Origin of the sequence: Blautia sp. MSJ-36 (genome assembly GCF_018917985.1) — a bacterium.
Lineage (GTDB): Bacteria > Bacillota > Clostridia > Lachnospirales > Lachnospiraceae > Blautia_A.
This window is the reverse complement of sequence record NZ_JAHLPQ010000003.1, coordinates 1-57,671: the sequence shown is the minus strand read 5'-3', so window position 1 is coordinate 57,671 and position 57,671 is coordinate 1. Positions and strand designations below refer to the sequence as shown.

Here is a 57,671-nt window from a genome sequence, read left to right as displayed (position 1 = left end):
CCACATAGGAATTATAAAATTCACTGCTGTCGCCCCTGGCAGTCAGAACCACGTCTGCGAACTTGGCTGCTTCACAGGTAGATTTGTCTGTCAGAAGGATGATGGAAGCTCCCTGCTTATGTACCATTTCTGCAGTGAGATACATCAGCCTGGAATATCTGGAATAGGTAATAAAAACAGCTGCGTCTCCCTTCTTAAGATCACTGGCAAAATCAAACATATTCTGACCGTGGCTTCCGTAATTGTACACATGGGGAAGGGTCTGTCTTAGGATGGTATTCAGAAATTCTCCCACACAGGTAGATCCTCTTGAGGAAAAAATATATTTCACATCACTGTTGATAAGAATACTGCTGGCCTTACGGTACTGCTCTTCCGTGTTGCTGGCGATGGTACTCTGAATATTGCTGAGAGTGTAGGCACATACGGTATCCTGTACCGTTGCCTTGTGCTCTTTTTTCTTAATTGCTTCAATACGCTCTGCAGGGATGAGAATTCCGGTATCCACGTCTCTGGACTGTTCTGCATAAGTTTCCCGCAGAAAGCTCTGAAAATCCGGATATCCGGTAAATCCCAGAGTTTTGGTAAGCCGGATCACGGAGGAATAGCTCACGTTCAGCTCTCCGGCCAGCTCTGTTGATGTCATAAAACAGCATTTCTGCAGATTCTCGAGAACATAATCTGCAACTTCTTTTTCCTTTGGTGTCAGCTGTGCTGAAATAATCAGATTCTGTAACTGATTTTCCATGAAAGATCCTCCCCGTCATCGTTATCGCTGGTAAAGCGTTTGATTTTTTTATTTTATCACAGGCTTATGGAAAAGCGCCAAAAAGATATAAATATTTTTGTATATATTTTCATGAATAAAATTATTTACTTTTCAGATACAGCGTGCTATACTCAGCTCATCAGATGAATAATATTATTCTTAAATGAAAGAGAAAAAATATTTATTTTCAAAGGAGTGGTAACAATGGCAGATAAAAAGTATAATCCTTACGACAATATGCTCTCTGTCCTGAAGCAGTCTGCAGAGGCTCTTGGTCTCAGCTACGAAGATTACGCAACACTTTGCTACCCGGAACGTGAACTTAAGGTTTCTATCCCGATCCGTATGGACGACGGTTCCATTAAGGTATTTGAAGGATACCGCGTTCAGCATTCCAGCGCACGTGGACCGTGCAAGGGCGGCATCCGTTACCATCAGAATTCCGACATGGACGAAGTAAAAGCTCTTGCAGCATGGATGTCCTTCAAATGTGCGGTTGTAAATATTCCTTACGGCGGTGCCAAAGGTGGTATCAAAGTTGATCCATCCAAGCTTTCCAGAGCAGAGCTTATCCGCCTTACCCGTCGTTATACCACACGTATCCTTCCGATTATCGGACCGGATAAAGATATCCCAGCTCCGGATGTTAATACAAATGGTGAGGTTATGGCATGGATCATGGATACTTACAGCATGTTCACCGGCCATACTGTTCCAGGTGTTGTTACCGGAAAACCGATCGAGATCGGCGGCTCCGTAGGCCGTGTGGAAGCTACCGGACGTGGCGTTACCATCATCGCTTACCAGTGCATGGAAAAGAACAATATTGACCCTGCAAAAGCAGCCATCGCTGTTCAGGGTATGGGAAATGTTGGCGGAACTGCCGCTGAGATTTTCTATAAGAATGGCCAGAAGGTTGTTGCTGTCAGTGATTATACCGGCGGTCTTTACTGCGAGGACGGACTTGATATTCCGGCAATCCGCAAATTTATTTCCGAAGGAAATACCCTCGATAAATACGAAGCAGAAGGTGTTTCCCACGTTACCAACGACGGCCTGATCACATGTAAATGCGACGTTCTGATCCCGGCTGCCCTGGAGAACCAGATCACAGAAGACAACGCAGGACGCATCCAGGCCAAACTCATTATCGAGGCAGCCAATGGACCGACTTCTGTTGAGGCAGATGAGATCCTGAACTCCAGAGGAATTATCGTATGCCCGGATATCCTTTCCAACGCAGGTGGTGTTGTTGTTTCCTACTTCGAGTGGGTACAGAACATCCAGAACCTTACCTGGGATCTTGATGAAGTCAACAAGATGCTTCAGAAGATCATGCTTACCGCATTTAACGAAGTTTATGCCCTCAGCCAGGAGAAAAACGTAACACTCCGTATGGCAGCATACATGGTTGCTATCAAGAGAATTACCACCGCAGGCAAACTCCGCGGCGGCCCGATCTCCATGGGCTGATAACCAGACTGTAAACCCAGACAGCCAAAGAATCCTTATCTTACACAAATACACAAAAAATCTCCGGCAGGATACCAGGAACCGTATCTGCCGGAGATTTTTGTTGTTTCTACTCTTTCATAAACTCCCGTATAATTTCCCTCATGATCTCTTCTTCCTCAGGAGAAAGCATCTTGCTGAAGTGACTTCCTGTTGCGGCTGTCTGGCGGATACTTCTGGTGATCTTATCCACAATCTCTTCCTGCAAAACGGGATCTGCTTTCTGGGGAACCGGAACTTCTTCCACCCAGGTCCGGACCTGTTCCACGTAGTCTGCAAGAGAAGCCATCACCAGTTCTTCTTTGTACGAAAAATCCAGTCCCTGACGGAGAAGCAGCAACGCCACAGGCACTGCCGCGCCTATATAAAGATACAGCATAGGCAGGCCTTCTCTGTGTCCCAGTCTGCTGTTGAGAAAAACAGACAGTGCCAGAAGAAAGGTACAAAACAGGGACGGATACCATACAAAACGGTTCATTCTGTGCCAGAGCCTGTCCCTTGATTTCCACAGGTTCAGCCATTTCTCTTTCAGATTCTGTAATCGCTGTGTATTTCGAATCATTCTTCGGTAGGTAAGGTTCGTTGCCAGCATCCCCAAGCCGCCGATACATCCCATAGATGTCATGACGTAAAGGGGGATGTTCAGCTTCATGATCGTCTCCAGCATAAGCTCCTCCCTTTCCCTACGGTTTCACACAGTTTCCTGTGCAAACTCCTTTAGAAACAGTATACCTCTGAAAGAAAGGTCTGGAAAGAATTTTCGTTCGTCAAATGATTGCCCTGTTTTCGGTCTTTTTACATTTCCTGCAGTGCTTTGACTACATTTTCAAATTTCATGAAGTGGGAAGCTTTTACAAGGATGGTGTCTCCCTGTTTCACATAGGTGCTCAGGTTCTTAAGAAGGCTTTCCAGATTGTTTTCCTGAATAACAGTTAAGTCCGGATTGGTCTCAGATGCTTTTTTTGCAATGTGTGCCGCAAGCGGTCCCACACAGATGCAGGCATCAATCTTACAATGGCCTGCATGAACACCTACGCCCTCATGAAGTGCAACTTCGTCTGTTCCAAGTTCGCCCATATCTCCAAGGATGGCAACTCTTCTTCCAAGTCCGTCCTGAAGAACATCCAGAGAAGCTTTCATGGACATAGGATTTGCATTGTAGCAGTCATCTACGATCATGAACTTGTCAGTCTCGATCATATTGAATCTTCCACTGACCGGTTCCAGGCTTTCGATACCGTTTTTGATCTGCTCTGCATTCAGTCCGTAAAGTCTTCCGATAGCTGCTGCCGCCAGTGCATTGGATACCATATGGCGTCCAGGCATTGGAATCTCCACGTGGAATTTCTGGAACTCTCCGTTCTCTGCCATATTTCCTTTGAGACAGATATCGCAACTCATTCCTTTCAGTCCGCGGCTCTCCACATTTTCGCAGGTAACGGAAGCATTTTCTCCGTTTCCGAAAAATACCGGCTGGATGCCGTTGTATTCTTTTACAGTGGAAAGTTTGTCGTCATCACCGTTGAGTACGATGTTTTTCTTCACATATTTAAAAATCTCTGTTTTGGCCTTCAGGACACCATCTCTGTCCCCAAGATTTTCCAGGTGGCAGGTTCCGATGTTTGTGATCACGCAGGTGTCCGGTTTCGCGATCTTTGCAAGACGGGTCATCTCGCCGAAATCACTGATTCCCATTTCCAGGACCGCAATCTCATCTTCGTCACGGAGGCGGAATACAGTCAGCGGAAGTCCCAGCTCATTGTTGAAATTCCCCTGGGTTTTCAGGGTGCGGTATTTCTCTTTCAGGACAGAGGCGATCACCTCTTTTGTGCTGGTTTTTCCAACACTTCCTGTGATTCCCACAACCGGAATCTCAAGCTGCTCCAGATAAAACTCCGCAATGTCTTTTACTGCCTGAAGAGAAGATTCTACCTGAATGTACGGATAATCCGCACCTTCAAGAACTCTCTCGGATAAAGTTGCAAGTGCGCCTGCTTCCATCACCTGGGGGATAAAGCGGTGAGCATCCACACGCTCTCCAACTACCGGAACAAAAAGGCCGCCTTTTTCCACTTTACGACTGTCTGTTGTGATGGCCGTCACTTCTTCCTGAAGTTTTTCCTGGGGTCCGTGATAAATGCCGTTACAGACTTTTGTGATATTTTCCAATGTAAGATTTTTCATGATAAAATCCTTTCTTTTGCCACAAACTCCTCCTGTTGTTCTGTCAACGGGAGGAGTTATGGTCAGATATTTTATTTTCTGTATTTCTTCAGAGAAATGCGGATCAGCTCTTCGCAGAGATCCGGATAGTCGATTCCCAGAACTTTTGCTTCCTGCGGAATCAGGCTGGTTGGTGTCATTCCCGGAAGTGTGTTTGCCTCCAGGCAGTACATATCGCCGTTTTCTTTCATCATGAAGTCAAAACGTGCGTAGCCTTCGATGCAGAGAGCTTTTGCACCAGCTTCTGCATAGTGCTGCATCTTCTCAGTTAGTTCCGGAGAAATTTCTGCCGGACAGGTCTCTACTGTGGAACCTGCCTGATATTTGTTCTTGTAATCGTAAAAGCCCTGCTTCGGTGCGATCTCGATGATCGGATACGCTTTTCCATCTACAACGGCAACGGAAAACTCACGGCCTTTGATGTATTCCTCAACAACAACTTCATCCTCATAAGAATAAGCACCGTCAATGGCATCCTCATATTCTTTCTGGTTGTTTACAATATAAACACCTACGCTGGAACCACCGCAGCATGTTTTTACAACAACCGGGAATTCCATGCCAAGATCCTGGATATTTCTTGTACAGTTTTCTTTCAGCATGGAAACACCCTTCGGTGTAGGTACCTGATCCATGAGGAAAATCTTCTTGGTGAGGCCTTTATCCATAGCAATGGCACTGCTTAAGTATCCGGTTCCTGTGTAACGGATTCCCAGAAGATCGAAGGTTGCCTGAACCTTTCCGTCCTCTCCGTTGGAACCGTGAAGTCCCATAAATACAATGTCTGCTGCCTGGCAGAGTTCCAGAACATTCGGTCCGAAAAAGCTTCTTCTTGTGCGTTTGATTTCTTCGATATCATCATCGAAGCTTCTCATATACTCTGCTGCGGAATCTACCTCATAATCTTTATCTCCAAAAGGCTCATCCCAGTCCACCGGCTCCAGTCCGCAGAAAATATCTACAAGAATGGCATTATGACCTTTTTTGCGAAGTGCCTTGCATACACCGGTTCCTGTTACGATGGAGATCTCTCTTTCTGTACTGGTTCCACCTGCCAATACAACGATATTCATACTTTCATCTCCCTTGATGATTTTGTGTTTTCTTTCTTCGTATTCTTTTAATATTTCTTTTAATTTCTTATTCATAAACTATGATCGGTACTCCTACACTAATATTATTATAAATGGTTGCCGCCTGATCTTTCGGGGTATTTACACAGCCATGGGAACCGTTTGTGATGTAGATCTGTCCGCCATACTGTGAACGCCAGCTTGCGTCATGGATTCCAACTCCGCCGGAAAACGGCATCCAGTATGTAACCGGTGACGCATATCCAGGTCCCTTAAGGACTGCCGGTGAACGCATGGCATCCAGGGCAAAACATCCGGTGGGTGTGGAATAGCCTTTTCGGACACAGCCGGTAACTACCGGTGTATCTACCAGAAGCTGTCCATCTTTATAAAATACCATTCTCTGGTTGGTCAGGTCAATCTCTACATAAGTATTTCCAATATCATTGGTGTCTCTGCAAAGTCCGCTGTATGCATACGCCGGCTGTCTCACTTCTGTAGTTCCAGCAAGAATGGCATTATAAAGCCATTCAGTTTCTGTAGTCTGATCAATGGCCCAGCCATAGTCACCACCTTTGATGGTTTTCTGACGGCCATCATACGTGGTAAATGTTCTGGTACAGCCAAAGGTATCATATTTATAGCCCAGGCTGTTCACATAGGCCGCAACCTGATTTTTGTCTACTGTATAATCTCCGTTTGCATCTTTTGTCAGCCAGTCTTTGATGGTGTTACGGTCAAGCTGCTCGGACCGGTCTGAAAAATCGTAAGTGATCACACAGCTGGTAAGCTTGTTCATCTGATCACAGTCTTTTTTCAGAGTGGCATCATCTTTGTATACAGACGGCTTTTTGTAGCAGTCTGTCTTTTCCAGGCTGACACTTTTATCTCCTGCGGAAATGGCTTTCCTGATCACTTTCTGGACTTTTTTTGTATCCAGGGTAGTTCCTTCTTTTTCCGGCTGGATTTCATAGGTTTCACCGTTGTCTCTGATACATGCGTCTTCCGGTTTTTCCATGTTGTCTTTCTGCATGCATTTCAGTTTTTTTACGGTTTCTGTCAATTTATTCTGGTCATTGTATTCGGTTTCTGTTTCCAGTGTATATTTTTTCTTCTGATTGAAAGCCAGGAACCATTTGTAGCGGTCCTGTTTTTTTATCAATTTCTTTGCCCCGTCACCTGGTTTATACACCAGTCCGGCTTCTTTTGCAGTGATGCTCTCTTTTCCGTTATTTCTTGTCTCTACGGTAAGAACATATGCCTGCACTTCTTTTGCCAGAAGATTCTCGGTTTCCTCTGTAGTCTTATAGGAACAGTTAAAACCGTTTACCTGAGAGCCTGGCAAAAAATGATCTGTAAAATAATGAACTCCGTACCCGTAAGCTGCAGCTGTAAGGATTAACAGAATTAGGATCAGTGCAAGAACTACTTTTCTGCCGGTTTTCATTTTTTCTTTTTCCTCATCCATGATATCACTCCGATAGTTATAACTGCCCGGTATTACGTACACTGAAATACCGGGCAGCCTGATGTAACAGATTTATTTCTCCAGAAGTTTTTCCACACTTACAAGCTTCACACAGAGAACAAATACCTCTGCTGCCTTGCCAAGTTCCTCAACGCTTGGATAGCTTGGTGCAATACGGATGTTGCTGTCTTTCGGGTCCTTTCCATATGGATAGGTTGCGCCGGCGCCAGTCATGACAACACCTGCTTCTTTTGCTTTGGCAACGATGGCTTTTGCACAGCTTTCCATTGCATCAAAGGAAATGAAATATCCGCCGTGAGGTTTGGTCCACTCACCGATTCCGAGACCGTCAAGTTCTTTATCCAGTGTTGCAAGAACAAGCTCAAATTTCGGACGAAGGATGTCTGCGTGTTTCTTCATATGCTCATGCAGTCCGTTGATATCCTTGAAGAAACGAACGTGACGGAGCTGGTTCAGCTTGTCGTGTCCGATGGTCTGTACAGTCATGTATTTGCGGAAGTCATCCAGGTTCGCCTTGGATGCAGCAACTGCTGCGATACCGGAACCAGGGAAGCTTACCTTGGAGGTAGAAGTAAATTTATAAACAATGTCCGGATTTCCTGCTTTCGCACACTCATCAAGGATCTCAAGAAGGAAATCCTGATTGTCATCATAGAGATGGTGGATGCTGTAAGCGTTATCCCAGTAAATACGGAAGTCCGGTGCTGCCGGTTTCAGATGTGCGAAACGTTTAACGGTCTCTTCGGAATAAGTGTAACCCTGCGGGTTGGAGTATTTCGGAACACACCAGATTCCCTTTACTGCCGGGTCTTCATTGACGTATTTCTCAACCATATCCATATCCGGGCCTTCCGGAGACATCGGAATGTTGATCATCTCAATACCGAAGAATTCTGTGATACGGAAGTGACGGTCATATCCAGGTACAGGACAGAGGAATTTTACCTTGTCAAGCTTGCACCATGGTGTATTTCCCATTACTCCATGGGAATAGGAACGTGCGATAGTATCGAACATTACGTTCAGGCTGGAGTTACCATAGATGATGATGTTCTCAGGCTCTACCTCAGACATCTCACCAAGAAGTCTCTTAGCTTCCGGGATTCCATCGATAACGCCATAGTTACGGCAGTCCACGCCGGTCTCACATTTCAGGTCTGCATCGCCCGCAAGTACTTCCATCATTTTCATGGAAAGATCAAGCTGATCCGGTGCCGGTTTACCACGGGACATGTCCAGTGCCAGGCCTTCTGCCTTGATCTCATCGAACTCACGGTCGAGTTCTTTCTTTAAATCGAGTAGCTCTTCCCTGCTCATCTCACAATATTTTTTCATAAGTTTACTTCTCCTCTTTTTGTGCACAGTTTCATATCTGCGGTTGCTGTGTTTCTTCTGTAAATCTCTCGTACATTTTAGTATGGAAAAGCGCTGTTGTCAAATCTTTCGTGGAAAATCCTGCACTTCTCTTGCATGGCTTCTGTTTTTCCTCTATACTGAAAAAAACATTACTATATAACTGTTATATAAATTTAGTATGAAAGAGGTATAAAACATCATGTGGATTGCAGATGGATGGAAAGAATATGAAGTCATTGATACATCAAAAGGAGAAAAGCTGGAGCGCTGGGGAGACTATCTTCTGGTTCGTCCGGATCCCCAGGTAATCTGGGACACTCCACGTAAGAACCGTGGCTGGAAGCATATGAACGGACATTATCACAGAAGCAGCCGTGGTGGCGGTGAGTGGGAGTTTTTTGATCTTCCGCATCAGTGGGAGATCCATTACAAAGATCTTACTTTTAATCTGAAGCCTTTCAGCTTCAAACATACGGGACTTTTTCCGGAGCAGGCCGTAAACTGGGACTGGTTCGGTGAAAAAATCCGCAATGCTGGACGCCCGATTAAGGTCTTAAATCTTTTTGCTTATACAGGCGGTGCTACTCTGGCTGCTGCAGCGGCTGGTGCTTCCGTTACCCATGTGGATGCTTCCAAGGGTATGGTGACCTGGGCTAAAGAGAATGCGGCAGCTTCCGGCCTTTCCGGCGCACCGATCCGCTGGCTGGTGGATGACTGTGTGAAGTTTGTGGAGCGTGAGATCCGAAGAGGGAACCATTACGACGCCATCATTATGGACCCGCCTTCCTACGGCCGTGGACCAAAAGGTGAGATCTGGAAAATTGAGGATGCGATTCATCCGCTGATCAAACTTTGTACAAAGATTTTAAGCGATGATCCTCTGTTCTTCCTGGTAAATTCCTATACAACAGGGCTTGCACCTGCAGTGCTGACTTATATGCTGGCTACAGAGCTGAAACCGTGGAAAGGAACTGTGGAATCACAGGAGATTGGATTGCCTGTAAAAGAAACCGGACTGGTACTTCCATGCGGTGCTTCCGGACGTTGGAGTTCTTCCCTTCATCCGCATACCGACTTATAAAGAAACATATCATTATCAACTGAAAAAGAGGCCTGCTTTACATGCAGACCTCTTTTTATGTAACAAAAATCAGGACTGGCCACTGTCCCCCATCTGGGCTTCAATAGCGTTTCCAAGCCGGTTATAAATGGTAACCGCATCCTGTACATGAAGAGGGTTTCCTGTATTTCCTGCCGCACCGGCAGTTACCAGAATATATTCTCTTCCGTAAATTTCCGCAAAACTTGCCAGACAAAGGCCCGCTTCACTGGTGTATCCGGTTTTTCCACCCAGAATCTTTCCTCCGGTTACCGAAGTATCGGATAAATTCTTGAACATTGTGCTGTAATAGGTAATTCCGCTGGGATGAATATTGGTAACTCCGGTAGAATGCCTCGGACTTTCAATGATTTCCCGAAATGTATCGTTTTTTAACGCATACTTCAGAAGCACCGCTATGTCTCTTACTGTGCTGTAGTGATCCGGATCATGAAGGCCTGTCGTATCACAGAAATGGGTTCCTTTCATGCCGAGCCTCTGTGCCTTTTTATTCATCATCTCCACAAATCCATCTCTGGAACCGCCTACGGTATCCGCCAGTGCGATACAGCACTCCGCACCGGAGGGCAGCATGGCACCATAAAGAAGATCAATGGCACGGACTGTTTCACCTGGCTGAAAACCTGCCTGTGTGGCATCCTGCTCATAAAGTCCCGCAAACATTTCCTGTGTCAGTGTAATCTCCTCATCCAGATCATCCAGGTTCTCAAGCGCCACAATTACCGTCATAATCTTCGTCATGGAAGCAGGATAGATCTTCTCATCGCCCTTCATATTTCCGATGATCTTCCCGCCTTTTACCTGCATCAGCACTGCATAGGGACTGTTGATTCCACTCATTTCCAGTTTACGGACTACCGGCCTCTGCAGAGACTCCATCCAGTCTCCCACTCCCTTGTTCCAGCCGATAATTACCACAAGTATCAGGATCACAATGGCCTCCACAATCAGACAGAGTGCCATTTTTATTCTGTTTATTTCTTTTTTTATTTTTTTCGCTTTGCACTTTTTTGTTCTCAATTTATACTCCCTGTTCAGATAAATTCATCTGCCAATTTCCCTTTTGGAAAACATATCTGCGCTGTTTTCCCCATCTTTTTTATATTAACATAATCTGGAATTTCATCTGTAAACTATATATAAAAAAATCCAATAATTCTCTAAATCTGTTTGTGCCTTATTGTAGAATTTTTGTTAAAAAAAATCAAGGTGTATAAATGTATAAAAAAATACCCCGTACAAAGTCTCCTCTGTACAGGGTATTTAAAATTTATTACTGAGCTAATTTAATCGGGTTAAGCTTAACACCAGGTCCCATTGTCGGAGCGATTGTAACGCTCTTCAGATACTGACCTTTCAGTGTGCTAGGTCTAGCCTTTGTGATAGCTCCCATAAGCGTCTGGAAGTTGTCGCTTAACTGCTCCTCGGTAAAGGAAGCCTTTCCGATCGGAACATGGATGATGTTGGATTTGTCAAGACGATACTCGATCTTACCTGCTTTAATGTCGTTAACAGCTTTTGTTACGTCCATTGTTACAGTACCAGCTTTCGGGTTTGGCATTAAACCTTTCGGTCCAAGTACACGACCAAGACGACCTACAACGCCCATCATATCCGGTGTTGCAACTACAACGTCAAAGTCAAGCCATCCCTCGTTCTGGATCTTCGGAATGAGGTCCTCAGCTCCTACGAAGTCTGCTCCTGCTGCCTTTGCCTCTTCTGCCTTAGCATCTTTAGCAAATACAAGTACACGAACTTTTTTACCTGTTCCGTGTGGCAGAACAACTGCTCCACGGATCTGCTGATCTGCATGACGTCCATCGCAGCCTGTACGGATGTGAACTTCGATGGTCTCGTCGAACTTAGCTACAGCTGCTTTTTTAACAAGGCTGATAGCCTCTGGTGCATCATATAATGTTGCGCGGTCTACTGCTTTCGCAGCTTCCACATATTTCTTTCCTCGTTTCATTTCTATAACCTCCTGTGGTATTTGCGGGGAAAAGCCCTCCCACTTGAAAATTTCACTTTTTCTACGGGAACCCCGAACTTAAGCTTCGGTATTTATTAGTCTACGACTTCGATTCCCATACTTCTTGCTGTACCGGCGATCATGCTCATAGCAGCCTCGATGGATGCTGCATTGAGGTCTTTCATCTTCAGCTCAGCGATCTCCTGAACCTGTGCCTTAGTAACTTTAGCTACTTTAGTCTTGTTCGGTGTACCGGAACCAGATTTGATGTTTGCAGCTTTCTTAAGAAGAACTGCTGCCGGCGGAGTCTTGGTTATGAAGCTGAAACTTCTGTCAGCGTAAACAGTGATGACAACCGGGATGATAAGGTCTCCCTGATCAGCTGTTCTTGCGTTGAACTCCTTAGTAAACTGTACGATGTTTACACCGTGCTGTCCAAGAGCCGGACCTACAGGTGGTGCTGGAGTTGCTTTACCAGCCGGAATCTGTAATTTGATATATCCTGTTACTTTCTTTGCCATTTTCGGCACCTCCTATGTGGTATTGGCGGGGGTGTGTCCCTCCCACTTGCTGTTACCTTGTTTTTTAATTACTCAGCTTTTTTGATTTCTGTGAAACTTATCTCTACCGGTGTTTCACGACCGAAAAGCTCAACATTGATCGTTACTGTCTGTTTCTGCATGTTGATACCTGTGATCACACCTGCAGTATCTTTCCATGCACCACCAGTAACGACTACCATGTCGCCCTCTGCGAAGTCCACTTCGATATCCGGTTTCTGGATACCAAGCGGCATCATTTCCTCTTCTGTAAGAGGCACAGGCTTCGATCCCGGTCCTACGAATCCTGTAACACCTCTGGTGTTACGGACAACATACCAGGTATCGTCATTCATCACCATATTGAGAAGCACATAGCCTGGAAACATCTTTTTCTGAACCTGTCTTGAGGTTCCGTTCTTCATCTCCACTACATCCTGCAGCGGAACACGTACCTCCAGGATCTGGTCTTCCAGGTGTCTGTTCTCGATCGTCTTTTCAATGTTGGCTTTTACCTTGTTCTCATACCCGGAATAGGTATGGACAACGTACCATTTTGCTGCTTCTGACATATAATCACCTTGTCCTTACTTCATTAAGAAATTAATGCATTCCAGAATTCCGGAATCCATTACACTGATAACCACTGCCAGGATGATCGTGATGATCACGACCACAACAGTCTGCTTTGCCAGTGTGGGACGGTCTGTCCAGACAATCTTCTCAAATTCTGACTGAAGTCCCTGAAACCAACTTTTCTTCTGCGGCTTATCCGCAGATTTCTGTTTTTCCATAGCATAACCTCACAAATCTCTGTGATTACTTTGTTTCCTTGTGCAGAGTGTGTGTATGACAGAACTTACAATATTTCTTGGTCTCCATTCTCTCAGGATGGTTCTTTTTCTCCTTCGTCATATTGTAGTTACGCTGCTTGCACTCGGTGCATGCTAATGTAATCTTAACGCGCACAACTTCCACCTCCAGTGTTTTCATTTGCACGGCCTTTTTACGCCGCCCGGAACGTATATCCGTCGTCATTTTCGGGCATAAAAAAAAGACCTAACTTCCATGTCGCTCGTCAATTTTATCACAGAGCACTGGTGCAAGTCAAGCCTTTTTAATATTTTCTTAACAGTTTTCTCAGAAGTAATCGTAACCTCCATGAATATCTACAACGCTACCATTCATATATCCATTGGAAAGCACCGCATAAGCCATATCCGCCACTTCCTCCACAGTTCCGAACCTGTGAAGAGCGATCTTTCTGTTGATGCGGTCGTAGCTCTCCTGGGTGCGGGCGCTGTGCCAGGGAGTTTCGATAAAGCCCGGTGCAATAGCATTGACGGTAATGCCTTTTGGCTCAAATTCCTTTACCAGGGATTTGGTCAGAAAATGGATGGCTGCCTTGGTGACTCCGTATACAAGAGAAGACGAATACGCCTGCTGCCCGGCATAGGAACCGGTAAAGAGAACACTGCCCCCTTCCACCATCATGGATCTCAGCTCTTTGACCATAAATACCGGCACGGAAAGATTGGTATTTACGATCCGTGTCCACTCCTCGAAGCTGTAATCCTCATATTTTGCATAGGTGCTGATCCCGGCGTTGCTTACCAGCCAGTCAATATGGTCAGCCTGTTTCTTCAGCGCTTCCACAAAAACCATCATCTCATCATAGGAAGACATATCTGCCTTCATCAGGATCACCTGAGATCTTTTTTCCTCAGGAAGGCTCTCCAGAAAAGCGGCCGCCTTCTTCTCATCATGTCCGTATGTTACGAAGATCCTGTCTTCTTTCGCTGACTCTGCCAGGATCTTTTCGGCGATCCCCCTTCCGATTCCGGAAGTTCCGCCTGTGATTACAGTTATTTTTCCCATTTTATAACTCCATCAGTTCATCAAATATCGGTTTCGGTATATAAGGCTGCTGATTATGGATCGGCTCACCCAGACAGGTCTTCGGGTATGCGTAGGTGCCGTTTTCCAACATGATCTCCAGAAGCTCCGGTCCATCCTGTTCCAGAAACTCACCTGCATATTTTTCCACATCTTCTCCCTGGATGCGCTTTGAGGAAATTCCATAAGCCTGTGCCACATCGAAAAAATCACAGGATGAAAATCCGCTGCCATCAGAAGTGTCCGCATACACACAGTCAAAATAATCTCTCTGGAGATGGCGGATCATTCCCAGCGCCTCATTGTTCATTACGATCATTTTTACCGGGATATTCTCACGTTTCACCCACTGCAGTTCCTGAATATTCATCTGGAAGGCCCCGTCTCCGCAGATACATGCCACCGGTTTCCCTGTAGCATAATAAGCGCCGATCGCTGCCGGAAGTGCATATCCCATGGCGCCATGTCCGCCGGAAAAAAGTGTCTTCTGGCCCTGCTGGTTGTGGAAAGACTGGTAGCTCCAGACCATATGCTGTCCCACATCCACAGCAACAGCTTCTGTATCGGATAGCTGATCACTTAAGTATGCGATCATACGGTTCGGATAACGCTGTGGTGTCGCATCGTCCACCTGCTCCAGCTCTTTTCGGATTTTCTGACAGATGGCAAGCCATTCCTCATAAAAACCAATCTGCGCCTGCTGCTTTGTCAGTTTACGCACCACATCCTCTGCACTGACGCAAAAACATTTCTCCCCTTTTCTTCCCTCATGGATTTCTCTCTGAAGGTTATAAGGGTCAATATCCACCCGGATAATCTCCGCTCCTTTGGCAAATTCATGAACTTTCGTTCCGATCTGACGGGTACAGAGAGAAATTCCAAAACAAAGCAGAAGGTCGCTTTTTGCGTTGGCAATCATATTTGCATAACGATGTCCATAGGCACCGCCGATGCATCCGAAATTCAGCGGATCCCGAAAGCCCAGAGCGGACCGGGCAAGTACGCTTGTGATCACAGGAATGTGATGGGCCCGTGCGAGATCTGTGAGCATTTTTTCCGTTTCTCCATCTGCTCCGTGGCCAATCATGAATACCGGACGTTTCGCCTCTTTCATCTTCGTCAGGATATATTCTGCGGCTTCCCCTGCGTCAGAAGAATCCGCCTTTGCAACGGCATCCCTGTAAAAAGCAGCTCCATTTTCCGGATCATTTTTGCCATAGACGGCTGCTTCGATCTCTTCCTCGGAAAACTTCATATCATAAACCGGATCTTCTACCTCACCTCTCTGTACATTCATGGGCAGGTCAATAAGAACCGGGCCTTTTCGTCCTGTGTTGGCAATTTGCCATGCCAGGTTCAGTTCCCGGACGATGTTTTTTGGATCACGGACCTGTACGGCATACTTGGTTACCGGCTTCGCCATGGAAACCATATCAATTTCCTGAAATCCCTGCTGACGAAGGCCTGCAATACCGGAATACTCGTAGGTATTGAGCTGTCCGGTAATAAAGATCACCGGAAGTGAATCAAAATAAGCATCTGCCACACCGGAGAGCAGATTGGCAGCTCCCGGGCCGCTTGTAGCATAGGCGCAGCCGCAGGCATCCTTCGCCTGAGCATAGCCGCAGGCCGCAAAAGCAGCTCCCTGCTCGTTATAACTGGAATGACTTCTGGCATCCGGATTCTTCTCGATGGAATTTACCAGATGTGCAATCATGGTTCCCTGATATCCAAAAAAATCATGAATTCCTTTTTTTTCAAGAAAATCTACAACATAATCTGTAAGCTTCATCTTATTAGACATATTCTTTTACCTTCTCAAGAAGCGGTGTCCTTCCTGTTTTCTCCAGATAATTCATATATATATCCAGTATTTCCGGATCCGCTTCAAATATTTCATCATACTTCAGACATTTATTCATCATTCCTGTATATTCCGAAAAAACGTTTTCCAGCTGAACGTAATCCTGGTTCTTATACAGGTTGCGGATATATCCTGTTTTCTTCCTGTATGCTCTTGCACAGGTATATTTTATTCCGCAGAACTTCGCGTATGTCCAGCACTGGTTAAAGTACTGTTTATAGTTCATTCCGTATTTTCTGCGGGCCTCTCGCCTTTTTCTTTCAGCGGCAAGTTTTTTTGCCTCTCCGCCGTACTGCTGCATAAATTCTTCACAGGGAATCAGTGCGCTGCATATGGTCGTAGGTGCTGGACGATAATTTTCCGGCGCCTTATCTGCGTAATTTTTTCCAAAGGCAATGGTGAGATATTTATCGGTATCTCCCGGAACAAAAAAGCGTTCTCCCTCAAGTTCCACTTCCTGTGGGTTCTCAAAAATATATGCAGGATAATAAATATTCTGGTTTTGGAAACGGATTACATAAGTCTGAACGTTTTCCTGGGGCTGGTGAATCAGATCCCGGAAAATACTTTTTGCCAGCCAGCCTCTTCCACAGAGGGAAAGGAAACGCACCATCCAGATACATGCAAAATCTCTTTTGGTTTTCCACTGACTGTTTTTTCCGCGGATTTTTTTCCATCCATCTTCCCGCATCCGGTTCCACATGTACTTTTTCTTCGGGCCGTACTCACATTGCAGCGGTACAATTTTTACCGCCATTCCGGGATATTGGTATCTTCCGTAGTTATCCATGGTGTAATACAGAGTATCCTTATCTGTATACCGGAGAAAGAATCCCGGGAAGCGTTTATTATTATCCATAGATTCCAGTGCTCTTCTTAATTCCGGTTCTTCCTCAAATGCATTCTTGAACCTCTCCATATCGCCGGTTTTCATGTATACATTCCCGGCTGTGGGATTCTGCGGAAAAGGTCTTCCGGTTACCGCGCAGAGGGTAAAGTACGGAGATAGAAAATATGTGATTTTATTTTTTCTGCATATGGTATCTATTTCTTTAAGAAGTTCCAGTATTTTCTGCTGTTCTCTGTTCAATACACTCTGCCTCATTTCTGTTGATTTTTCATAATTATACGATCTTTTTCAGAAGCTTTTGGATCTCTTCCTGGCTTCCATATTTGTCCAGCCAGACACTTAAAAATTCCGAGGCATCTGCTTTCTTTGCAAAAAATGCCGCTCTTCTGCTTCCCTTATAAAGATCTTCCAGGAAAATTCTGGAAAGCTCTGTTTTGAGATACGGGTGCTGCATATTTTCCAGGGCCCTAAAATAATTTTCAAATGCTTCCTTTGTCTGTCCCTGTTTTCTGCGGATATCTCCGAGAAGTTTGTAAGTTTCTCCCTGCCACTGTTTATGGAACAGAAAGCTCCGTACTTCTTCTGCCAGATATTCCATCTCGCTTTCATCGTCTGTACAGATCAGTCTGGTATGGTAAGCTGCCAGAACTTCTGGATATCCAAATCTCTGCCATGCCTGGGTAAGCGCTTCCCTGTAAAGCATCTCTTCTGAAAGAGCCTCTTTTTCTATCTTATCAGAAATGCCTATTTTCAGGTAAAGTTCATTTACCAGTTCTTCCAGTTCTAACTTTGTCCGGACAGCGGATACCTTTGCCAGATAAAGTGCTCCGTCAATTTTCTCATCTTCCGGCATCAGTTTTTTCCAGAGTTCCATCATGGAAAGGGCCTCGTCTTTCTGATGGCTGTCCAGAAGTTTTCTGCATTCTTTTATTGCGGATATTTTTTTGTCTTTAAAGAACTTATCCAGTTCCAGATGTACCATTCCGTTGTTTGTACATTCCCTTGCACGGGCATAACCGGATAACGCTTCTCTCCAGAGTCCTTTTTTCCAGAAAAGATCTCCCTGATATTTCATAAAATATCCGTCCTGTGGAAAGAGCTTTCTGCAGGATGCCAGGAATTTTTCCGCTTCAGAAGTATTCCCGGACTCTTCCATGCGTGCCATGATAAATCTGCACTTAAATTTCACAAATCCCGGAGCATCCGGATATTTTTTCAGAAGATCATCGACAATTGTTTCCGCTTCTTTCATCTCACGGAATTCATAATGAGTGGCTGCTTTTCGGAACAGGCGGATGTCTTCTACGGTCTGTTCCATTTCCGGAGTAAGGTGATCCAGTTTTCTACGAACCTCATACATCCTCCATGCCTTGCCGACCCGTTCCGTATAAATCAGTGTCAGCATGGCTGCCTGGAAAACAGCGTCTTCCACAGGAACCAGAGTCGGATGATAAAACGGCTGGATTCCCTTGTAATCTTCACGTCCGATAAATTCCACACTGAGCTGTGTGCGGTAATAACTGTCAAAAATCTCATTCAGCACATCGTATCGTTTTTCCAGAAGCAGTGTTTCCAGGGATTTCTCCGATCTCAGGAGCCTTGCTTCCAGATCTTTTGCAATTACACCTGCACGGATGCGGTTTCGTTTCTTATCCAGTTTATGGTCACCTTTTGCCATCAGAAGGCAGTAAAATTTCCGGAAAGTCATCTGCCTGCGGATTCGGTTTTTGTCGATTCTTGGCATATACTCATCCCGGATCTCCTGATAAGAAGCACCCGGAACATAAATAGACTCATGGGATTCTCTTTCCCCATGAGGCGGTATATAAGACCATTCATCTCCGTAATGCCAGATCAGGTAATCGCTTGTCCTGTGGGGAATCATTACTTTTTCCCCTTCAAAATTCATATATTTCACAGGAAACATCATATCTTTGTCAAAAAGAAACGGGCAGCCACCCCAGCGCATGGCGTAGCGGCTGCACTCCTCTTCTTTATAAGAAAACATGATTTTTTCCAGTTTTTTGAGGGTTCTGTCTTTTCCAAAAAATTTATAGCGGAACAGCCAGTAAAGATACTGAAAAGCAGGAATTTCCCATCTTGCACCCACAACCATGCTGATATTAAGAAGATCTGTGTAGATCATCATATGGGTTCTGTACTTCTCATACTCTCTGTCATCATCCGGAATGGGATCAAGAGTAAGGACATCTATGATCTCTCCGGCCTTATCGTCTCCGATAATCTGATGCTTATGGATCGCACAGCTGTCCGTACCTCCATATCTCGGAAATCCGTTGGTGTAAGTTCTGTCTACATCTGAGCAATAGAGCGCTCTGTTCTGTGGTATTTCTGTTTTGCAGATTTCCACAAATTTATCCCAGTCGCTCTTTGGCATGTAGATATCCACATCATCATCCCACGGAATAAATCCTTCATTTCGAAGGACACCGATCAGGGTTCCCCCGGCCATTACATATCTAAGATTGTGTTTTTTGCAGATTGCGTCAACCTCTCGGAAGAGCTGCAAAAGAAGCTCCTGTTTTTCTGTCATCTGTTAACCTCTTTGATCAATCGTTTTCAAAAGTTCAGCCAGTGTTTCGGATTCTTCATAGAAAAACCTCGTACATTCCGTACGTCTGTCACGGATCATAATCATCAGTTCCTGAAGCAGATACCGAAGGCCGTTTCCCTCAAAGTTAAAGCTGTAGCGCTTCAGGAATTCCTGTCCTTCTACCTTCGCCTCAAAATACCCGGTATTCCACCAGTCATTGGGAACTGTAATCCGGCCTTTGCTTCCTATGATCACAAGTTCATTTTCCACATCTACCGTTGTTCCGATCTCTATGGTTGCCAGTGCCCTGGGATACTTTACCGTAATCATGTCGTAGATAAATTCTCCGTCACTGCCTTTTACCGCATTGGTGTTGACTTCCAGGTAGTCTTTTCCAAGAAGTTTGATACATGCACAGAGCGCCTGGCTCACTGTCTCATTGAAGTTTTTTCCACCTTCAAAATCATCCTGGGAAACCGCACACTTCACAGCTACCACATCTCCCACCAGTGCACCGTGGGTAAGCCATACAAGCTGTGTAAAAGCGCGCAAATAAACAAGGGTAAGCTTCTCCACAAGCACTACCCTGTGTTCCTTGGCCAGCGCAAACAGTTCTTCCATTTCTTCCGGGTTCAATGTCATTGGTGTGTCACTGATTACATATTTCCCCCGTTCCAGCGCCCGCCTTATATAGTCCGCTCTGTTCTTCTGGGCGGACTTGATATAAATAATATCCAGCCCGCCCAGAAAACGTTCATAATCTGTACCGTAAGAATCCAGCTCATATCTGTCACAGAATTCTCTTGCAACAAAGATATCTTCGGAATAAACACTCTCCACATGGAGCCCGCTTACAAACTTGGATTCCATAACCATTCCGTTGTCTTCCGTATCATCTGTCACAATTCCAACACTGAAAATCGTCCCCTCACTTCTGAGTTTGGTGCTGGAAATATTCTTGGTACGCTCCAGATAGACAACCTGACAGTAATTTTTGAGGTAATCAAATTTCCCTCTCCAGTCAGATCCTACTACCAGGAGATCAATGTTATATTTGGTAATATCGCTGAGCTTCTGTCCCTGGTACTCCTCTACGATAATCTCGTCAGCAAAGCCTGTCTTCCTTACATTTTCGATTCGTTTCAGAAGGCTGTCCTGAACATTCAGCTTGCCCCTTTCTATATCGTAACTCTCACTGGTAACTCCTACAATGAGATAATCCCCCAGTTCCCTTGCTCTTTTCAAAATATTGTAATGTCCCTGGTGGAACAGATCAAAGGTACCGTAAGTAATGACTCTTTTCATTATTCGTCCTGCTCTTTCTGTTCTTCCTTTTCCATCAGCGCTTCCATCTCTTCCTGAGGCTCAATTGCGTTCAGGAGTTCATCCAATGCCTGTAATTCCTCAAACTCCTGTGTTTCTTCTATCTCTTCTTCCTGCAGTTCTTCTTCCTCTTCCAGATCTTCTTCTGAAAAAAATTCTTCTTTTTTATCTGGAACCGTATTACCCGAAGCCTTTTCTTTGACTTTTTCGGTATGCTCTTTCTCAAGAGTAGCCGCCAGTTCTTCGATTGCTTTTTTTCTCTTCAGCATAGTCTCATAGCGGTCATCTTCATCGTACTCCTCTTCCAGTCCTTCATCCTGAACCTGCTTTTCTCTCTTAAACACAAGCAGTGTGAGAAGATTCAGCACACCGTTATAAATAAAGGAAACCGGCGTACTTCCCAGAATCAGTACAAAAATCCAGGAAACTCCGAACAGCACCCACACATTCAACATCTGCGGAATACTGAGCAGTAAAAGTCCGTTGAGCACAATCATGATCGGATAATGGAAAAAATAAATTCCCATGGTGTTTCTTCCGATGAAAGTAATCGGAAGTTTCACATCCGGCATCAGCGCCAGGAATGTAAGTACCAGCACAAACGATACCAGATACATCAGAAGACGGATCAGCATTCCTGTGATATCATCCATTCCGGATAACTGATACGTATGATTTCCTCTGAAAATATCGATCGGAATTTTATTTGCAATCATAAAATTCGGAATTGCATATAAAAGCAGTCCCGAAATCGGGATCAGAACCCATTTTCCCTTAAATTTACGGACTACCTTGGTATAATCACTTTTCCACAGATAGCCTGCCACAAAAAACGGAAAAAATACAACAATCCTTGAAGAGGAAAGATAAGTTGTAAATTCCGGTCTTGTTCCTGCCCACAGTGCAAAAACGATACTTAACGGCACAATAAAACGTACCTTACCCAGTGCTTCTATGGTAAGTCTGTAGATAAACAGTGCCAGCACATACCACATGACGGTACCAGATGGACGAAGCAGTTCATAATCCATCCGTTTACCGATCCAAATCGTTGCATACCAGGTCAGACTGTATCCAAGAATATAAGGAATCAGCAGATTTTTCACATTTTTCAGTACATCCTGCGGTTTCTTGGAAAGATAGCCGGACATAAAAACAAACGCAGGCATATGAAAAATGGTAATTGCATACCACACATAACGCACTACTATGTCTGCCTTAACCAGCTGAAACGCAATCAGATGATTAAATACAACAAGAAAAATCAGCAATACCTTAATGTTATCAACCAGATAGGAATACGGGACTCCCTGGCTTTCAGTTCTCTGTCTCATTTGTTTCCACCTTATTCATACGGATATTCGCAATCCGCTTTGCTACTTGCTCATAGCCAAACAGCCTGCAGTACAGGTTATTTGGCTAAAATATGAATAAATTATAACATATATTTATGAATCTGGAAATAAAAACTTAATATTTCCCAGTATTATTATCTGTTTCCAGTATTTTCATCGATATTTCCAGACTCCGTGAACTGCATAGGAAACAAAGAAAAACAGGCTTTTTACAGGACCGTATCCCACATACCGGTAAACCTGATATGTCATAGCCGCAGACTTCAGTTTGTTTCTGGACTTGCCACCTTCGCTGAGCCGGTATTTCAGATATGGCTTATTGATTCCTGCCGCAAATCCCCCTCTTTTCAGGATTCTCAGCCAGGTAATATAGTCTTCATGGCTGTCATCATGCTCCATAGGAAACGCAAGGGCATCTTCCCGCCTGAGAAGCACTGAAGAACAGTTAATACTGTTGTGTTTCAAAAGATCATGGTAGGTAATGCGTTCTTTTACCGGAATGTATTTCCCTGTGGTATGTCCGTCCGGCTGCATCAGCTCTCTTCCTGTGGAGCAGATGTCACAGCCGGTAAGTTCCATTGTTTCCACCTGTGCTTCCAGCTTGCCTTCTTCCCACCAGTCATCCGCATCCAGAAAGGCAATGTATTTTCCTTTTGAGGCCTTTACTCCCCAGTTTCTGGAACGGGCAGCTCCCATATTTTCTTTGTTTCGGATATAACGGATATTTCCGCTGTCCATGTATTTCATCACGGTTAATTCTGTTTTGTCTGTGGAACAGTCATCAATAACCAGAAGTTCTGTTGGAACCTTCTGCGCCAGCACGGACTCGATTGCTTTTCCAATATATTTCTCACCGTTATAAACCGGCATGATCACGGAAACCAGTGGTTTTTCCATAAAAACAACCTCCCTTTTCTTTATTTACAAAATGCGCGCCAGAACCAGCCTGACACGCACTTTTTGATTTCGTATTATTTCCTATTTATCCTGTGAATCTTTCAGGGCATTCTTCTGATCGTCATCCACACCCTCGGATACTTCTTTCTGGAAAAAGATCTTCACAGTCATAAACAGAAGCTTGATGTCCAGAAGGAATGAATAATTCTCAATATAGAACAGATCCAGTTTCAGCTTGTCGTACGGTGTAGTGTTATATTTGCCGTAGACCTGTGCATAACCGGTCAGTCCTGCTTTTACCTTAAGACGGTAATGGAATTCCGGGATCTCCTGCTCGTATTCCTGCATAATCACGTCTCGTTCCGGACGGGGGCCTACCAGAGACATATCTCCCGCAAATACATTAAACAGCTGCGGAAGCTCATCCAGATGCAGGTTACGGAGAACATGTCCCACCGGTGTGATTCGGGAGTCATGCTTGGATGCAAGACGTGCTCCGTTCTTCTCGGAATCCACGCACATGCTCCGGAATTTCCGGATACGGAACTCTTTTCCCTTATAAGTGAGACGATCCTGAAGATAAAACACCGGGCCGCCATCATAAGCCTTCACCGAAATGGCAATGATCAGCATGATCGGGGAAGATACAATAATTCCAAGGCCGGAAACAACAATATCCAGAAGTCTCTTCGCTGCGCGCTGCTCCATGGAAAGTCCCTGGTTCCTGCACATTAGAAGCGGGGTATCAAACAGGTGGATCCTGTCCGTTCCCAGCAGAATGATATCAGAAATCTTCGGACTCATATAACAGCGGATGGAATGAGAGAAACAGTATTTCAGATACTTGTTTCGAATCTGGGACGGAAGATCCCAGATGATCACGCCTTCATAGTCTTCCATCATGGCGTGAATCTTCTCTTCTCCTTCGCGGATGTGTACCTTGCCGCTGATATCGTATTTATCCTTTCGGGTGTTCATCTTGTGGATGACATCTCCGGGATCACGGTCGCCGTAGATCACCAGAAGCCTTCTGGCTCCGTACAGTCTGGAATAAATAAAGCGACTTCCCCAGATCCAGAGGATGGTTACTACAATCTGAACCAACGTCATTTCTATGATCGGACCGGCTGCAAGGAACCAGCGGTTGATCAGGGTGATCTGAAAATACGTTACAACATTGGTACAGATGCTGGCCAGTGTCAGCGAATAAAACACATCGATTCTTTTCAGATAGCCTACCTTCAGTCCTCCGTAAAGCTTGGCAAACATCAGATAAATCAGTGCATAGATCAGGATCAGCACCCAGTTACCTTTTCTCCAGAATGGTTTCAGGATCAGGCCACTGTAAAAATCGTACCACACATAAGCAAAGATCGCCGTCTGTGCAATAATGATCAGGCTTGCCAGACAAAACACCACAAATCTTTTATAATCTTCTCTTTTACTTCTGTTCACAGATTTTTCTCCCTTCCTTAGGAGTTGTTATTAACCATATCATTATAGCCAATATATACTCTTACGTCCAGAGATTCCTCTTATTTTTATTCTGATATTTTCCTGTCACACCGTTTTTCTCTGTAAATATGGCAAAAATCCCCGGAATTTTTCCAGGGATTTTTAGCTGTTTCTGTTTATTTTTCTTTTTCAATTTTCGCGCTTTTTACGATTATTCGTTCACCAGATTATACTCTTCGATGGATTTGTTGATGGAATCTGCCATGTTTTTCACAGCTGTATCCACATCTTCTTTTCCATTGAGCATGCTCTCGATCTCGGATTCCACAGTAGCTCTTGCCTCCGGGAATACGCTTAACAGAGCACCTACATAGTCTGCAGAAGAATCGTGGAGCTGGTCGATAGCTGTCTGGAACTGCGGATATTTTGCAACGTTATCCTTAAATACCTGCTCGTCCTGAGCTTTTACTGTTACAGGGAAGTATCCGGTCTGTGCGTTCCAGTAAGCCTGGGATTCCGGAGAAATGAGGAATTTTACGAATTCCCATGTTGCACGGAGTTTTTTCGGATCGTTGTTGTTCAGTGCCCAGAGAGATGCACCACCGATGGAAACACCACCCTCATCGCTGGATTTGATCTTCGGGAAGTATGCGGTACCAACCTCAAATTTTCCGTTTACATCCTGAAGGATCTGTTTCAGGGAAGCTGTGGAACCAAGTGTAATAGCTGCTTTTCCTGCGGAGAAATCTGCAAGTCCTGCATCGCCGCCTTTTCCTACGATTGGTGCGAAACCTTTGTCGTTAAGGTCTTTCCATGCTGTAAGGATGTTCTTTGCAGCGCCGTTCTCATCGAAAGCTACGGCTGTTGCAGCATCTTTACGTCCGTTTCCATTGTCCGCATACTCAAGGCCCTGTTTTCCAATAAACTGCTCGAAGAACCATCCGTAGATTCCAAGAGACATTACCTCACCTGCGCCGCCTTTGTCCAGAAGATCCTGTCCGATCTCACCGATTCCTTCCAAGCTGTCCGGAACTTCTGTGATGCCTGCTTTGTCAAACATATCCTTATTATAATACATGATCGGTGTGGATGAGTTAAATGGCATGGAGTACAGCTCATTGTCGATGGTGTAGTAAGCTGCCAGGTTTGGCTCGATCTCAGATACGTCGTAATTGTCTGCATCGATCATCTGCTGCATGGGAACAATCCAGCCGGAATCGATCATGAATCTTGTTCCAATCTCATATACCTGTACAAGATCCGCACCCATGTTTCCAATCTGTGCACTTTTCAGTTTGTTCAGGGAGTCATCGTACTCGCCCTGATACTGAGCGTCTACAGTAATTCCATATTCATTCTCATCGTTGAATTTTTTTACCAGTGTATCAATTGCCTCGCCATTGACACCACCCATGGAATGCCAGAAAGTAATGGTTGTTCCGTCTACGTCGGAAGCGTCTGCCATCTCCACGTTTTCATCTGTGCTGGCATCTGCGGCGAATACAGTTACTCCGGAGAGTGAACCGATGGTCATTGCTGCGGTAAGGAAAGCTGCGATGATTTTTTTCTTCATAACTTTTTTCTCCTCTTGAAAAATTTTCTCTTTTTTCTTTCTAATATATAAGATGAACTCCGGGATCAGCCTTTGACTGCTCCTGAGAACATTCCACGGATCAGCTGTTTCTGTCCAATGATAAAGATGGAAATAGACGGAATGATGATCATGACTACACCTGCAATCATCAGAGTGATGGACTGGGAATCTACGCTGTCCAGCATACTGATACCGATCTGAACGGTTCGCATATTGTTGGAACCGGTTACCAGAAGCGGCCACATGTACATGTTCCATGCATTGATGAAAGTGTACACTGCCATGGCTCCGATGGCGGATTTTGTCAGCGGAAGCAGGATCTTTACGATAAATTTCAGGTTGCTGCAGCCGTCAAGTTTTGCTGATTCATACAGTGAGATCGGGAAAGTCATGTAAAACTGACGAAACAGGAAAATTCCCATTGCGGATGTAAGGTAAGGCACGATCAGTACCTGGTAAGTATCCAGCATTCCCCAGCTTGATACGGTCAGGTAGTTGGAAATGATCGTTGCCTCTCCTGGAACCATCATGGTTGCCATCACGACCATGAAGAGAATACCTTTTCCTTTGAATTCCAGGAAAGAAAACGCAAAAGCAGCAAGAGAACAGGTAATGATCTGTCCGATGGTAATGCATCCCGCCATAATAAAGGAATTCAAAATAAAACGGAGAAGCGGAACGGTGCGGAATGCATTGATAAAGTTGGAAAAGGTCGGATTTTTGGGAAAGAGATTTAACTCTGTAGTAAACAGTTCATTAGAAGGCATCAGCGCAATACTGATGGCGTAAAGCAGCGGAAGCAGAATCAGAACCGCAAACACCACATTGGCAGCCACACAAAGGGCGGTTCTTGCTCTTCTCTTTGTGAGTGCTTTTGCATTCATGGCTTCTTTCAGCTTCAGAAGTTCTTCTTTTGACAGATTTCCCACAGCGGGAACTGCCACATTTTCCATCTGACTCATCAGTAATTTACTCCCTTCTTTTCAATACGGAACATGATCAGTGTGATGATCATGATGATTATAAACAGGATCACAGACTGGGCTGCCGCACTTCCGAACCGGTAGTTGAAAAATGCGTCCCTGTAAATGGAATAGACGATTACGTTGGTAGACTCATTTGGTCCGCCTTCTGTCAGGATCTTGATCTGGCCGAAAGACTGAAAGGCCTGAATGATATTTACTACCAGTGTGTAAAACATGATCGGGGAAAGTCCCGGAAGTGTCAGGCTGAAAAACTGCTGCACACTGCTGGCTCCGTCTACAGAAGCTCTCTCATAAATGGTCTCGTCAATGTTTCCAAGTCCTGCAGAAAAATACAGGAAGTTGATTCCGCTGTTCAGCCATGCTGTGAGAACTGCCACACAGATCAGTGCGGTGTTCGGATCGTTCAGCCAGTTGATGTCCAGACCAAGAAGCTTATTTACAATACCAACTGCCGGATGAAGCATGATCTGGAAGATCATTGCCGCGGAGCTGGATGCGATAGCCATTGGCAACGCATAGGAAGTACTGAACACCCGGATTCCCGGAAATGCTTTGTTACAGAGCACTGCGGCAATCAGGCCAAGAAGCATGCCACCGACCACCACGATCAGAACGAAGATCAGGGTTACTTTCAGGCTGTTGATAAAGGATGCGGACTGAATCAGTTCTTTATAGTTGTCCAGGCCAACGTACAGTTTTGCCTGGCCCATTTTGTTTGTTTTGTACAAACTTAAATAGATTGTTTTTACAAACGGATAAAACAGGAAAACTCCAAAAATCAGCATACAGGGTACCAGATATAAGTACGGTGTGATCTTACTTTTGCTGTTATTTCCCATGATTATTTCTCCTCCCTGTAAAAAAGATTTTCTTCGGTTTCCGGATCAAATACATGGGCTTTATCCATGTCAAAATATAAGGAAACGTTTTCGCCCACCTGAGTCTGGTTCTCCGGATTCAGACGGACTGCCAGGGTTTTGCCCTGCTCATCAAAATAAAGAATTACTTCCGCTCCCAGCATTTCCCGGTTTACTACCGGCTCATCTACATCCACGCTGTCCTTTTCGATCCCAAGTTTTTTCGCTTCATCAAGTTCGTAGATATCTTCCGGACGGATTCCCAGAACCACGTGTCTGCCGTTGTATTTGTCTGCGATCTGTTTTCCCCTGGTACCATCCAGATAAACTTTTTTTACAGTTTTTGCGTCATCCAGAAGAAGGGCTGTGCGGTTGTTTTCTTCTGCTTTTACGGTACACTGGAAAAAGTTCATGGATGGGGAACCAAGAAAACCTGCCACAAAGAGGTTTACCGGATTGTCGTAAATGCTCTGCGGCGCTCCTACCTGCTGGATCAGGCCGTCTTTCATGACCACGATCTTAGTCCCAAGAGTCATGGCTTCTGTCTGGTCGTGTGTTACGTAAATAATGGTGGTATCCAGCTGTTTATGTAATTTCACAAGCTCCACACGCATCTGTGCACGAAGTTTTGCATCCAGGTTGGAAAGCGGCTCATCCATCAGGAAGGCTTTCGGCTTCCGGATAATAGCACTTCCGATGGCAACTCGCTGTTTCTGTCCACCGGAAAGAGCTGCCGGTTTCCGGTCAAGAAGCTGCTCGATCTCCAGGATCTTTGCCACCTCGTGGACTTTTTTATCAATCTCGTCTTTTGGCATTTTGCGGATCTTCAGGGCATAGGCCATATTTCCGTAAACTGTCATGTTTGGATATAAAGCATAATTCTGGAATACCATGGACATTCCTCTCTCCTTTGGTTCCAGATAATTGGAAAGTTCTCCGTCGATCCACAGCTCACCGTCTGTGATTTCCTCCAGGCCTGCAATGATACGCAGGGTTGTGGATTTTCCGCATCCGGACGGACCTACGAAGATTACAAATTCTTTATCATGTATATCAAGATTAAAATCCTTTACACCGTAATGTTCCGAATCAAATTGCTTACATACATTTCTAAGTGCAATTTCTGACATCACTTATCTCCTTTCTCTCCTCGCTCGCATGGTTCTTAGTATAGAAGTTTTCCGGATATTCAGATATCGTAGTTACGCTAAGTGATTGTGAAGTATGTGTTAAATTATTTCGGAAATTATATGCAATTCCGTTAAATTCTTTCTCCTGAGTAAAATTTCCGCCTTATCTTTCCATTCCTGAACCAGGCAAACAACTCAGATTTTGCATTCACTACTCATCTCTGCCCAAAATAAATGGCAACTTTGGAGCTTTCATTGCCGCTTAATTTGTGCAATTTTTCATGTTGTTTTAATTTTTTCTGTAAAATCTCAAATCTCAGCTATGTTTTTGTCTAATTTTACTCTTGAAGTTTCGTATATACGTCAAACAATACAAAATATTTCTCTTAAATTTTCTAACTTTTTGTTAGCCACTTCGCCCGAGAAGTGCTATAATAATCCCAGTCAGAAAAGAAATGCAGAATTCGTGTTACTGCGAACAGCGCGAACAGCAACATTACCGGAATCCATGCATCAGGAGGAGGAATTTGACATGATCACATTGAAAGCAGAGAAAAGAAACCCGAATGTAAAGGCTAAAAAATTAAGACGTGAGGGTTACGTCACAGGAATTCTTAGTGGAAAAGAAATGAAAGAGCCAGTAGCACTTCAGTTCAATGGTGCCGAGGCCGCAAAATTTATTAAAGCAAATAAAGAAGGAACTCAGATTTATCTGGACATCGAAGGCGAAAAAGTAGATGCCCTGGTAAAGAATATCGATTATAATCCAATTGAGAAACAGCTGATGGCTCTGGACTTCCAGGCACTGGTTGCCGGTGAAAAAGTATCCACAACCGTAGCTGTCAAACTGGAGCATACAGAACTGGTTCAGGGTATTGTTGAACAGGAGATGGAGGAAATCCACTATAAAGCAGATCCAGCCAACCTGCTGGATACCATCGTCATCGACTTCGACGGCTACCCTGCAGATGTCCGTGACATCCATGTAAAAGACCTCCCGATTCCGGAAGGCAAACAGGTACACTTCATCACACCTGAGGATGCCGTTGTTGTTCACATCGGTGAGTACGCAGCCGCTCCGGAGGAAGACGAAGAGGCTGAAGACGCTGAGGCTGAAGCGAAATAAAAATCCACTACATGAAAATGCCCCGGAGCATGATTGCTCCGGGGCGTTTTTTTATATTTGCATATAACGTACTATCGTGTTAAATCTTTCACCCATTTATACTTACGGAAATGATGCAGCACCCATGGAAGTTTTCCTACTTCATCAATGCAGGTACATGCATAGATCACCACTACAGGCCAGTGGAAATAATAGGTTCCCACTGCGGCAAGGGGAATTGCCAGACACAAGCCGTTGCTGAACTGATCGCCGCAGTTGTTTTTGCATGCTCACTGGTTTTCATAATTACAAGATAACACTGGGAAATTCCTGTCAGCAGATAAGAAAATCCTGCAATTCGAAGATATCTCACACCGTAATCGATCAGCACATCTTCGTTTATAAAAATCAGCATCAGATATTTTCCACCAAACACGCACGCTGCAAAAAATACCACGGACACCAGCCCACAAAGACGAACCGCCATACAAAAAATCTCATCCAGCGTCTTAATATCACCTTTTCCCAAGTACTGCGCTCCAAGAATTCCAAGGCTCGCCGTCGCTGCCGCCAGAAACATATTCTGGATAAACTGGATCTGCGTTGCCAGAGAAACCGCCGACATATAATTCTGATCCATTCCCCCAAGCATAAACGCGTCCGCCACCGCCACCAGCGCCAGCATCAGATTCTGCAGAACAATGGGAATCATCAAATTCCATAGTTTGTGATAAAATATACTTTTTTCTTTGTTTACTTTCCTTCTCCATTCGTTTTTTCCATATTTTATCATACTTTAAGCAACAGAAAAACCCCGGAAACCTTACGGTTCCGGGGCATCTTACGCTTGGACACATGTACCTTGCGGTACTCAATATATATAATTTAAGATGTTATGCTATAATTACTCGATAACTGTAGCAACACGTCCTGATCCTACAGTACGTCCACCCTCGCGGATAGCGAATGTAAGACCCTGGCTCATAGCGATCGGATGAATCAGCTCGATTGTCATCTCGATGTTATCTCCAGGCATGCACATCTCTGTTCCCTCTGGAAGGTTACAAACACCTGTTACGTCTGTTGTTCTGAAGTAGAACTGCGGACGATAGTTGTTGAAGAATGGTGTATGACGGCCACCCTCGTCTTTAGTCAGAACGTAAACCTGAGCTGTGAATTTTGTATGGCATGTAAGTGTTCCTGGTTTAGCAAGAACCTGTCCACGCTCGATCTCGTTTCTCTGAACACCACGAAGAAGTGCTCCGATGTTATCACCAGCCTGAGCCTCATCAAGAAGTTTACGGAACATCTCGATACCAGTTACAACAACTTTACGAGTCTCCTCTTTGATACCAACGATCTCAACCTCATCAGATACGTGAAGAACACCAGCCTCAACTCTACCAGTTGCAACTGTACCACGTCCTGTGATGGAGAATACGTCCTCTACAGGCATTACGAACGGTTTATCTGTGTCACGCTGTGGGTCTGGAATGTAGCTGTCAACAGCATCCATAAGCTCCATGATCTTGTCGCCCCACTCGCTGCTCGGATCCTCAAGTGCTTTAAGAGCAGAACCCTGGATAACCGGAATGTCATCTCCTGGGAAGTCATACTCGGAAAGAAGCTCACGGATCTCCATCTCTACGAGCTCAAGAAGCTCCTCATCGTCTACCATATCACATTTGTTCATGAATACAACGATGTAAGGAACACCTACCTGACGGGAAAGAAGGATATGCTCTTTAGTCTGAGCCATAACACCATCTGTAGCAGCAACAACAAGGATAGCACCATCCATCTGAGCTGCACCTGTGATCATGTTCTTAACGTAGTCAGCATGTCCTGGGCAGTCAACGTGTGCATAGTGTCTATGCTCTGTCTCATACTCAACGTGTGCTGTAGAAATTGTGATACCACGCTCTCTTTCCTCTGGAGCTTTATCGATGTTAGCGAAATCTGTAGCTGTGTTTCCTGCTACTCTCTCAGACAGAACTTTTGTGATAGCTGCTGTTAAAGTTGTTTTACCATGGTCAACGTGTCCGATGGTACCAATGTTACAATGCGGTTTTGTTCTCTCAAACTTAGCCTTTGCCATTTTAAAATGTCCTCCTTAAAAAACTTGACTCTATAATTAGAGCATTTTTTCAGATTTAAACTTGCTAACCTTGATTATATTGCAAACCAAGGTTATTTGCAAGCATTTTATTTATTTATAGTGGATCAGTCTTTCTTAGAAAGAATCTTCTCCTGTACAGACTTCGGAACCTGCTCATATTTCTCAAAGAACATAGAGTAGTTACCACGTCCCTGTGTTCTGGAACGAAGGTCTGTAGCATATCCGAACATCTCGGAAAGCGGAACATATCCACGGATCATCTTACCGCCACCGATATCTTCCATACCCTCGATACGTCCACGACGGGAGTTGATATCACCGATAACGTCACCCATGTAATCCTCTGGTGTAGTAACTTCGACCTTCATGATTGGCTCAAGAAGAACCGGAGCTGCTTTCTGCATAGCATCCTTGAATGCAAGAGAACCTGCAATGTGGAATGCCATCTCAGAAGAATCGACTTCATGGTAAGAACCATCGTATACATTCGCATGTACACCAACTACCGGGAATCCTCCGAGGATACCAGCTTTCATAGCTTCCTCGATACCTTCGCCAACTGCCGGGATGTATTCCTTCGGAATAGCACCACCAACAACTGTGGACTCGAACTTGTACAGTTCTTCTCCGTTGGCATCCATAGGCTCGAATTTAACTTTACAGTGACCATACTGTCCACGACCACCAGACTGTTTAGCATACTTGCTGTCTACATCAACAGGTTTGGTGATTGTCTCTTTATAAGCAACCTGAGGTGCACCAACGTTAGCCTCAACCTTGAACTCACGAAGAAGACGGTCAACGATGATATCAAGGTGAAGCTCACCCATACCAGCGATGATGGTCTGTCCTGTTTCCTGATCTGTATGAGCACGGAATGTCGGGTCCTCCTCAGCAAGCTTAGCAAGTGCCTCACCAAGTTTGCCCTGTCCAGCTTTTGTCTTAGGCTCGATAGCGAGCTCGATAACTGGCTCTGGGAACTCCATGGACTCAAGGATTACCGGATGCTGCTCGTCACAGATTGTATCACCTGTTGTAGTGAATTTGAATCCGATTGCTGCAGCGATATCACCAGAGTAAACCTTATCCAGCTCCATACGTTTGTTAGCGTGCATCTGAAGGATACGTCCAACACGCTCTTTTTTATCTTTTGTGGCATTCAGTACATAAGAACCGGAGTTCATTGTTCCTGAATAAACACGGAAATAAGCAAGTTTTCCTACGAATGGGTCAGTCATAATCTTGAATGCAAGAGCGGAGAACGGCTCATCATCAGATGAATGTCTCTCAACTTCGTTGCCGTCAAGGTCAACACCCTTGATAGCCGGGATATCTGTAGGAGCCGGCATGTACTCAAGGATTGCATCCAGAAGTTTCTGAACACCTTTGTTTCTGTAAGCGGAACCGCAGCAAACCGGTACTGCTGTACACTCACAGGTAGCTTTTCTGAGGACAGCTTTCAGTCTGTCTACAGAAGGCTCATCTCCCTCAAGATACTCCATCATGAGGTCATCATCCAGCTCGCAGATCTTCTCGATCAGCTCTGTATGATAAAGCTCTGCATCTTCCTGCATATCCTCCGGGATATCAGTAATGGAGATGTCATCACCCTTCTCATCATTGTAGATGTATGCTTTCATCTCGAAAAGATCGATGATTCCTTTGAAGTCATCCTCTTTTCCGATTGGAAGCTGAAGGCAGATAGCGTTTTTACCAAGACGAGTCTTGATCTGCTCTACTGCACCGTAGAAGTTTGCACCAAGGATATCCATCTTGTTGATGAATGCCATACGAGGTACATTGTAGGTATCAGCCTGACGCCATACGTTCTCTGACTGCGGCTCAACACCACCCTTAGCACAGAAAACGCCAACAGCACCATCAAGTACACGAAGAGAACGCTCAACCTCAACAGTGAAGTCTACGTGTCCTGGTGTATCAATGATGTTGATACGATGCTCAAGAGCACCTGGCTTTGGCTTGCAGTTCTCCTCAAGAGTCCAGTGACATGTTGTAGCAGCGGATGTGATTGTGATACCACGCTCCTGCTCCTGCTCCATCCAGTCCATTGTCGCTGTACCTTCATGAGTATCACCGATCTTGTAGTTAACTCCTGTATAATAAAGAATACGCTCTGTAAGAGTTGTTTTACCAGCATCGATATGCGCCATGATACCGATATTTCTGGTTCTCTCTAATGGATATTCTCTTCCTTCTTTTCCAGCCAATGAATTTTCCTCCTCGAATTAGAAGCGATAGTGAGCAAATGCTTTATTTGCCTCAGCCATCTTGTGCATGTCTTCTTTTCTCTTAACGGATGCACCTGTGTTGTTCATTGCGTCCAGAAGCTCATTAGCCAGTCTTTCTTCCATTGTCTTCTCGCCTCTCTTACGTGAGAACATTGTAAGCCAACGAAGAGCAAGTGCCTGACGTCTGTCTGCTCTTACCTCGATCGGAACCTGATAAGTAGCACCACCGATACGTCTTGCTTTTACCTCGAGAACTGGCATGATGTTGTTCATAGCCTCTTCAAATACTTCAATTGCTGGTTTACCAGCTTTTTCCTCTACTCTGGCAAATGCGCCGTATACAATTTTCTGAGCAACACCTTTCTTACCGTCTAACATGATGTTATTGATAAGTTTGGTAACCACTTTGTTATTGTACATCGGGTCAGCCAGAACGTCTCTTTTCTGAGTATGTCCTTTACGTGGCACGTTACTTCCCTCCTTAATCATATTGATTATATCATCGGTACTCACGCAGTAAAACTATTGCATGTTCGCACTGGTAAGGTCCTATATTTAACCCGCAACCGACAGGGTATATGGAATACCGTACAAATCCTTATAGTCTTCCGCTGTAATACATTAGATGAATAATATCTTTGTAATCCTCCTGATTATCTGCAATCAGGAAGCGGCGTAGATTTCTGATCTACTTAAATTATTTTTTAACTTTAGGTCTCTTAGCTCCGTATTTGGAACGAGCCTGTTTTCTGTTAGCGACACCTGCGGTATCAAGAGTACCTCTGATGATGTGGTATCTTGTACCAGGTAAGTCCTTAACTCTTCCTCCACGGATAAGAACAACGCTATGCTCCTGAAGGTTGTGACCCTCTCCTGGAATATAACTTGTTACCTCGATACCGTTGGAAAGACGAACTCTGGCGATCTTTCTAAGAGCTGAGTTAGGCTTTTTAGGAGTAGCTGTTTTAACAGCAGTACAAACACCACGTTTCTGTGGAGCAGCCTGATCAACTGCTTTCTTTCTTAAAGAGTTGTATGTTTTCTGCAGAGCCGGTGCTGTAGATTTCTTAACAGCTGTCTGACGGCCCTTTCTTACTAACTGGTTGAATGTTGGCATTCCATTTCACCTCCCGATTTATTTCTCCATGAGCTTTCCCATGGGGCCTTGCGGTTGCTATTTACAAATTACGGCATGCGAAAATATAACGTTTCATTCGCACGCTTGCTCATTATAGACCGTAAATACAGGGCTTGTCAAGGTGTTTTATAAAGAATTTTTGCTGATTTTACAGGGGTTTAACGTAATTTTCTTCATAGATGTCACAACCCTGCCAAAATGACGGTTTTACTTCCAGGGTCTGTCCTTTTCTGTCCACCCATGTTCCTTCCAGTAAGCCACATCCACTTCATTCCAGCCACTTTTTACAAGCTTACGCATCACCTCGAAATATGTTTTGGTCTTCAGCCCCGGTTTTACATGGCCATAGTTCTTACGGATTTTTTCTGCCAGCTTATCGGTAGCTTTCTCAATCTCCGCCATCTTTTCCGGAGAAATCGATTTATAATTTATGGCATGAACGGCAGTACCGTACCTGTATATCTTTCCCATTCCCCAGAAAAACATACTGTCCGCCATATCTTTGTTGGTCCATTTTGTTCCGGCACCTGCTGCAGTAGAAATACAGACTCCCTGTTTGGAAAACATATCCGGGTTTGGCCTGTGCAGCATCCACCGGTAGCCATAGTGATCCAGCCATGCTTTCATGGAACCGGTACAGTGATAAACATATACCGGACTTGTAAGAATGATCACATCTGCGCTGTCAATGGCATCTGTCAGCGGTTTCAGTTCTTTATAATATGGGCAAAGCTTCTCATCCTTCACAATACACTGGTTACATCCAATGCAGAAATGCCCGAAATCTTTTGGCAGAAAAAACTCTGTCACTTCTCCGCCCAGCTTATCTGCCAGCATTTTTCCTATATGATAGGTAGAACCTTTATGATTCTGCCCGTTTATCATTGCAATCTTCATATTTTCCCCCTCCTCTTTTATTCTGCCTTTTTCTCAACTCAAAAGTATAACATTTCTTCTTATATGTATCTACTTTAATCCGGAAAGCGGTGTTTTCCCTTTCTCATACAGATAATCCAGACTATTCCCAGCATTCCTGCTATTAATATAGAAAGAACTGCTCCTTCTTTCAGCCCCGGAGTCTGATATTTCATAACAATCTTATGTGTTCCCGCAGAAAGCTTTACCCCTGTCATTCCCTGTATACTAAATGTTTCCGCTTTTTTTCCATCTACGGTAATTGTCATATTCGAATCGTAAAAACTGCTGAGCATAAGAATTCCATCCTCTTTTACAGATATGCTTCCTTTTCCATCGCTCAGATCCATCTGCTGTGAAGAAAGTTCCTTATAAATCTCATCCAGATCCGCTTCCTCATATGTGCCAAGAACCGCTTCCTGCATTCCTGTATCCGCAGTTACCCGGACTGTGGTATCTGTATCGTATGTACCAAGATCCAGAAAATTATTGTTCCAGTAATCCGATTTCTGTTCCTGACCCTGAATCGTCACCGTATCCGGCTCTGTTCCCGGAATATAGAGATAACCATGTTCTCCTTTTTTCAGGCGAATATTAAAAGCGGTTGTTCCGATTACACCCACTTCAGAACTTACCGTCTGCATTTTATACAGTCTTTTTCCCACAATGCCAGTTAACAGACGGTTCTGCACTTCCATGGGATTTGTTCCTTCCATAATATAATTCAGTACAGAACTGTCAACCATATACCCGATTTTTAATGCCCTGGAATTTTCATACAGATCAAAAGACTGGCTTTCTCCAATCTTTTCGTAGGTTGTATTGAGGGTTCTTGTATTCCTGCACAGAAGATACCGGATTCCAAGAAGCATATCCATCACCTCTGTAGTGCCTGCATACTGAAAACGGTTCTCCAGATTTTCAAATCCCATACTTTTTACAAAATTCCACATTTCTTCTGTATTGGTGGAAGAATACATGGATACTCCGTTCAGCTGATACAACATTTCTTCATTTCTTACAAGAGGATTCACAATGGCCACCCGGTAATCCACCTGATCCACTTTTTCAGCCTCCAGTAATCCACAAACTTCCTGCTCACTTTCCACATAAATATCACGATTTGCGGTTCCATTATCTGTGATGCTGACAATTCCATGAATTCCTGTCTCAGCCAGAATCAGAACTGTAAGAATCCCGGCACAGATCTTTCGGATTTCCACACAGCCGAAAGAATGCTTTGAAAGTTTTCCACAAAAATAATTTTCCGTCCACAATGGAAGAAACATTCCTGCAAGAATTCCGTCTGTAAGAAGGATCTCTCCTGTTTTTCCGCTTCGGATCCCCACAACTGTACAAAATATTTCCGCTGCTGCCAGGCCTGCAAAAATCCTCTTTCTGCTCATATTCTCCACTTTTCCCCAGGCATCACAGGCCATTTTCAGGAACAAAAAAATCAGAATAAACGCAAAACGGTTGGGAATTCCTACCGGTTTATGCATTCCATGAAAAAGCAGATTCAGAGCAGTAATATGAAATCCCGCAAAATACAGGACAATCAATGCACCTGCCACAATTTTTTCCACTGCACGGATCTCTTTGTTAAAAAAATACATTCCTGCAAAAAGCAGTACTGCACAGCCACAATATAGATTTACGTCTCCCTGCTGGCTGGATTTTACAAAAGACAGGGAATCCTCCATCAATGCGCTCATCTGTTTCCAGATATCTCCGTAAACACCGGCAATTCCTGTGCCCGCTTCCTCTGCAGCTGCTGTTCTGGACACTGCCACAATACCCGGAATCAGTGTAATTCCCGCAAGACCTGCCGCTGCAACAGACGCACCGGAAAATTTCAGAATTGATAACCTGACTTTTTCCGGACGACGATTCGATTCCACTGTAATAAGATTTGACAGATAATAAAGGCCGGAAAATGTACATAACATAAATCCCATATAATAACTGGTAAAAATACAAAATCCCAGCACCAGGCAGTAACACTTCCATTTCCCGGTACAAACCAGCTGTTCGATCAGATATGCCAGAACCGGCAACAGTATTATGCAGTCCAGCCACATCACGTTGCTGTAATATCCCATCAGGAAATTGGACAGCGCATACATACAGCCAAGAGAAACTGCCATACTTCCTCTGCCCGGATATTTTTTTCCAGAATACCAGGCCATGGACACGCCGCAAAGCCCTACCTTGACCAGAATTACAGTCGTTACCGCCTCGTTCACATACATGAATTTCATAAGCAAAAGTACCAGAATGCTGAATGGACTGCAAAGATAATAACAAAACAGGCCATAGAAATTATAGCCCATAGAATGAGTCGAATACGTCCACCCCAGACCTTTTTGCAACTGGTTCAAAAGTTCCTTATAAAAAGCAGTATACTGATGGACCCCATCTACCACAAGGGCCGAACTTTCTCCAAATGGATAAACACCTTTCAGCGCAAAACCGGCCCCAAAGATCATCACCGGAAACAGAAACGCCAGGATGTAAACCCAGCATTTATTTCCTTTTTTATTATTCTGTTCTTTTACTGACAATATTTTCATTGCATTTTCCTCTTCTGCCATTTCTTTTCCGTCTGATTTTTTTCTGCTTATTATAAAGCACTTTATAATATATCATGTATTTGTGAAAATACTGCGAAAGTATAACAAAAGAAAAAGCTGCCACATCATTGGAGACACAGAAAACTCCGCTGATATGACAGCTTTTTCCGAAAGAATCCATGTACGCTGATCCACGGATTCCTTCATGGGTGTAATTATTAACTTTATGTGATGAGTTTTTTAGTTCCGGGCCTGTATAATATCGGATATTCACATATCCTGAGGTGGCTGTTTACAGGTTAAGAACTATTATGGTTATATGATAGCATGGCCATATACATTTGTAAAATTAATATTTAATGTTTATAATATAGAACTTATTTATAATCTATTTTTATAAAACGGTGTATCCTCTGGACTTCAGGCAGGCTCTCACTTCCATGGTGTCCTCGGTATGGAAAACCATGATCGGCTTTCCGGAATCACGGTTAAAAGAGAGATACAGATAATCCACGCTTACGTTACTGTCCTTCAATGTAAGAAGCAGGTCATTCAGATTTCCGGTTTTATCCTCAACTTCCACCCCGATCACATCGATCACGTGACAGAGATAACCGGCAGCGATCAGTGCCTCTTTCGCCTTATCCGGATCAGAAACTACCATTCGCACGATTCCGTACTCTGCACTGTCGTTGGTAACTGACCCCAGAATGTTGATGTCCTCATTCTTCAGGATCCCGGTAATGTTCTGCATAACACCTTTTTTATTTTCTGCGTAGATGGATAACTGTTTCAGCATGATAAAATCCTCTCTTTCCTCTGTGATGTGTTTTGCTGTTTTATTATATGGTAAATCTTCGCACATCTTACCCGGTATGTCAACTGAAGTAATTCAGAGAATAACTCAGACATTTTTCACCGCATATGTGCATGCAGATATTTTTCCCTCGTAGCAAGTCCTCCCCGGATATGCCGCTCCTGCTTATTCACATCCAGTACCTTCCGAACTTCCATGGCAAGTACCGGATTGATCACTTTCAGCCGTTCCACACAATCCTTATGTACCGTACTCTTACTGATCCCGAACTTCTTCGCCGCCTGCCTCACCGTCGCCTTTGTTTCCACAATATATCCTGCGATCTCAACTGCACGTTCCTCAATATAATCTTTCACTGCCAAGCCCCCGAAGACGCTTTTTTACAGTGTATGCAAAAGATCTGAAAGGTATGTACTCTGTCACTCTCCTGTCTGAAACTCCCTCCGGAAAACCACCGCAGACCCGACAATAAATGCACAGCAGATCACCCACGGGTTGCTGCTGTAAAAATAGCATCTTCATTCCGTTCCGGTTTCTCAGCAAATCCCCCCACGCAATACCGGATAGATAGTCAAAAAAATATCTGCCCGGTATTGAAATTTCCATATAAATATATATTATTTGTATTATTTTTGTGTATGCACTGCTTTAGACTTCCTGTAAAGCACAAGACAGACGATCACAAATGCCACCGTAACCACAGCAGTCAGCGGAAGAACCATAGACGACTCTGCCCCCATCAGAAGCCCGAATCCCTGTCTCAGTGTCAGAATTCCAAAAATGGAAAAAATAAAAAACGCAACTGTATTGAGAATTCCCTCCGGTGCTTTGCTTTTCAGAAGATAACCGATCAGAAGGCCGATTACATCTGCCGCAAAAAGTCCCAATGAACAGGCCAGCCATACAACAACTGCTGCACTTAAACCTTCGTTTGCTCCAAATGTAATAGCAGTAAGCTGTGTCTTATCACCAAGCTCCGCAACAAAAAATGTACAGAATACAGACAACGGCGCAAACTTAATTTTCCGGTCCTTTACATTCTCTTCCTCATCATCGTCTCCTTTAAGCGTCGTTGCCGCAAAAAACAGGAACGCCGCACCGGCAATCAGACGGATCAGCCACGTAGGAACTACCGTACTGACAAGGCCTCCGGCAAGAACCGCCAGTCCGTTCAGCACCAGGATCGCAACACCGGTTCCAAGCAGAATATCCTTCAGCTTGAACTTGGAAGTCATTGCCACCAGCATCAGCTGTGTTTTGTCACCCATTTCCGCAATGAACTGGGTAAAAAGCACTTTCATAAATAACAGCATCTTTCTTCTCCTTTGCATATGTGTCCGGTCCGGAGCCATAAAAAAAGACCCACGTATACTTTATCTCCATAACAGAAATAAAATATACATGAGTCTCATTCTTTAAGATTTGCCAGGTGCACGCACCAGTATGTTGACAAACCACGTTTACACGCGAATTACTCCCTCACGGAATTGATTTTCGTCATTGTAGCAAAGTTGAGAAACTTTGTCAAGAGAGATCGTGACTAGGGACTTTCTTGATTCGGTTAAAACTTTGCAGCCATCTCCTTCAGGCCCTGATACATTTTTTCGGAAAGAGGAATCGAAACACCAAGTCGCTTCGCCTCCTGCACAATATATCCGCTGAACGTCTCAAGTTCTGTCTGTTTTCTGCGAATACGGAAATCTCTCTGAAGTGAACTGGTTGCATTATCTGCATGTACATGGCGGAATTTATGGATCACTTCATTGATATGCTCATCTGTCAGCGCAACCCCTTTTTCACGGCCCACACTTGCAGCTTCCCATACAAGAGTCTCGTACTGCTGTGCCTTCACCGGATCACTCCGCAACTCCCCGATAGTATTATCATAAAAAGCAGTCATCACATTAAACGCACAGTTCAGAATATACTTCCGCCAGATCTCCACCTCAATATCACTCTGGTCTTTATAATCAATATCCGCACCTTTCAGAATTGCGGACACCTCTGCCACTTTTTCCTGCTGTTTTTTATCTGCATCCTTAATTCCGATACAGAGCCAGGTAAAAGTATCCTGCTGAGAAACAGAAAAATCCGCATTGGAAAAAGCTACCGTATAAATCAGCGAATCCACCACCGTTCCCTTTCCAATCAGTCGGCGAATTTTTTCTCCCGGATCTACACCATTCATTACTGGAATAATTACCGTATCCTCTGTAACCATATCCCGGATACTCTCGCAGACATCTTCCAGAGAATAATTTTTCACACAGATAAAAATATAATCCTGCTGTCCCATTTCCCGGACTGGAACTACCCGTTCCGGTCTTGCAACAATTTCTCCTTTATAATCACTGTGAAGCACCAGTCCATTTTTCCGGATACTTTCCCCTCTGGCTCCACGGGCCACCATCGTCACATGAGGATAAGCCTTCGCCAGCATTGCCGCTATATATCCACCTACACCACCGATACCGATTATCGCAATTTTTTTATCTTCTGCCTTCATCTCTGTTTCCCTCTTTCTGTCCGTCTCCGTTAAAAATCCTCTGTATTTTACGCCAGACGAACCTGTCTTCCATCCGCCAGTTATGCATAACTGTATTTTACCAGACAACTTAGAAAATTTCTATCCTGCCTTTCTTTAAAAGGCTTTCTGGTGTATACTGGATATAAATTTCTGAAATAATAAATAAACAAATGAGGTGACAGATAATGGACACAAAACCCGTTTTTCACGGAAGTGATATAGAAAAAATCTGCAGTTACTACAATCTGAAAAAAGAAGATATCGTCAAATTTGGTGCAAATGTGAATCCTCTGGGTTTATCCCCCAGAGCCAGCCAGGCCATTGCCAGCCATATAGAACTGCTTTCTTCCTACCCGGACAGAGATTATACATCTCTTCGTAATACCATTTCCCGCTACTGCAATATTCCGGCTGATTTTATCCTTCCGGGAAACGGCTCCAGTGAACTGATCTCTCTTCTGATCCAGGAACGCTCTCCGAAGCATACCCTTATTCTTGGACCTACCTATTCTGAATACTCCAGAGAACTTTCTTTTTCCGGAAGCACACAGGAATATTATCACCTTCAGGAAAGTATGGATTTTGAACCGGACATTCCGGATCTCTGCCGAAAACTGGAGCAGGGTTATGATTTTCTCATTCTCTGTAACCCCAACAACCCCACTTCTTCTGCCATCTCAAAAAAGGACCTCCGGGATCTGATCCATTTCTGTGCAGAAAAAGATATCTTTGTCATGATTGATGAAACCTACGTGGAATTTGCACCGGACATCAGTGCCATCACTGCAGTTCCTCTGACACAAGAATTCACCAATCTCATGGTTCTCCGTGGTGTCTCAAAGTTCTTCGCGGCTCCCGGAATGCGCCTGGGCTACGGCATCACCGGAAACAAAAAATTCCTGGAGAAAATGCGTGAAAAACAGACTCCTTGGTCCCTCAACAGCATTGGCGCTTTTGCCGGCGAGATTATGCTCCAGGACGAAGAATATATCCAGCAGACACGCCAGCTCATTCTTTCCGAACGTGACAGAATGATTGATGAGCTGAAAAGTATCAGCACCTATAAAGTTTATCCCGCTTACGCAAACTTTATCCTGCTGAAAATCCTGAAAGACAGCCTGACTTCTTATGATGTTTTTGAAGCCTGTATCCGTCAGGGCATGATGATCCGTGACTGTTCTTCCTTTCAGTGTCTGGAAGGCGAATTTATACGTTTCTGCATTATGATGCCGGAAGATAATTCCCGGCTTGTGAATGTGCTGAAATCTCTGTAAAACCGCATCTGCAGTCAGCAAATACCGTAATGTTGTGATTCTACCCCGGATATGTTATACTTCACAGGTATTGTTAATTCTATGTAAAGTTTGTAAAACAAGAATAACAAATTTTCGAAACAACTATGTTATACTTCGCCAGGTATTGATTTATAATAACCTGCAATAATAGATAATATAAAACGGGAGGATCTGTAATGATATTTGGAATAAAACAAATCATAAAAATGCTTTTCCAGCAGCTGATTCTTCCGGTTGTTTATAACGCCTGTACTGCAAAACCTGTCATACCCGGAACTGTAATCCTGGCGGATGCACATCACGACGAAATTCCGTTCAGTATGCTCGCCATAAAAGAAGAGCTTTCCAGGCATCCGGAGCTTCAGGTTACAGAAATGTACTGGAATAATAACGAATCTTCTCCTGTGAAGATTTTCCGGAATATGGTTTCTTTCATGAAAAAATACGCCACAACGGAAACCGTTATCATCTGTGACAATTTTCTGCCTGCCGCATCCTGCAAAAAACGCAGCGAGACACAGGTCATACAGCTCTGGCATGCATGTGGCGCATTCAAAAAATTCGGCTATGACACAGAGGAAGATATCCCTTCCTATTATGTTGGCAATGTAATGGCAAACTGCAGTCTGGTAACTGTCAGTTCCGATATCTGCATAAAACCTTTTGCTAGTGCCATGAAGCTTCCGGAAACCAGTATTCTTCCAGTTGGTGTCAGCCGGACAGATATGTATTTTAATGAAACTTTCAATCAGAAATGCCGGGATAACTTTTTCAGCCAGTACCCGGAAGCCCGGAACAAAAAGATCGTTCTCTGGGCTCCGACTTTTCGTGGAAAACCTGGGGTTGCCAGTGTTTATGGACTGGATGATGTTCTGAAAGCTCAGGAAGAACTGAAAGATACACATTATTTCATTATTAAACTGCATCCTCATACGCAGGTACACACCGAAGGAACCAATTGTGACATTCCTTCCGAAGAACTGCTTCCGGTTGCTGATATTGTCATTACCGATTATTCTTCCATTCTCTTTGACGCCATGATCTATCAGCTTCCACTGGTTCTCTTTGCCCCGGATCTGGAAGAATATCTGGACAACAGAGGTTTTTATCTGGATTACCACACACTTCCAGGTATCCATATTCAAAAAGAAGAACAGCTTGTAAAAGTTCTTTCTGACGAAGCACGCCTTAATTCTTCCGTTAATCAGAAATACCACGATTTCTTCCAGGACTACATGGCCGCCTGCGACGGACATGCAACCCGGCGTATTATGGATTATGTTTCAAAATCTCCAAATAAATAAGAGGTAATATATATGGCTAATAATATTTTTGGAATTATCCTGGCTGGTGGCCAGGGAACACGAATGGGCAACGCAGAACGCCCGAAACAGTTTATGGAAATCGGCAAAAAACCAATCATTATCCACACAATAGAAAAATTTGCCATTCATTCTGCCTTCGATAAAGTAATCGTTCTTTCACCAAGAGCATGGATCTCACACACCAGGGATCTGATCCGGAAATATATCCCGAGATCATCCAACGTTGTTGTTGTACAGGGCGGTTCCACAAGAAACGAAACCATCATGAATGGAATCCGCTATATTGAAGAAAATTTCGGCCTTGATGACAATACCATTATTGTCACCCATGACTCTGTCCGTCCTTTTGTCTCCCATCGCATGATTGAAGAAAATATCCGTGCAGCCCAGGAATGTGGCGCCTGTGACACCGTAATCCCGGCAACGGATACCATTGTGGAAAGCGCAGGCCATCAGTTTATCAGTTCCATTCCGGACCGTTCCACTATGTATCAGGGCCAGACACCGCAGTCTTTCCGGGCAAAAAAACTCCGCGACATTTATGAAAGCCTTACTGCAACAGAAAAACAGATTCTCACAGACGCATGCAAAATTCTCGTTCTCAAAGGTGAAAAAGTCCAGCTGGTAGAAGGTGATGTTACCAACATCAAAATCACATATCCTTCTGATATCCGTCTGGCTGAAGCTCTAATGGAGGGAAAATAAATGTTAACTTCTGTCTATCGCCTGGTCAGGCCCCGTCAGTTTGAACTGGTTTTTAAGGATATCACCCTTGATACCTCCCATGTGATTGTTCATCCTGTCCGCCTGTCTATCTGCAATGCAGATCAACGCTATTATCAGGGGCTCCGTGCGGAAAACATTCTCCGCAAAAAGCTTCCCATGGCTCTGATTCATGAAGCAGTAGGCCGGGTGGTTTATGATCCGTCCGGTCAGTTCCAGGAGGGGACTCTTGTGGTCATGATTCCCAATACCCCTTCCGAAACCGATGAGGTCATTGCGGAGAATTACCTGCGGAGCAGCCAGTTCCGTGCCAGTGGCTTTGACGGCTTTATGCAGGAATATGTCAGTATGAAACCGGATCGTCTTGTACCGCTCCCGGAAGATATCAACCTTTCTGTGGCTGCTTTTACAGAAATCGTCAGTGTCAGCTACCATGCCATCCAAAGATTTCTCCGTTTTTCACATACACGCAGAAATGTAATTGGCGTATGGGGCGATGGCAATCTCGGTTACATCACTTCACTTCTTCTGAAAATCATACTGCCGGAAAGCAGAATCTGTGTGTTTGGCGTCAATGAATACAAACTTCATGATTTTTCTTTTGCAGATGATGTATTCCTGATTTCCGAGATTCCGGATGACTTTTATCTGGACCACGCATTCGAATGCGTAGGCGGCGCTGCTTCATCCAAAGCCATCAATCAGATCATTGACCATATTAATCCGGAGGGAACCATTTCCATCATGGGCGTGTCCGAGGACCTTGCCCCGCTTAACACAAGAATGATCCTGGAAAAAGGTCTTCGTCTTTTCGGAAGCAGCCGAAGCGGCCGGAAAGATTTTCTTGGTCTTATTAACCTGTATAAAGAAAATCCGGATGTGGTAAACCAGCTGGAAAAAATCGTAGGAGCCGAAATCCACGTAAAAAATATTCAGGACATCATCCGTGCTTTCGAAATCGATATTCATAAGATCATGGGAAAAACAATTATGATTTGGGAGAATTAACAGATGAAAAAATTATTGAAAAAACTTTCCAGGGGACCTCTTTCTCCTGTTTTTAAAGTATATCGAAAAATATATAAGCCTGTCGTTCTTCATTTTTTCTATCCTGTTGCTTATAAATTTTTCACACTAACAAGAAAAGTAAATCCGAAAAAGGTTGTTTTTATTGAAGCCCGTTTTGATAAAATTACAGATACTTTTCAGCTGATTTATAACCGCATGGAAAAAGAAGGCTATGAAATCCATGAATGTTTCCTGCTGAATACCAAACCAGGAAAACTTGCATATACAAAACGCAGTCTTCATATGCTGAAAGAAATTTCCGATGCCCATTATATTTTCCTGAATGATGCATGCAACGTCACAAGCTGTATTTCTCTTCGAAAAGGAAGCAGTATCTTTCAGGTCTGGCATGCCTGCGGCGCGTTCAAAAAATTCGGCATGAGTACTGCCGATCTGATTTTCGGTGACAACCGAAAAAATCAGGAGAAATTCCCCAATTACCGGAATCTTGCCTATGTTACTGTCAGCAGTCCGGAAATCAGCTGGGCTTATGAAGAGGCGATGAATCTGAAAAATACAGATACTCAGATTGTAGCTACCGGAATCAGCCGTACCGATGTTTTTTATGATAAAAACTTTATCGAATCCGCTGCCGAAGCTGTTTATTCTGTGTGTCCCAAAGCCCGCTCCAAAAAAATTATTCTGTACGCTCCAACTTTCCGCGGCAGAGTAGCAAAAGCTCAGACACCTGACTGTCTGGATATTGCAGCTATGAAAGAAGCTCTTGGAGATGAATATTTCCTGCTTCTGAAACATCACCCCTTTGTAAAAAAACGCCCGGAAATCCCGGAAGACTGCCAGGATTTCGCAATGGACGTCACCAAAGAACTGGATATCGACAAATTACTTTGTGTCAGTGATGTATGCATCTCCGACTATTCCTCACTGATTTTTGAGTACTCCTTGTTCGAGCGCCCGATGATCTTCTTCGCCTACGACCTGGACGAATATTTTGACTGGAGAGGCTTCTACTACAACTACGACGAACTCACCCCCGGCCCCATCGTAAAAACAACCGAAGAAATCATCGACTACATCCAAAACCTAGACACCCGCTTCAACCCCTCCCAGGTTCACGCCTTCCGAGAAAAATTCATGTCCGCCTGCGATGGACATGCAACGGATAGGATTTTGGAGTTGGTGGAGAAGTGTTGACAGAAACTTTATAAAAAATTATTGCCCCGGGGTGCTGGTGTTCAGCACGCCGGGGTGTTGTTTTGTATTAAATTTGTGTTCCAGAATGGTTCTATTAATGCGGAAAATATTACAGCAAAGAACTGACACCTCCGGTTTTTACATTCCATGATGGTTCTGTTAATACAGTTCTGAAAGATATAAAAACTGATCCTGACAATCTACTCTTTACATTCCACAATGGTTCTATTAATACGCAGTTGCCTTATAAGAAAATGCTTAACGCACTGTCCTTTACATTCCACAATGTTTCTATTAATACAACTTGACCGCCGGACAGATTTAACACACCAGCTTCCTTTACATTCCACAATGTTTCTATTAATACAGTGCTATCGGTGGAATTGAATCGGCGTTTTCATTCTTTACATTCCACAATGTTTCTATTAATACGGACTTGTCCGAATGAACGCCAATAAAATTTTTACGAACTTTACATTCCACAATGTTTCTATTAATACAAAAATGCTTCCTGTAACCGCGACTGTAGCAGGACTCTTTACATTCCACAATGTTTCTATTAATACTGTATCTACATAAATAGCATTTTGATCACCGATAGTCTTTACATTCCACAATGTTTCTATTAATACGGCTCATGAACTACCTCGGGTGTAGGTACATTCTTTTCCTTTACATTCCACAATGTTTCTATTAATACCAAAACGGTGTATCGGCAATTAAACAATCATTTAACTTTACATTCCACAATGTTTCTATTAATACAGTGATGTGTCAAACGGCATTGTAAACTCTAACGTCTTTACATTCCACAATGTTTCTATTAATACTAGACCAGTCGGTAAGAGTAACCTTTGCAGAACTCTTTACATTCCACAATGTTTCTATTAATACGAACCGTCTGCTGTGTGCTACTTGGTGTTACTGTCTCTTTACATTCCACAATGTTTCTATTAATACCTTTTGACGTGTTGCAAGCTCTTGTTTTTCGACTTTCTTTACATTCCACAATGTTTCTATTAATACGTTGAACAGCGCCGATAATGACGCTATAACAATAATGCTTTACATTCCACAATGTTTCTATTAATACCCGGTTCCAGGCATCACTGACCATTGGATACAGCACTTTACATTCCACAATGTTTCTATTAATACCCATACTCCACATTTACCTATAACACAAGGCTTATTTTACCACTTTCTGTCGACCCTGTCATTTACAATTTCTTTGAAACAAAATTTGCATTCCAAATAGCCTCCAAATCTTTCATTTTCCTTATAAATAAAGGATTGTCGACCTCCCGGGATTTTTTCCGTATCACAGGTCGACAATTACAGGATAAAACTGGTCGCATCATCTTTCCGTCCCCAGAATTCCTTATCCAACCATTTCTCCTGCCTTGATTTGAAAATAATCACAGAATCCAGTTCTTTATCTATATACAACTTAAGCTCCTGCTGTAACTGCGCCAACTGAGCCTTAGAAAGCTCACCTTCAAAAACAGAATTCTGAATATGCGTTAAATATCTTTTACAAATCTTAAAAATCTTCGACCAACGCTTCGCACCATTCTCCTGCTGACTTACGTCATAAACTAAAACCACATACATAATTCACCACCATATTCTGAACCCTTCATATTCTTTCTCACCAAGCAAATGCTTTATCAATTTATAACACTCCAGTCGAAGTAAATACTGATAAGAAACCTGTCTTCCCAAATCTTTATGCATCACTGTCTTTTTGAGACTCTTTTCAAGTTCAGATACAATTAATTTAGACGCATCCTTTTTCAAATGAAGAAAATTCAATTCCTTTGTAAAACTATCTTCCGTAATCTGGTTTCGATTCAATAATGAAAAAATCAATCTGTCACCAATCAGTGGTTTAAATACTTCCGCAATATCCAGACTCAACGAAAACCGTCTCGCCCCAGGTTCATGCAGATAACTGACCGTAGGATTCAGCTGTGTATGATAAATCTCACCAAGTACCTTCGTATAAATCAGCGTATTAACAAACGAGATCAACGAGTTGATCATATTGTCCGGTGGATGCATTACACGCTTCTCAAAATGAATCTCCTGATTAACAATCACATTCCACGCAGCATAATACCTTCTTCTGATATTACCTTCAATCCCCATCAGCTCTTCAATCGTTTCCACATTTCCCAACTGTTTACGGAGAGAATCCACATCTCTAAGATATTCCGACACATCTTTTCCCCGACCATTATAATATCGAAGATTCCGGTAAATACTATCCGCTGCCGCCTCTATAAATTTCCTTGCAAGAACCAGCCTTTTCTCATAATCCGTATAATAACTGACCTGCTTCACTAACAGCTGACCTGCCAGCAGACTTTCTCTTGGATAATAACTTCCCGTATAAAAATTATAATAATTGAAAAAATGTATCGGGATCCCATACTGCGATATGTAATTAATAAACGCAGTATTAAACGACATCTCGGACATAACATAAATATCCGAAATCCTCTCAATCGGAATATCCCTTTTCTCACCATCATAATTTGTAAACTGAAGCGTATTATCCTTCCGTTTCAAATCCCCGTTATTATAAACGTAAAAACTTTGTTTCATACTTTTCCCCCGATACAAATCCAAAGTTTATATGGTACACAAATCATAATAAGCACATTTTTTACACAATTTACTATTACCCGAAACCGATGGAACCTCCTGATGTTGGATGTCTGTAATCTCAACAAGAATCCTTTCCAGAATTTCCACATCCTTTTCCGACAGTTCAACAATTACAGACTTCTTCAACAGTGGATAATCTATCTTCCCTTTAAGACCATTCACACCTCGTTTCTACAAATAATAAAGATAATACTTCACCTGCCAGATCCCGGCATCTTCCACAGCCTTACTTTTCTTGACCTCATGCAGTTCCTTATGTTCGCTAATAAAATCGATATTTATAATATCATCAATATTCACATGCTTATCCTTTTTCTTATAACTGCTCTCATCCAGAATCTTCCCAAGAATTACATCTTCATTCTCCGTCTCCATACGGATATCATGGCAAAAATACCACAATTTCCGCTTGCAGACGAAATAATAATAAATCATCACCCCAGTGATTCTCTCGTCCATTTTCATCACCTATACAAATATACCATCCGTTTCCAGTTCCTCATCCAACAGTAAACCTGCTCCTTTACCGCTCTCAGATTCAAAATCATATTTACAATTTGCTCTGTGAATATTCATGGTTCTTCTTGTTCTTTTATCCTTCGTCCCTTCGGCCTTCACTATTTCTCTATCAACAGCCTTAGGATATCGTTGATAAAGAGATAAACCTAATGTCAAATCCTCCAGTTTTGTTCTTATCAAGCTCCGAACTTCTCTGCTAATATTAGGCTCCTCTAAAAAATCAATTCCCGCATCAAATAAGTTTTGATTCTCACTATAAATTTTTTCTGGAACAATCGTAATACTTTTTATTTCACGTACCTGAATTTCTTTTTCTACATATTCAGTTGGATTAATATTATCAAATAATTCCAAATCTTTTTCTATTTCCTTAAAATATGCTGTTTCTCGAATTGCTTCTACCTGATACACTTCATTCATATATTCTGTCTTCATCGTTTCCTCAAAAGGTATATCTTCATATTTCTGTAAGAGTTCCAACGCTCGATCATATAATTCTTTTTCATAGACATTCTTTTTTCCAACGCCGTTCTGATTGTCATATACATACACATTTGCATCTTCCGGGCAATATCTTCCTTTACGATTGCATCTACCCAAACGCTGCAAAAGCCCTTCTGCCGTACACATTTCTGTATACAAAACATCAAAATCAATATCCAGACTCGTTTCCACAATCTGTGTTGTAATCCAGATACCTGTTTCATCAGAATCCGAAAAATCCATGATTTTTTTCTCTAATAATGCTCGGTCACGTCGAATATATCTGGAATGAAGCAGCCAGACAGTATCACTCTTATCTTTCAGTTTACTATAAATCTCCTGAGCCTTCCTGACTGTATTACAGATAACCAGAACCTTTTTATTCATCCCCTGTTTTGCAATTTCATCCAAATCCATTTCTGCATGAATGATTTTTATTTTATGTCTCGGATACTCTTCAATCTGATATTCACTGCCAGTAAAATCCTGAAACAGATACTGTTCATTCTCTACCAGACCATATTTCTCCATAAAATACTTCAAAACCGTTGGAAACGTCGCTGTAATAATTGCAAATTTCCCACCCAGATGCTGAATCATTTTCAAACCATATATAATCGTAGCAATTACATGAGGTTCATACGACTGTATCTCGTCCAGAATTAACTTTGAATATTTTAACGTTGCTGCAAATATCTCTGTTCCCAACGCTTTATAAACAAACTTAAATAGCTGATCCACCGTACATACAGTCAAAGGCTGCGCCAACATTCTGGAACGATCATACTTTTCACAAATTTCCCAATCGTTCTCTTTATAAGCTTCCTTATATTCTTTCAAATACTTAGCCATACTGTCAGAATGGAGCAATGCTACATTTTCATACTGGTATTTATCTTTGATTCGTGAATAAATTGCATTAGAAGAAACCTTTAGCGGTAATGTATAAAAACCTTTTTCTCCGTCCAGCCACAAAAGCGAAGCTTCTGTTTTTCCAGACCCTGTCGGTGCTATAATAACCAGATTACTATCTTTATGCTCCATCATATATTTCTGCGCTGGCCTTAATACATTCCCCTGCAAAAAACATTCTATTTGTTTTTTTAATTTCTTCTCTTCTAAATCAACAGCAAATTCTGATTCTTCATAGCCCGCACTTACTGTATAGTCAAATTTATTCAACAAACCCTTAATCACAACATATTCATTCCAAATATCATCTGAAACATCCTGAATCTTACTGTGGCAAAGATTATTTCGAAATAGAAGATCATATATATTACTGCAATACAATTTCGCAATATCCCTGTTTAAATATTGACTAATATATTTTATATAATATTTTTTTCCATACTTCCGAATTTCTGGACTGTCATAATCATCTTCCCGATCATGATGATAATACACCGCTGTAATAAATGGCCTAAAATCTTCCTCCGAAAACAACTCCGATAGATTCCTGAATTCTGGCAGAGATATGGTTATTGCGCTAAGAAAACCATGTGGGATTTGAATTGTTCTCCTTGCATTTATCTTTAATTCTTTAGCCACCTCTGGATTGACCACTGCCTGAAATATTTCATTCGCCTTACCCCAATCATGCACCCGACAAGCTTCTATAACCAATGCCTTTTCTTTCTCTGTAAAATAAGCTCCATATTGAGAAAAAAACAGCCTCGCACACTTTATAATGTCTTCCTGGTGTTCTCTCAATGTTTTTTGCTCTTCCTCGATATCTTCTTCAATCTTTTTTACACTATTATTTATAATGCAAAGATCCGCGTCAGTAAGTTCATTCTCTAGTTTTTCAACAATATTCTTTAACTTTTTTTTAATCTCATCCTTTTTTTCCTGAGATAACGGTTTCCTTTTTGATTTTGCGTAGAATTTCATATGTGCTCTCTTTCCATGACTGTCCAGAAAACTGTCCAGCCCACTTAACACTAATATAAAACAACAGCCACATCTTCCTCGTAATCATCCACATATGCGCCAGTTCTCAGTGTCACGCCTCTTAAACAATAATATGTTCTGACTCGTCCACCATCTTTTTTCCAACGACGAAATCCCTGTTTACTGATTGTATATTCCCGCGTCAGATTATATACCGTCGTAATTCCCTGCTTTGGTACTACAATCCTATCCTCTGCGCTCTTCCATTCCTCTTCTACCGGGATATACATATCTCGTATTACATCTAATTCATCTTCCTTATGAACATTCACAATATCTATTCGTTCAATATCCAATAAGTCCTCATAACGACCAAGGGACAGATATCTGGAAGGATATTTTAAAGACTGATAAATTGTATCAAAGTCCTCTTCATTAGGAACAATATGAATTACCATACGATTTTCACATACAAGCTCAACATTGGCGATTCCTTTATAAATGCCATACTCTCTTCCATTGTCATTAATGCAGATCTGATGCCGTCCTTTTTCAAATTTTCCACCTGCTGAAAAAGAATATCTTGTATAGAGTTCCGATACCGTTCCACTATTCGTTCCCTGAATCCCCAATTTCATTGGATGAAATTCTTTATATCCACAAGCGGCATGAATCATCCCTAATACTGTAGAATATGGTGGTAATGGAAATGTTTCTTTTATGATAAAGCTAGTTGGTTTCCTATAATTAACCAAATTTTGAAAACACTGTAATCTAATTGCTCTCTCCATAATACTGATCCACTTCCTCTTTTAAATGTGTAAATACCGCTCCCACTGATTCTGCATTTAACTCTTCCTTTATAATTTTTTCATTATCGAAAATACCAGTAGTAATACCTACAAATGTATTCTCCTTCACAGAAGCATCTTCCAGTATTTCTTTCAGTGTTTCAATATTAATTTTATCTTCATTTACATTTACTCTGTTTTCAAAGAATGGATTTTTTCTTACATATCTACCGCCGATAATAAACAATGGGCTTAAATTTTCCCTTCTTCCTCTAATATCTCTATATAAATATTGTACCGATTCCAAAAGTGTTTTTATTCTTTCTGCTTTCACCTCGCCTGAAAGGTTAATTTCCCCGTCTACACCTATTCTATCAAGATCTATAGATATTGTATATGTATAGTAAGAACGCTGTATTTCACTCTGTGCAATACCATTTTTTAAATTTCCCCTTACTGAAAGTCCCATATTAGTTAAAAAATCCAAATCACCTTGAAACGGCTCTAACGCAATTGCATTACTAAGCCGAACCACTGCACTTCTGGTAACCGCTCCGCCTTTTTCATTATCACCTTTTGCAATTGTTTTCATATATCCAAAAAGGTCTATTTCCGGATATTCCTTTATTGTTGCAGATGGTGCAAACTGAACAACTCCACTCTTCCCATCAACTGGTGTATTATCCCAATTTGCCTGTTTTACAATATTATATCTCATCGCCTGTCTGGAAATATACGCATATTGTTTTTCATCGCCTCTATTCATTTTTTTTAAATAAGAAAAATTTCTTATTGATTCTCCGTAATTTGCACTTTCTGCCAAAAATATCATTGTGAATGTTAAACCTTCTCTTCTCATAATTATCAATTCTCCTTTCCAGCTTCATAACACCCTACCAAACCAGCAACAAAAGCATGACCATATATCTGAGCTTTTTCTTTATCGTTCAAAATTTCAATCAATGCCTTAGGTATTAGAAGCGATTTTTCATTTTCATCTTTCTCAGTTCCATACACACCATAAAGCCTCAGAACAATGTCCATAAATTTGCCAACATTGTTTACAGATAATGCTGTTAATAGCTGATAATTAATTCCTCTTAAAGATTCACCTGTAGTATCACCTTTTGATTCCATAATAGCCTTTCTTAATTCTGAGCCACACCTTGTTAAAATTTTACAATCCATAATGTTTCCCTTTCTTTTTTCTCTATCCTTTTCAAATATAAGTTCTGACCATAGCTGAATTTTAAATATCCAATATATATATAAATTAAGCTTTTGATCGTCTATAACATTTCTCATTAAAGAATTAAGTAAAAGATATTGATTATGTTGGTAAAACAAATTCATAATTACATTTTCATGTATATTAATAACCTCATTTCCAACTTCTGCCTTCGGCACTTTACCCAGCCATTCTATAGCCCTGGCTACTTCTGGTTTGCTTATTATCTTCAATGTACTTCTTGGCGGTTTATAAAATATATATTTCTCTTCTTCTGCATTAACCCCACGTATAATTATCTGTATATTAGTAAGCTCCTGCATTTTTTCCTTAAGCAAAATATTTATCGTTTGAGCAAACCACTGAGAATACTTTTGATTTTCCTTTTTTTCTCCCTCCATCACACTTTTTCCAACCTTTTTGTTAGAAGCCAACAGTAAACGAACATTACTGTTAATATTTACAAAAATGAATTTATCAGTAAATAATCGAAAACCTAATGGGCTTAATGCATATACAAATGAACATATTGGACAAAGAAACGCATCAACTTTACACTCCCAAAATGCAGAACGTTTTCTATTATTTCCAAAATCGTCTCCTGTTTCATTCACAAACGTAATTGGAATTTTCTCTTTCTTTCCATATATTGGAGCTCCACAATCAACACATATTTCTTTTGTATTTTTGTGATTTGATTCCAAATATTCTCTAAAAGGATCTGAAAAATCTTTTTCAAAGACTAATCGCATATCTTTTTTAGCATTTCCTTTATACAAAAAGCTCTTTCCGCTCCAAAAGCACTTAATATATGCATAAATTGCGCTCTTCATAATAAATGTTTCTCTACATTTTGATTGGATAAGGAATTCTTTTAACTCAATCAATCTTTGTTTAAGTTCATACTGTTCCAATTTGCTATTCAACTTATTTTTTTTTAAATTTAAATATACTTCTGCACTTTCGATACTTTCCTTAATATTTTCAAATCCATTTTGATAACTATTCGATAATAGTTTATCATTGATAAACTTTAAATCCTCTTTTTCCTCCTTTCCTGGTTTCCAATTATTATTCTCTATTTTTTCAAGACAAATTTGAATTTTATCTAACACTCCCTGATATGCTGTGAATGGACCAAAATATTTCACGCACGCTTTAAAATACATATCAGTCCAGTCTGCTGTTTTAGCAAAATCTTCACTAATCCACAATGACTGAGCATCATCTGAAATCCCAAAATCAATTTCTTCTTTTGCTTCTGCTACATCCAGCATATACTTAAAGCCAACTATTCCAGCATTTTTCTGAAAATCGCCTAGAGTAATTGCATATTTATCCACTTTAGTATTCACCTTCTCTCTAATATACAATTTCCCACTTTCCATGTCCTTCAGAACGTCTTGTTCCAAATCCTGCAGCATACAGTAAATTCAATAACTCTACGCTTCCTGTTAATTTAAAAATTCCAATTGATCCATCAACCCAGCGTCCAAATACTTTTGTTACAACTTTTTTAGTTTTTATAGGCGTAATAGAAAAGTCACTAATATCCATTGGTATATCTAACTTCTGTAAAAAAATACGTAGATTATCCTTGGCAATATCTGCAAATTCCGGATCTTCACAGCTGTAATAAATATCTGTATTTTTACTTACATCGTGTCTACGTACAATCAGACTACTCTGCATCTTAACAATAATCTCTGTATCTTTTATATCCCGCATTTCTTGCGTTCTAATCGAAACCAACTTCATTGAATTATGAGTCATATGAAAATTTGTGCCTTGGATTAATGAGAAAGCATTATAAAAATGAATCAACTCTTCCAAGTCAATAGTTGAAAAATTAATAAAAAACTTTTTTTCTCTTAATAAAATTTTTTCTGAAGTAAACTGTGCACCTGGAAAATAATTTGACCAGGTAAACTTTTTTAGCACAGATTTTTCTTTTGTATATAACTTCTCAAAAAGCTCTTCTGAATAGTTTTGGATTGCCGCTTTAAAAAAACTTACGATTAATCTATCTATTTCTATTGGTAGTTCTGGTTTTTCCAGTTCAAATTCTAATTTTAATTCTGTCATGTTTAAATTCCTCCCCTCTTTAACACTATTTGTCCTTTGTTAACGTTAATATATCACCTTCTAGTATAATAATGATGTAGTCAATCAAGACTACTTGGTTAATAAGTTTCTATAAATCAGATAACAGAAGAAGGGGTTCTTCCTTCATCAGATGTTATCCGTAATAATGATCATGTCTG

The 57,671-nt window shown here is 42.5% G+C and carries 50 protein-coding genes, 1 pseudogene and 1 CRISPR repeat array (1 of these 52 running past the window's edge); of the genes and pseudogenes, 8 read left to right on the top strand and 43 right to left on the bottom strand.

What is annotated here, in order from left to right:
* A protein-coding gene (locus KQI39_RS03610) for a MurR/RpiR family transcriptional regulator (protein ID WP_216416590.1) crosses the window boundary here: on the bottom strand, positions 1-748 show its 5' portion. It extends 116 nt beyond the left edge of the window; the window shows 748 of its 864 coding nt (coding positions 1-748); the start codon lies at positions 746-748; its stop codon lies off the left edge, out of view.
* Between the two features lie 225 nt (positions 749-973).
* Between KQI39_RS03610 and KQI39_RS03605 the strand changes: the two genes are divergently transcribed.
* Complete coding sequence (locus KQI39_RS03605) at positions 974-2,242, top strand: Glu/Leu/Phe/Val family dehydrogenase (RefSeq protein WP_216416587.1); 1,269 nt, start codon at positions 974-976, stop codon at positions 2,240-2,242.
* A gap of 109 nt (positions 2,243-2,351) precedes the next feature.
* On the opposite strand, the gene KQI39_RS03600 is transcribed toward KQI39_RS03605, so the two are convergent.
* The 5 genes from KQI39_RS03600 to KQI39_RS03580 form a co-directional block, all read right to left on the bottom strand.
* Positions 2,352-2,948 carry a hypothetical protein gene (locus KQI39_RS03600; protein WP_148445425.1) on the bottom strand — a complete coding sequence of 199 codons (597 nt, stop codon included), beginning with the start codon at positions 2,946-2,948 and terminating at the stop codon, positions 2,352-2,354.
* 128 nt (positions 2,949-3,076) lie between these two features.
* The gene (locus tag KQI39_RS03595) at positions 3,077-4,465 is read right to left on the bottom strand and encodes a UDP-N-acetylmuramoyl-tripeptide--D-alanyl-D-alanine ligase (protein WP_216416584.1); all 1,389 of its coding nucleotides are present in this window, start codon (positions 4,463-4,465) and stop codon (positions 3,077-3,079) included.
* A gap of 71 nt (positions 4,466-4,536) precedes the next feature.
* Positions 4,537-5,577, bottom strand: coding sequence for a D-alanine--D-alanine ligase family protein (locus KQI39_RS03590; RefSeq protein ID WP_216416822.1), 1,041 nt, complete (start codon positions 5,575-5,577; stop codon positions 4,537-4,539).
* 67 nt (positions 5,578-5,644) lie between these two features.
* On the bottom strand, positions 5,645-7,045 hold the full coding sequence (locus tag KQI39_RS03585) for a L,D-transpeptidase family protein (protein ID WP_216416581.1): 1,401 nt from the start codon (positions 7,043-7,045) through the stop codon (positions 5,645-5,647).
* A 72-nt stretch (positions 7,046-7,117) separates the two neighbouring features.
* Positions 7,118-8,401, bottom strand: a complete 1,284-nt coding sequence (locus KQI39_RS03580) for a PLP-dependent aminotransferase family protein (RefSeq protein WP_216416578.1) — start codon at positions 8,399-8,401, stop codon at positions 7,118-7,120.
* Between the two features lie 220 nt (positions 8,402-8,621).
* On the opposite strand from KQI39_RS03580, the gene KQI39_RS03575 reads away from it, so the two are divergent.
* Complete coding sequence (locus KQI39_RS03575) at positions 8,622-9,503, top strand: class I SAM-dependent methyltransferase (protein WP_148445438.1); 882 nt, start codon at positions 8,622-8,624, stop codon at positions 9,501-9,503.
* A gap of 69 nt (positions 9,504-9,572) precedes the next feature.
* On the opposite strand, the gene KQI39_RS03570 is transcribed toward KQI39_RS03575, so the two are convergent.
* The 18 genes from KQI39_RS03570 to KQI39_RS03485 all read right to left on the bottom strand — a co-directional run bounded on the left by KQI39_RS03570 (position 9,573) and on the right by KQI39_RS03485 (position 28,811).
* On the bottom strand, positions 9,573-10,505 hold the full coding sequence (locus KQI39_RS03570; RefSeq protein WP_216416575.1) for a D-alanyl-D-alanine carboxypeptidase family protein: 933 nt from the start codon (positions 10,503-10,505) through the stop codon (positions 9,573-9,575).
* 310 nt (positions 10,506-10,815) lie between these two features.
* Positions 10,816-11,511 (bottom strand): 50S ribosomal protein L1, encoded by a 696-nt coding sequence (gene rplA, locus KQI39_RS03565; RefSeq protein WP_015525334.1) that lies wholly within the window; start codon positions 11,509-11,511, stop codon positions 10,816-10,818.
* Between the two features lie 95 nt (positions 11,512-11,606).
* Positions 11,607-12,032: a 50S ribosomal protein L11 gene (gene rplK, locus KQI39_RS03560; RefSeq protein ID WP_015525333.1), complete on the bottom strand. Its 426-nt coding sequence runs from the start codon at positions 12,030-12,032 to the stop codon at positions 11,607-11,609.
* Between the two features lie 68 nt (positions 12,033-12,100).
* A complete protein-coding gene (gene nusG / locus KQI39_RS03555; protein WP_015525332.1) occupies positions 12,101-12,622 on the bottom strand; it encodes a transcription termination/antitermination protein NusG in 522 nt (173 codons plus the stop codon).
* Between the two features lie 15 nt (positions 12,623-12,637).
* Positions 12,638-12,844, bottom strand: a complete 207-nt coding sequence (gene secE, locus KQI39_RS03550; RefSeq protein WP_118515828.1) for a preprotein translocase subunit SecE — start codon at positions 12,842-12,844, stop codon at positions 12,638-12,640.
* Between the two features lie 25 nt (positions 12,845-12,869).
* Positions 12,870-13,019, bottom strand: a complete 150-nt coding sequence (rpmG, locus tag KQI39_RS03545; RefSeq protein ID WP_044961412.1) for a 50S ribosomal protein L33 — start codon at positions 13,017-13,019, stop codon at positions 12,870-12,872.
* A gap of 171 nt (positions 13,020-13,190) precedes the next feature.
* The gene (locus KQI39_RS03540; RefSeq protein WP_216416572.1) at positions 13,191-13,928 is read right to left on the bottom strand and encodes an SDR family NAD(P)-dependent oxidoreductase; all 738 of its coding nucleotides are present in this window, start codon (positions 13,926-13,928) and stop codon (positions 13,191-13,193) included.
* A 1-nt stretch (position 13,929) separates the two neighbouring features.
* The gene (locus KQI39_RS03535) at positions 13,930-15,750 is read right to left on the bottom strand and encodes a thiamine pyrophosphate-binding protein (RefSeq protein WP_253293054.1); all 1,821 of its coding nucleotides are present in this window, start codon (positions 15,748-15,750) and stop codon (positions 13,930-13,932) included.
* Complete coding sequence (locus KQI39_RS03530) at positions 15,743-16,900, bottom strand: LicD family protein (RefSeq protein ID WP_216416570.1); 1,158 nt, start codon at positions 16,898-16,900, stop codon at positions 15,743-15,745. The genes KQI39_RS03535 and KQI39_RS03530 overlap by 8 nt, the downstream gene beginning before the upstream one ends.
* Positions 16,901-16,934: 34 nt before the next feature.
* A complete protein-coding gene (locus KQI39_RS03525) occupies positions 16,935-19,214 on the bottom strand; it encodes a LicD family protein (RefSeq protein ID WP_216416566.1) in 2,280 nt (759 codons plus the stop codon).
* A gap of 3 nt (positions 19,215-19,217) precedes the next feature.
* Positions 19,218-20,519 (bottom strand): adenylyltransferase/cytidyltransferase family protein, encoded by a 1,302-nt coding sequence (locus KQI39_RS03520; RefSeq protein WP_173762059.1) that lies wholly within the window; start codon positions 20,517-20,519, stop codon positions 19,218-19,220.
* Positions 20,519-21,871 (bottom strand): acyltransferase family protein, encoded by a 1,353-nt coding sequence (locus KQI39_RS03515; RefSeq protein ID WP_216416563.1) that lies wholly within the window; start codon positions 21,869-21,871, stop codon positions 20,519-20,521. The genes KQI39_RS03520 and KQI39_RS03515 overlap by 1 nt, the downstream gene beginning before the upstream one ends.
* 174 nt (positions 21,872-22,045) lie before the next feature.
* Entirely contained in the window at positions 22,046-22,789 is a 744-nt protein-coding gene (locus KQI39_RS03510) for a glycosyltransferase family 2 protein (protein WP_216416560.1), read from the bottom strand.
* Between the two features lie 81 nt (positions 22,790-22,870).
* Entirely contained in the window at positions 22,871-24,244 is a 1,374-nt protein-coding gene (locus KQI39_RS03505) for a sugar transferase (RefSeq protein ID WP_216416546.1), read from the bottom strand.
* A 211-nt stretch (positions 24,245-24,455) separates the two neighbouring features.
* The gene (locus KQI39_RS03500; RefSeq protein ID WP_148445455.1) at positions 24,456-25,817 is read right to left on the bottom strand and encodes an ABC transporter substrate-binding protein; all 1,362 of its coding nucleotides are present in this window, start codon (positions 25,815-25,817) and stop codon (positions 24,456-24,458) included.
* Between the two features lie 65 nt (positions 25,818-25,882).
* The gene (locus KQI39_RS03495) at positions 25,883-26,800 is read right to left on the bottom strand and encodes a carbohydrate ABC transporter permease (RefSeq protein ID WP_173762055.1); all 918 of its coding nucleotides are present in this window, start codon (positions 26,798-26,800) and stop codon (positions 25,883-25,885) included.
* Positions 26,800-27,663, bottom strand: coding sequence for a carbohydrate ABC transporter permease (locus tag KQI39_RS03490; RefSeq protein ID WP_174095968.1), 864 nt, complete (start codon positions 27,661-27,663; stop codon positions 26,800-26,802). Before KQI39_RS03490 ends, KQI39_RS03495 begins: the two co-directional genes overlap by 1 nt.
* A gap of 2 nt (positions 27,664-27,665) precedes the next feature.
* On the bottom strand, positions 27,666-28,811 hold the full coding sequence (locus KQI39_RS03485; protein ID WP_148445461.1) for an ABC transporter ATP-binding protein: 1,146 nt from the start codon (positions 28,809-28,811) through the stop codon (positions 27,666-27,668).
* A 532-nt stretch (positions 28,812-29,343) separates the two neighbouring features.
* On the opposite strand from KQI39_RS03485, the gene KQI39_RS03480 reads away from it, so the two are divergent.
* Positions 29,344-29,937 carry a 50S ribosomal protein L25 gene (locus KQI39_RS03480; RefSeq protein ID WP_216416543.1) on the top strand — a complete coding sequence of 198 codons (594 nt, stop codon included), beginning with the start codon at positions 29,344-29,346 and terminating at the stop codon, positions 29,935-29,937.
* Between the two features lie 172 nt (positions 29,938-30,109).
* Here KQI39_RS03480 and KQI39_RS03475 read toward each other — a convergent pair whose 3' ends face one another.
* From KQI39_RS03475 to KQI39_RS03425, 11 genes are all read right to left on the bottom strand, one after another.
* On the bottom strand, positions 30,110-30,628 hold the full coding sequence (locus tag KQI39_RS03475) for an MATE family efflux transporter (protein WP_253293053.1): 519 nt from the start codon (positions 30,626-30,628) through the stop codon (positions 30,110-30,112).
* A gap of 192 nt (positions 30,629-30,820) precedes the next feature.
* A complete protein-coding gene (gene tuf / locus KQI39_RS03470) occupies positions 30,821-32,014 on the bottom strand; it encodes an elongation factor Tu (protein ID WP_216416540.1) in 1,194 nt (397 codons plus the stop codon).
* Between the two features lie 125 nt (positions 32,015-32,139).
* On the bottom strand, positions 32,140-34,263 hold the full coding sequence (gene fusA, locus KQI39_RS03465; protein ID WP_256442543.1) for an elongation factor G: 2,124 nt from the start codon (positions 34,261-34,263) through the stop codon (positions 32,140-32,142).
* An 18-nt stretch (positions 34,264-34,281) separates the two neighbouring features.
* Entirely contained in the window at positions 34,282-34,752 is a 471-nt protein-coding gene (gene rpsG / locus KQI39_RS03460; protein ID WP_207660371.1) for a 30S ribosomal protein S7, read from the bottom strand.
* Between the two features lie 229 nt (positions 34,753-34,981).
* A complete protein-coding gene (rpsL, locus tag KQI39_RS03455) occupies positions 34,982-35,401 on the bottom strand; it encodes a 30S ribosomal protein S12 (protein ID WP_015526360.1) in 420 nt (139 codons plus the stop codon).
* A 228-nt stretch (positions 35,402-35,629) separates the two neighbouring features.
* Entirely contained in the window at positions 35,630-36,319 is a 690-nt protein-coding gene (locus tag KQI39_RS03450) for a flavodoxin family protein (RefSeq protein WP_215707515.1), read from the bottom strand.
* 74 nt (positions 36,320-36,393) lie between these two features.
* Complete coding sequence (locus KQI39_RS03445; RefSeq protein ID WP_216416537.1) at positions 36,394-38,910, bottom strand: YfhO family protein; 2,517 nt, start codon at positions 38,908-38,910, stop codon at positions 36,394-36,396.
* 394 nt (positions 38,911-39,304) lie between these two features.
* The gene (locus tag KQI39_RS03440; RefSeq protein WP_021976037.1) at positions 39,305-39,709 is read right to left on the bottom strand and encodes an ACT domain-containing protein; all 405 of its coding nucleotides are present in this window, start codon (positions 39,707-39,709) and stop codon (positions 39,305-39,307) included.
* A 116-nt stretch (positions 39,710-39,825) separates the two neighbouring features.
* The gene (spoIIID, locus tag KQI39_RS03435) at positions 39,826-40,083 is read right to left on the bottom strand and encodes a sporulation transcriptional regulator SpoIIID (protein WP_148445477.1); all 258 of its coding nucleotides are present in this window, start codon (positions 40,081-40,083) and stop codon (positions 39,826-39,828) included.
* 270 nt (positions 40,084-40,353) lie between these two features.
* Positions 40,354-41,040 (bottom strand): TMEM165/GDT1 family protein, encoded by a 687-nt coding sequence (locus KQI39_RS03430; RefSeq protein WP_148445480.1) that lies wholly within the window; start codon positions 41,038-41,040, stop codon positions 40,354-40,356.
* 248 nt (positions 41,041-41,288) lie between these two features.
* Positions 41,289-42,233, bottom strand: a complete 945-nt coding sequence (locus KQI39_RS03425) for a ketopantoate reductase family protein (RefSeq protein WP_216416533.1) — start codon at positions 42,231-42,233, stop codon at positions 41,289-41,291.
* 206 nt (positions 42,234-42,439) lie between these two features.
* On the opposite strand from KQI39_RS03425, the gene KQI39_RS03420 reads away from it, so the two are divergent.
* The 5 genes from KQI39_RS03420 to KQI39_RS03400 all read left to right on the top strand — a co-directional run bounded on the left by KQI39_RS03420 (position 42,440) and on the right by KQI39_RS03400 (position 47,820).
* Positions 42,440-43,528 carry a pyridoxal phosphate-dependent aminotransferase gene (locus KQI39_RS03420; protein ID WP_216416532.1) on the top strand — a complete coding sequence of 363 codons (1,089 nt, stop codon included), beginning with the start codon at positions 42,440-42,442 and terminating at the stop codon, positions 43,526-43,528.
* A gap of 197 nt (positions 43,529-43,725) precedes the next feature.
* Positions 43,726-44,853 carry a CDP-glycerol glycerophosphotransferase family protein gene (locus tag KQI39_RS03415; protein WP_216416529.1) on the top strand — a complete coding sequence of 376 codons (1,128 nt, stop codon included), beginning with the start codon at positions 43,726-43,728 and terminating at the stop codon, positions 44,851-44,853.
* Between the two features lie 12 nt (positions 44,854-44,865).
* Positions 44,866-45,579 carry an IspD/TarI family cytidylyltransferase gene (locus KQI39_RS03410; protein ID WP_216416526.1) on the top strand — a complete coding sequence of 238 codons (714 nt, stop codon included), beginning with the start codon at positions 44,866-44,868 and terminating at the stop codon, positions 45,577-45,579.
* Positions 45,580-46,605 carry an alcohol dehydrogenase catalytic domain-containing protein gene (locus KQI39_RS03405; RefSeq protein ID WP_148445491.1) on the top strand — a complete coding sequence of 342 codons (1,026 nt, stop codon included), beginning with the start codon at positions 45,580-45,582 and terminating at the stop codon, positions 46,603-46,605.
* A gap of 3 nt (positions 46,606-46,608) precedes the next feature.
* A complete protein-coding gene (locus tag KQI39_RS03400) occupies positions 46,609-47,820 on the top strand; it encodes a CDP-glycerol glycerophosphotransferase family protein (RefSeq protein WP_216416523.1) in 1,212 nt (403 codons plus the stop codon).
* 136 nt (positions 47,821-47,956) lie between these two features.
* Positions 47,957-48,978: direct repeats of the CRISPR family, unit length 30 nt; unit sequence CTTTACATTCCACAATGTTTCTATTAATAC.
* Positions 48,979-49,155: 177 nt separating this feature from the next.
* Here KQI39_RS03400 and cas2 read toward each other — a convergent pair.
* The 8 genes and pseudogenes from cas2 to cas6 form a co-directional block, all read right to left on the bottom strand.
* Positions 49,156-49,434, bottom strand: a complete 279-nt coding sequence (gene cas2 / locus KQI39_RS03395) for a CRISPR-associated endonuclease Cas2 (protein WP_216416520.1) — start codon at positions 49,432-49,434, stop codon at positions 49,156-49,158.
* 3 nt (positions 49,435-49,437) lie between these two features.
* A complete protein-coding gene (cas1b, locus tag KQI39_RS03390; protein WP_216416517.1) occupies positions 49,438-50,430 on the bottom strand; it encodes a type I-B CRISPR-associated endonuclease Cas1b in 993 nt (330 codons plus the stop codon).
* 27 nt (positions 50,431-50,457) lie between these two features.
* Positions 50,458-50,928: pseudogene (gene cas4 / locus KQI39_RS03385) on the bottom strand (CRISPR-associated protein Cas4).
* Between the two features lie 33 nt (positions 50,929-50,961).
* Positions 50,962-53,388, bottom strand: a complete 2,427-nt coding sequence (gene cas3, locus KQI39_RS03380) for a CRISPR-associated helicase Cas3' (RefSeq protein ID WP_216416513.1) — start codon at positions 53,386-53,388, stop codon at positions 50,962-50,964.
* A 50-nt stretch (positions 53,389-53,438) separates the two neighbouring features.
* Positions 53,439-54,179, bottom strand: a complete 741-nt coding sequence (gene cas5, locus KQI39_RS03375; protein WP_216416510.1) for a CRISPR-associated protein Cas5 — start codon at positions 54,177-54,179, stop codon at positions 53,439-53,441.
* A complete protein-coding gene (gene cas7i, locus KQI39_RS03370) occupies positions 54,163-55,038 on the bottom strand; it encodes a type I-B CRISPR-associated protein Cas7/Cst2/DevR (RefSeq protein ID WP_216416508.1) in 876 nt (291 codons plus the stop codon). Before cas7i ends, cas5 begins: the two co-directional genes overlap by 17 nt.
* A gap of 5 nt (positions 55,039-55,043) precedes the next feature.
* Complete coding sequence (locus tag KQI39_RS17260) at positions 55,044-56,750, bottom strand: Cas8a1 family CRISPR/Cas system-associated protein (protein WP_330653930.1); 1,707 nt, start codon at positions 56,748-56,750, stop codon at positions 55,044-55,046.
* Between the two features lie 19 nt (positions 56,751-56,769).
* Positions 56,770-57,492 carry a CRISPR-associated endoribonuclease Cas6 gene (gene cas6, locus KQI39_RS03360; protein WP_216416504.1) on the bottom strand — a complete coding sequence of 241 codons (723 nt, stop codon included), beginning with the start codon at positions 57,490-57,492 and terminating at the stop codon, positions 56,770-56,772.
* Positions 57,493-57,671 lie beyond the last annotated feature (179 nt).

Coding starts and splice junctions, on each gene's coding strand:
- KQI39_RS03515 (WP_216416563.1), bottom strand. CDS start 21,871: ATGAGACAGAGAACTGAAAGCCAGGGAGTCCCGTATTCCTATCTGGTT.
- KQI39_RS03580 (WP_216416578.1), bottom strand. CDS start 8,401: ATGAAAAAATATTGTGAGATGAGCAGGGAAGAGCTACTCGATTTAAAG.
- KQI39_RS03430 (WP_148445480.1), bottom strand. CDS start 41,040: ATGCTGTTATTTATGAAAGTGCTTTTTACCCAGTTCATTGCGGAAATG.
- KQI39_RS03445 (WP_216416537.1), bottom strand. CDS start 38,910: ATGAAAATATTGTCAGTAAAAGAACAGAATAATAAAAAAGGAAATAAA.
- KQI39_RS03520 (WP_173762059.1), bottom strand. CDS start 20,519: ATGAAAAGAGTCATTACTTACGGTACCTTTGATCTGTTCCACCAGGGA.
- KQI39_RS03405 (WP_148445491.1), top strand. CDS start 45,580: ATGTTAACTTCTGTCTATCGCCTGGTCAGGCCCCGTCAGTTTGAACTG.
- KQI39_RS03490 (WP_174095968.1), bottom strand. CDS start 27,663: ATGGGAAATAACAGCAAAAGTAAGATCACACCGTACTTATATCTGGTA.
- cas3 (WP_216416513.1), bottom strand. CDS start 53,388: ATGAAATTCTACGCAAAATCAAAAAGGAAACCGTTATCTCAGGAAAAA.
- KQI39_RS03540 (WP_216416572.1), bottom strand. CDS start 13,928: ATGGGAAAAATAACTGTAATCACAGGCGGAACTTCCGGAATCGGAAGG.
- cas6 (WP_216416504.1), bottom strand. CDS start 57,492: ATGACAGAATTAAAATTAGAATTTGAACTGGAAAAACCAGAACTACCA.
- KQI39_RS03575 (WP_148445438.1), top strand. CDS start 8,622: ATGTGGATTGCAGATGGATGGAAAGAATATGAAGTCATTGATACATCA.
- cas2 (WP_216416520.1), bottom strand. CDS start 49,434: ATGTATGTGGTTTTAGTTTATGACGTAAGTCAGCAGGAGAATGGTGCG.
- rplA (WP_015525334.1), bottom strand. CDS start 11,511: ATGAAACGAGGAAAGAAATATGTGGAAGCTGCGAAAGCAGTAGACCGC.
- KQI39_RS03415 (WP_216416529.1), top strand. CDS start 43,726: ATGATATTTGGAATAAAACAAATCATAAAAATGCTTTTCCAGCAGCTG.
- KQI39_RS03600 (WP_148445425.1), bottom strand. CDS start 2,948: ATGCTGGAGACGATCATGAAGCTGAACATCCCCCTTTACGTCATGACA.
- KQI39_RS03510 (WP_216416560.1), bottom strand. CDS start 22,789: ATGGAAAAACCACTGGTTTCCGTGATCATGCCGGTTTATAACGGTGAG.
- rpsL (WP_015526360.1), bottom strand. CDS start 35,401: ATGCCAACATTCAACCAGTTAGTAAGAAAGGGCCGTCAGACAGCTGTT.
- KQI39_RS03420 (WP_216416532.1), top strand. CDS start 42,440: ATGGACACAAAACCCGTTTTTCACGGAAGTGATATAGAAAAAATCTGC.
- secE (WP_118515828.1), bottom strand. CDS start 12,844: ATGGAAAAACAGAAATCTGCGGATAAGCCGCAGAAGAAAAGTTGGTTT.
- KQI39_RS03485 (WP_148445461.1), bottom strand. CDS start 28,811: ATGTCAGAAATTGCACTTAGAAATGTATGTAAGCAATTTGATTCGGAA.
- cas1b (WP_216416517.1), bottom strand. CDS start 50,430: ATGAAACAAAGTTTTTACGTTTATAATAACGGGGATTTGAAACGGAAG.
- KQI39_RS03595 (WP_216416584.1), bottom strand. CDS start 4,465: ATGAAAAATCTTACATTGGAAAATATCACAAAAGTCTGTAACGGCATT.
- KQI39_RS03475 (WP_253293053.1), bottom strand. CDS start 30,628: ATGATTCCCATTGTTCTGCAGAATCTGATGCTGGCGCTGGTGGCGGTG.
- KQI39_RS03410 (WP_216416526.1), top strand. CDS start 44,866: ATGGCTAATAATATTTTTGGAATTATCCTGGCTGGTGGCCAGGGAACA.
- nusG (WP_015525332.1), bottom strand. CDS start 12,622: ATGTCAGAAGCAGCAAAATGGTACGTTGTCCATACCTATTCCGGGTAT.
- KQI39_RS03495 (WP_173762055.1), bottom strand. CDS start 26,800: ATGAGTCAGATGGAAAATGTGGCAGTTCCCGCTGTGGGAAATCTGTCA.
- KQI39_RS03525 (WP_216416566.1), bottom strand. CDS start 19,214: ATGACAGAAAAACAGGAGCTTCTTTTGCAGCTCTTCCGAGAGGTTGAC.
- cas5 (WP_216416510.1), bottom strand. CDS start 54,179: ATGGAGAGAGCAATTAGATTACAGTGTTTTCAAAATTTGGTTAATTAT.
- KQI39_RS03500 (WP_148445455.1), bottom strand. CDS start 25,817: ATGAAGAAAAAAATCATCGCAGCTTTCCTTACCGCAGCAATGACCATC.
- KQI39_RS03585 (WP_216416581.1), bottom strand. CDS start 7,045: ATGGATGAGGAAAAAGAAAAAATGAAAACCGGCAGAAAAGTAGTTCTT.
- tuf (WP_216416540.1), bottom strand. CDS start 32,014: ATGGCAAAGGCTAAGTTTGAGAGAACAAAACCGCATTGTAACATTGGT.
- KQI39_RS03605 (WP_216416587.1), top strand. CDS start 974: ATGGCAGATAAAAAGTATAATCCTTACGACAATATGCTCTCTGTCCTG.
- cas7i (WP_216416508.1), bottom strand. CDS start 55,038: ATGAGAAGAGAAGGTTTAACATTCACAATGATATTTTTGGCAGAAAGT.
- rplK (WP_015525333.1), bottom strand. CDS start 12,032: ATGGCAAAGAAAGTAACAGGATATATCAAATTACAGATTCCGGCTGGT.
- KQI39_RS03480 (WP_216416543.1), top strand. CDS start 29,344: ATGATCACATTGAAAGCAGAGAAAAGAAACCCGAATGTAAAGGCTAAA.
- KQI39_RS03570 (WP_216416575.1), bottom strand. CDS start 10,505: ATGGCACTCTGTCTGATTGTGGAGGCCATTGTGATCCTGATACTTGTG.
- KQI39_RS03590 (WP_216416822.1), bottom strand. CDS start 5,577: ATGAATATCGTTGTATTGGCAGGTGGAACCAGTACAGAAAGAGAGATC.
- KQI39_RS03535 (WP_253293054.1), bottom strand. CDS start 15,750: ATGTCTAATAAGATGAAGCTTACAGATTATGTTGTAGATTTTCTTGAA.
- KQI39_RS03450 (WP_215707515.1), bottom strand. CDS start 36,319: ATGAAGATTGCAATGATAAACGGGCAGAATCATAAAGGTTCTACCTAT.
- KQI39_RS03440 (WP_021976037.1), bottom strand. CDS start 39,709: ATGCTGAAACAGTTATCCATCTACGCAGAAAATAAAAAAGGTGTTATG.
- KQI39_RS03425 (WP_216416533.1), bottom strand. CDS start 42,233: ATGAAGGCAGAAGATAAAAAAATTGCGATAATCGGTATCGGTGGTGTA.
- KQI39_RS03400 (WP_216416523.1), top strand. CDS start 46,609: ATGAAAAAATTATTGAAAAAACTTTCCAGGGGACCTCTTTCTCCTGTT.